At 68.7% G+C, this 53641-nt stretch carries 58 protein-coding genes and 2 pseudogenes (1 of these 60 only partly in view); 36 read left to right on the plus strand and 24 right to left on the minus strand.

Annotation, left to right across the window (positions count from 1 at the left end; translation table 11 throughout):
- Positions 1–832: the 3' portion of a TonB-dependent receptor gene (locus tag AC07N1_RS13545; protein WP_494672294.1), read on the plus strand. 1637 nt of this gene lie to the left of the window's left edge; 832 of the gene's 2469 nt are visible here — the last part of the coding sequence; its start codon lies off the left edge, out of view; its stop codon occupies positions 830–832.
- Between the two features lie 82 nt (positions 833–914).
- Here the strand turns inward: AC07N1_RS13545 and AC07N1_RS13550 are convergent, their stop codons facing one another.
- The gene (locus AC07N1_RS13550; RefSeq protein ID WP_494672295.1) at positions 915–1970 is read right to left on the minus strand and encodes a DUF2855 family protein; all 1056 of its coding nucleotides are present in this window, start codon (positions 1968–1970) and stop codon (positions 915–917) included.
- 123 nt (positions 1971–2093) lie between these two features.
- On the opposite strand from AC07N1_RS13550, the gene AC07N1_RS13555 reads away from it, so the two are divergent.
- Together AC07N1_RS13555 and AC07N1_RS13560 are read left to right on the plus strand one after the other, a co-directional pair.
- A complete protein-coding gene (locus AC07N1_RS13555; RefSeq protein ID WP_494672296.1) occupies positions 2094–2951 on the plus strand; it encodes an SDR family oxidoreductase in 858 nt (285 codons plus the stop codon).
- A gap of 123 nt (positions 2952–3074) precedes the next feature.
- Positions 3075–4118 carry a Fic family protein gene (locus tag AC07N1_RS13560; protein ID WP_494672297.1) on the plus strand — a complete coding sequence of 348 codons (1044 nt, stop codon included), beginning with the start codon at positions 3075–3077 and terminating at the stop codon, positions 4116–4118.
- A 4-nt stretch (positions 4119–4122) separates the two neighbouring features.
- Here the strand turns inward: AC07N1_RS13560 and AC07N1_RS13565 are convergent, their stop codons facing one another.
- A complete protein-coding gene (locus AC07N1_RS13565; protein ID WP_494672298.1) occupies positions 4123–4449 on the minus strand; it encodes a TfoX/Sxy family protein in 327 nt (108 codons plus the stop codon).
- On the opposite strand from AC07N1_RS13565, the gene AC07N1_RS13570 reads away from it, so the two are divergent.
- Positions 4448–4927 carry a GNAT family N-acetyltransferase gene (locus tag AC07N1_RS13570; protein WP_494672299.1) on the plus strand — a complete coding sequence of 160 codons (480 nt, stop codon included), beginning with the start codon at positions 4448–4450 and terminating at the stop codon, positions 4925–4927. The two genes, AC07N1_RS13565 and AC07N1_RS13570, sit on opposite strands and share 2 nt — an antisense overlap.
- Positions 4928–5104: 177 nt before the next feature.
- Here the strand turns inward: AC07N1_RS13570 and AC07N1_RS13575 are convergent, their stop codons facing one another.
- Positions 5105–6373, minus strand: a complete 1269-nt coding sequence (locus AC07N1_RS13575) for an MFS transporter (RefSeq protein WP_494672300.1) — start codon at positions 6371–6373, stop codon at positions 5105–5107.
- 261 nt (positions 6374–6634) lie between these two features.
- Here AC07N1_RS13575 and AC07N1_RS13580 point away from each other — a divergent pair, with 261 nt between their 5' ends.
- The 4 genes from AC07N1_RS13580 to AC07N1_RS13595 all read left to right on the plus strand — a co-directional run bounded on the left by AC07N1_RS13580 (position 6635) and on the right by AC07N1_RS13595 (position 9861).
- Positions 6635–7165 carry a GNAT family N-acetyltransferase gene (locus AC07N1_RS13580; protein WP_494672301.1) on the plus strand — a complete coding sequence of 177 codons (531 nt, stop codon included), beginning with the start codon at positions 6635–6637 and terminating at the stop codon, positions 7163–7165.
- Between the two features lie 47 nt (positions 7166–7212).
- Positions 7213–7788 (plus strand): DUF1285 domain-containing protein, encoded by a 576-nt coding sequence (locus AC07N1_RS13585; protein WP_494672361.1) that lies wholly within the window; start codon positions 7213–7215, stop codon positions 7786–7788.
- Positions 7785–8441 carry a CoA pyrophosphatase gene (locus tag AC07N1_RS13590; RefSeq protein ID WP_494672302.1) on the plus strand — a complete coding sequence of 219 codons (657 nt, stop codon included), beginning with the start codon at positions 7785–7787 and terminating at the stop codon, positions 8439–8441. The genes AC07N1_RS13585 and AC07N1_RS13590 overlap by 4 nt, the downstream gene beginning before the upstream one ends.
- A gap of 199 nt (positions 8442–8640) precedes the next feature.
- Positions 8641–9861, plus strand: a complete 1221-nt coding sequence (locus tag AC07N1_RS13595) for a CCA tRNA nucleotidyltransferase (protein ID WP_494672362.1) — start codon at positions 8641–8643, stop codon at positions 9859–9861.
- Positions 9862–10041: 180 nt separating this feature from the next.
- Here AC07N1_RS13595 and AC07N1_RS13600 read toward each other — a convergent pair whose 3' ends face one another.
- Positions 10042–11847, minus strand: coding sequence for a discoidin domain-containing protein (locus AC07N1_RS13600; protein WP_494672303.1), 1806 nt, complete (start codon positions 11845–11847; stop codon positions 10042–10044).
- Between the two features lie 243 nt (positions 11848–12090).
- Positions 12091–12360: a hypothetical protein gene (locus AC07N1_RS13605; protein ID WP_494672304.1), complete on the minus strand. Its 270-nt coding sequence runs from the start codon at positions 12358–12360 to the stop codon at positions 12091–12093.
- Positions 12361–12674: 314 nt separating this feature from the next.
- Between AC07N1_RS13605 and AC07N1_RS13610 the strand changes: the two genes are divergently transcribed.
- Genes AC07N1_RS13610 through AC07N1_RS13620 form a run of 3 tightly spaced genes read left to right on the plus strand, consistent with a single transcriptional unit; the run spans position 12675 to position 13484 of the window.
- Positions 12675–12884 (plus strand): cold-shock protein, encoded by a 210-nt coding sequence (locus AC07N1_RS13610; RefSeq protein ID WP_110120022.1) that lies wholly within the window; start codon positions 12675–12677, stop codon positions 12882–12884.
- A 59-nt stretch (positions 12885–12943) separates the two neighbouring features.
- Positions 12944–13303, plus strand: coding sequence for a DUF6481 family protein (locus tag AC07N1_RS13615; protein WP_494672305.1), 360 nt, complete (start codon positions 12944–12946; stop codon positions 13301–13303).
- Between the two features lie 31 nt (positions 13304–13334).
- Positions 13335–13484, plus strand: a complete 150-nt coding sequence (locus tag AC07N1_RS13620; protein WP_494672306.1) for a hypothetical protein — start codon at positions 13335–13337, stop codon at positions 13482–13484.
- 46 nt (positions 13485–13530) lie between these two features.
- On the opposite strand, the gene AC07N1_RS13625 is transcribed toward AC07N1_RS13620, so the two are convergent.
- Positions 13531–13797 (minus strand): hypothetical protein, encoded by a 267-nt coding sequence (locus tag AC07N1_RS13625; RefSeq protein ID WP_494672307.1) that lies wholly within the window; start codon positions 13795–13797, stop codon positions 13531–13533.
- Positions 13798–14026: 229 nt separating this feature from the next.
- Between AC07N1_RS13625 and AC07N1_RS13630 the strand changes: the two genes are divergently transcribed.
- The 5 genes from AC07N1_RS13630 (at position 14027) to hemF (ending at position 17223) form a co-directional block, all read left to right on the plus strand.
- Positions 14027–14773 (plus strand): electron transfer flavoprotein subunit beta/FixA family protein, encoded by a 747-nt coding sequence (locus tag AC07N1_RS13630; RefSeq protein ID WP_494672308.1) that lies wholly within the window; start codon positions 14027–14029, stop codon positions 14771–14773.
- Positions 14773–15714, plus strand: a complete 942-nt coding sequence (locus AC07N1_RS13635; RefSeq protein ID WP_494672309.1) for an electron transfer flavoprotein subunit alpha/FixB family protein — start codon at positions 14773–14775, stop codon at positions 15712–15714. Before AC07N1_RS13630 ends, AC07N1_RS13635 begins: the two co-directional genes overlap by 1 nt.
- Positions 15715–15717: 3 nt before the next feature.
- Positions 15718–16062, plus strand: coding sequence for a DUF6883 domain-containing protein (locus AC07N1_RS13640; protein ID WP_494672310.1), 345 nt, complete (start codon positions 15718–15720; stop codon positions 16060–16062).
- Positions 16059–16268: a DUF4926 domain-containing protein gene (locus tag AC07N1_RS13645; protein ID WP_494672311.1), complete on the plus strand. Its 210-nt coding sequence runs from the start codon at positions 16059–16061 to the stop codon at positions 16266–16268. Before AC07N1_RS13640 ends, AC07N1_RS13645 begins: the two co-directional genes overlap by 4 nt.
- Before the next feature lie 70 nt (positions 16269–16338).
- Positions 16339–17223: an oxygen-dependent coproporphyrinogen oxidase gene (gene hemF, locus AC07N1_RS13650; RefSeq protein WP_494672312.1), complete on the plus strand. Its 885-nt coding sequence runs from the start codon at positions 16339–16341 to the stop codon at positions 17221–17223.
- A gap of 169 nt (positions 17224–17392) precedes the next feature.
- Here the strand turns inward: hemF and AC07N1_RS13655 are convergent, their stop codons facing one another.
- The 3 genes from AC07N1_RS13655 to rlmN form a co-directional block, all read right to left on the minus strand.
- Positions 17393–18235 carry a S1 family peptidase gene (locus tag AC07N1_RS13655; RefSeq protein ID WP_494672313.1) on the minus strand — a complete coding sequence of 281 codons (843 nt, stop codon included), beginning with the start codon at positions 18233–18235 and terminating at the stop codon, positions 17393–17395.
- A 28-nt stretch (positions 18236–18263) separates the two neighbouring features.
- Positions 18264–18689, minus strand: a complete 426-nt coding sequence (locus tag AC07N1_RS13660; RefSeq protein WP_487292137.1) for a DUF350 domain-containing protein — start codon at positions 18687–18689, stop codon at positions 18264–18266.
- Between the two features lie 262 nt (positions 18690–18951).
- Positions 18952–20151: a dual-specificity RNA methyltransferase RlmN gene (gene rlmN, locus AC07N1_RS13665; RefSeq protein WP_494672314.1), complete on the minus strand. Its 1200-nt coding sequence runs from the start codon at positions 20149–20151 to the stop codon at positions 18952–18954.
- A 280-nt stretch (positions 20152–20431) separates the two neighbouring features.
- On the opposite strand from rlmN, the gene trmD reads away from it, so the two are divergent.
- The 9 genes from trmD to AC07N1_RS13710 all read left to right on the plus strand — a co-directional run bounded on the left by trmD (position 20432) and on the right by AC07N1_RS13710 (position 29064).
- Entirely contained in the window at positions 20432–21169 is a 738-nt protein-coding gene (gene trmD / locus AC07N1_RS13670; RefSeq protein WP_110122138.1) for a tRNA (guanosine(37)-N1)-methyltransferase TrmD, read from the plus strand.
- A 2-nt stretch (positions 21170–21171) separates the two neighbouring features.
- Positions 21172–21555, plus strand: coding sequence for a 50S ribosomal protein L19 (rplS, locus tag AC07N1_RS13675; RefSeq protein WP_494672315.1), 384 nt, complete (start codon positions 21172–21174; stop codon positions 21553–21555).
- A gap of 157 nt (positions 21556–21712) precedes the next feature.
- The gene (locus AC07N1_RS13680) at positions 21713–22180 is read left to right on the plus strand and encodes a hypothetical protein (protein WP_494672316.1); all 468 of its coding nucleotides are present in this window, start codon (positions 21713–21715) and stop codon (positions 22178–22180) included.
- A 386-nt stretch (positions 22181–22566) separates the two neighbouring features.
- Positions 22567–24000, plus strand: a complete 1434-nt coding sequence (leuC, locus tag AC07N1_RS13685) for a 3-isopropylmalate dehydratase large subunit (RefSeq protein WP_494672317.1) — start codon at positions 22567–22569, stop codon at positions 23998–24000.
- A complete protein-coding gene (locus AC07N1_RS13690) occupies positions 23997–24923 on the plus strand; it encodes a hypothetical protein (protein WP_494672318.1) in 927 nt (308 codons plus the stop codon). The genes leuC and AC07N1_RS13690 overlap by 4 nt, the downstream gene beginning before the upstream one ends.
- A gap of 12 nt (positions 24924–24935) precedes the next feature.
- A complete protein-coding gene (leuD, locus tag AC07N1_RS13695) occupies positions 24936–25541 on the plus strand; it encodes a 3-isopropylmalate dehydratase small subunit (RefSeq protein WP_494672319.1) in 606 nt (201 codons plus the stop codon).
- Positions 25542–25676: 135 nt separating this feature from the next.
- On the plus strand, positions 25677–25979 hold the full coding sequence (locus AC07N1_RS13700; protein WP_494672320.1) for a putative quinol monooxygenase: 303 nt from the start codon (positions 25677–25679) through the stop codon (positions 25977–25979).
- 1 nt (position 25980) lies between these two features.
- The gene (leuB, locus tag AC07N1_RS13705; protein WP_494672321.1) at positions 25981–27033 is read left to right on the plus strand and encodes a 3-isopropylmalate dehydrogenase; all 1053 of its coding nucleotides are present in this window, start codon (positions 25981–25983) and stop codon (positions 27031–27033) included.
- 102 nt (positions 27034–27135) lie between these two features.
- Entirely contained in the window at positions 27136–29064 is a 1929-nt protein-coding gene (locus AC07N1_RS13710; protein ID WP_494672322.1) for a methyl-accepting chemotaxis protein, read from the plus strand.
- Between the two features lie 169 nt (positions 29065–29233).
- On the opposite strand, the gene AC07N1_RS13715 is transcribed toward AC07N1_RS13710, so the two are convergent.
- From AC07N1_RS13715 to AC07N1_RS13730, 4 genes are all read right to left on the minus strand, one after another.
- Complete coding sequence (locus AC07N1_RS13715) at positions 29234–31333, minus strand: catalase (protein ID WP_494672323.1); 2100 nt, start codon at positions 31331–31333, stop codon at positions 29234–29236.
- 91 nt (positions 31334–31424) lie between these two features.
- Positions 31425–31829 (minus strand): SRPBCC family protein, encoded by a 405-nt coding sequence (locus tag AC07N1_RS13720; protein ID WP_494672324.1) that lies wholly within the window; start codon positions 31827–31829, stop codon positions 31425–31427.
- Positions 31830–31874: 45 nt separating this feature from the next.
- Complete coding sequence (locus AC07N1_RS13725; protein ID WP_494672325.1) at positions 31875–32012, minus strand: hypothetical protein; 138 nt, start codon at positions 32010–32012, stop codon at positions 31875–31877.
- Positions 32013–32173: 161 nt separating this feature from the next.
- Complete coding sequence (locus AC07N1_RS13730; RefSeq protein ID WP_494672326.1) at positions 32174–32740, minus strand: DUF427 domain-containing protein; 567 nt, start codon at positions 32738–32740, stop codon at positions 32174–32176.
- Positions 32741–32940: 200 nt separating this feature from the next.
- Here AC07N1_RS13730 and AC07N1_RS13735 point away from each other — a divergent pair, with 200 nt between their 5' ends.
- Entirely contained in the window at positions 32941–34842 is a 1902-nt protein-coding gene (locus AC07N1_RS13735; RefSeq protein WP_494672327.1) for a peptide MFS transporter, read from the plus strand.
- 169 nt (positions 34843–35011) lie between these two features.
- Complete coding sequence (locus AC07N1_RS13740; protein WP_494672328.1) at positions 35012–36754, plus strand: flavin monoamine oxidase family protein; 1743 nt, start codon at positions 35012–35014, stop codon at positions 36752–36754.
- 10 nt (positions 36755–36764) lie between these two features.
- Here AC07N1_RS13740 and AC07N1_RS13745 read toward each other — a convergent pair whose 3' ends face one another.
- The 4 genes from AC07N1_RS13745 to gshB all read right to left on the minus strand — a co-directional run bounded on the left by AC07N1_RS13745 (position 36765) and on the right by gshB (position 43252).
- Entirely contained in the window at positions 36765–38480 is a 1716-nt protein-coding gene (locus AC07N1_RS13745; RefSeq protein WP_494672329.1) for an AmpG family muropeptide MFS transporter, read from the minus strand.
- 37 nt (positions 38481–38517) lie between these two features.
- Positions 38518–40056, minus strand: coding sequence for a response regulator (locus AC07N1_RS13750; protein WP_494672330.1), 1539 nt, complete (start codon positions 40054–40056; stop codon positions 38518–38520).
- Between the two features lie 585 nt (positions 40057–40641).
- The gene (locus AC07N1_RS13755; RefSeq protein WP_494672331.1) at positions 40642–42177 is read right to left on the minus strand and encodes a YifB family Mg chelatase-like AAA ATPase; all 1536 of its coding nucleotides are present in this window, start codon (positions 42175–42177) and stop codon (positions 40642–40644) included.
- Positions 42178–42298: 121 nt separating this feature from the next.
- Positions 42299–43252, minus strand: coding sequence for a glutathione synthase (gene gshB / locus AC07N1_RS13760; protein ID WP_494672332.1), 954 nt, complete (start codon positions 43250–43252; stop codon positions 42299–42301).
- A gap of 355 nt (positions 43253–43607) precedes the next feature.
- Here gshB and AC07N1_RS13765 point away from each other — a divergent pair, with 355 nt between their 5' ends.
- Together AC07N1_RS13765 and AC07N1_RS13770 are read left to right on the plus strand one after the other, a co-directional pair.
- Positions 43608–43946 (plus strand): hypothetical protein, encoded by a 339-nt coding sequence (locus AC07N1_RS13765; protein ID WP_494672333.1) that lies wholly within the window; start codon positions 43608–43610, stop codon positions 43944–43946.
- Positions 43947–43971: 25 nt separating this feature from the next.
- Positions 43972–44280, plus strand: coding sequence for a DUF6980 family protein (locus tag AC07N1_RS13770; protein WP_494672334.1), 309 nt, complete (start codon positions 43972–43974; stop codon positions 44278–44280).
- Between the two features lie 113 nt (positions 44281–44393).
- On the opposite strand, the gene AC07N1_RS13775 is transcribed toward AC07N1_RS13770, so the two are convergent.
- The 4 genes from AC07N1_RS13775 to hemW are packed head-to-tail and all read right to left on the minus strand — an operon-like array spanning position 44394 to position 47688.
- Positions 44394–45209, minus strand: coding sequence for a SirB1 family protein (locus AC07N1_RS13775; RefSeq protein WP_494672335.1), 816 nt, complete (start codon positions 45207–45209; stop codon positions 44394–44396).
- On the minus strand, positions 45206–45610 hold the full coding sequence (locus AC07N1_RS13780; RefSeq protein ID WP_494672336.1) for a YraN family protein: 405 nt from the start codon (positions 45608–45610) through the stop codon (positions 45206–45208). Before AC07N1_RS13780 ends, AC07N1_RS13775 begins: the two co-directional genes overlap by 4 nt.
- Positions 45607–46479: a 16S rRNA (cytidine(1402)-2'-O)-methyltransferase gene (gene rsmI / locus AC07N1_RS13785; protein WP_494672337.1), complete on the minus strand. Its 873-nt coding sequence runs from the start codon at positions 46477–46479 to the stop codon at positions 45607–45609. The genes AC07N1_RS13780 and rsmI overlap by 4 nt, the downstream gene beginning before the upstream one ends.
- Positions 46480–46536: 57 nt before the next feature.
- Complete coding sequence (gene hemW / locus AC07N1_RS13790; protein ID WP_494672338.1) at positions 46537–47688, minus strand: radical SAM family heme chaperone HemW; 1152 nt, start codon at positions 47686–47688, stop codon at positions 46537–46539.
- Positions 47689–47711: 23 nt separating this feature from the next.
- On the opposite strand from hemW, the pseudogene AC07N1_RS13795 reads away from it, so the two are divergent.
- A pseudogene (locus AC07N1_RS13795) lies at positions 47712–47801 on the plus strand (hypothetical protein); the annotation flags it as partial.
- Between the two features lie 19 nt (positions 47802–47820).
- Here the strand turns inward: AC07N1_RS13795 and rdgB are convergent.
- Positions 47821–48426, minus strand: a complete 606-nt coding sequence (gene rdgB, locus AC07N1_RS13800) for an RdgB/HAM1 family non-canonical purine NTP pyrophosphatase (protein WP_494672339.1) — start codon at positions 48424–48426, stop codon at positions 47821–47823.
- Between the two features lie 358 nt (positions 48427–48784).
- Here rdgB and AC07N1_RS13805 point away from each other — a divergent pair, with 358 nt between their 5' ends.
- From AC07N1_RS13805 to AC07N1_RS13820, 4 genes are read left to right on the plus strand one after another with little or no spacing between them, the layout of a single operon-like run.
- Positions 48785–49315 (plus strand): DUF2975 domain-containing protein, encoded by a 531-nt coding sequence (locus AC07N1_RS13805; protein ID WP_494672340.1) that lies wholly within the window; start codon positions 48785–48787, stop codon positions 49313–49315.
- A gap of 20 nt (positions 49316–49335) precedes the next feature.
- Positions 49336–49566, plus strand: a complete 231-nt coding sequence (locus AC07N1_RS13810) for a helix-turn-helix domain-containing protein (protein ID WP_110120425.1) — start codon at positions 49336–49338, stop codon at positions 49564–49566.
- A 42-nt stretch (positions 49567–49608) separates the two neighbouring features.
- Positions 49609–50037 (plus strand): thioredoxin domain-containing protein, encoded by a 429-nt coding sequence (locus AC07N1_RS13815; protein ID WP_494672341.1) that lies wholly within the window; start codon positions 49609–49611, stop codon positions 50035–50037.
- Between the two features lie 30 nt (positions 50038–50067).
- Entirely contained in the window at positions 50068–50415 is a 348-nt protein-coding gene (locus AC07N1_RS13820; protein ID WP_494672342.1) for a RidA family protein, read from the plus strand.
- A 244-nt stretch (positions 50416–50659) separates the two neighbouring features.
- Here AC07N1_RS13820 and rph read toward each other — a convergent pair whose 3' ends face one another.
- Complete coding sequence (gene rph / locus AC07N1_RS13825; protein WP_494672343.1) at positions 50660–51376, minus strand: ribonuclease PH; 717 nt, start codon at positions 51374–51376, stop codon at positions 50660–50662.
- 123 nt (positions 51377–51499) lie between these two features.
- Between rph and hrcA the strand changes: the two genes are divergently transcribed.
- Together hrcA and grpE are read left to right on the plus strand one after the other, a co-directional pair.
- Positions 51500–52576 (plus strand): heat-inducible transcriptional repressor HrcA, encoded by a 1077-nt coding sequence (gene hrcA, locus AC07N1_RS13830; protein ID WP_110120421.1) that lies wholly within the window; start codon positions 51500–51502, stop codon positions 52574–52576.
- 13 nt (positions 52577–52589) lie between these two features.
- On the plus strand, positions 52590–53207 hold the full coding sequence (gene grpE, locus AC07N1_RS13835; protein ID WP_494672344.1) for a nucleotide exchange factor GrpE: 618 nt from the start codon (positions 52590–52592) through the stop codon (positions 53205–53207).
- 202 nt (positions 53208–53409) lie between these two features.
- On the opposite strand, the pseudogene AC07N1_RS13840 reads toward grpE, so the two are convergent.
- Positions 53410–53580: pseudogene (locus AC07N1_RS13840) on the minus strand (DUF2061 domain-containing protein); the annotation flags it as partial.
- Between the last annotated feature and the right edge of the window lie 61 nt (positions 53581–53641).

The raw sequence follows: 53641 nt of genomic DNA on the forward strand, positions 1-53641 counted from the left end.
CAGCGAGCAGGTGTTCGTCAACGTCCAGCAGAACATGCGCCAGTTCATCCCCTACGGCGCGGGCAGCAACTTCTACGGCTTCTCGCCGTGGAGCCTGGGCACCCAGGCGGCCTTCGACCTGTTCAAGCAGACGGTGAAGCCCGAAACGTCCTGGACCTACGAGATCGGCCTGCGCAGCCGTCACGACGTGGCTTGGGGCCCGATCACCGGCGTCGAGGGCCAGATCAGCGCCTATGACGTCAAGTTCAGCAACCGCCTGCTGAACATCGCGCCCTACAGCTTCATCAACCCCGGCCCGGCCATCCTGGCCAATGTCGGCGGCGTCACCTCCAAGGGCGTCGACGTGGCCGGCACGCTGAAGTTCGGCTCGAGCGTCCAGCTCTACAACGCCCTGTCCTACAACGAGGCCAAGTACGACTCCGACTACCAGAGCGGCACCACCGTCGTGAACGGCGTCGCCACCCCCGTCACCGTGGCGACCGGCGGCAAGACCGTGCCGCTGACGCCCAAGTGGATGAACAAGACGGTGCTGCGCTTCAACCAGGGCAAGTTCGACGCCCAGATCAGCGGCGACTATGTCGGCAAGCGCAACGTGACCTACCTGAACGACCTGTCGGTCAAGGCGATGATGCTGGTCGACCTGCAGGCCGGCTACACCTTCGACATGCCGGCCGACGGCCTGGTGAAGGGCCTGCGGGTCTCGGCCAACATCACCAACCTCTTCGACAAGAAGGGCGTCTCGACGGCCAACGTGACCAGCAACTCGGGCGGCTACACCGCCTACGCCCAGGCTCCGCGCATGGGCTTCGTGACCCTGTCGGCGGACTTCTAGCCTTCAGGCCAACGACTGCGAACAGAGAGGCCCGGCGGGAACACCGCCGGGCCTTTTCTTTGCGGCCTCGGTTTGCCGGGTCTCAGGGCGCCAGCACGACCCCGACGCTGGGCGAGGTTCCGCCGTCGACCTGGGCCAGGAACGCCGCCTGGATCGCCTCGCGACCCTCGCCGCGCTCGACCGTCAGCCAGCGCGGGGCGTCGGCGACGAAGGGACCCCAGGCGCCGCCGTAGCGGGTTTCGAACTCGCCGGGCGCCCAGTCCTGGCGGCGCTTGGCGATGCGGTCGGGGGCGAAGAAGAACACGGGCTTGGGGCCGGGCAGGGCGCCGCCGCCGCGCTCGGTCTCCCAGTGCGTGCCGCCGACCAGCAGGGAGAAGGCGAGATCCTCGCCGAAGGTGTCGTGCACCGCCCGCAGCACGGCCGCGTCGCCGGCGAAGTCGACGAACACCGCCGGGCGCTCGATCGGCGCGCCGGGCAGGTCGGCATAGGTCACCACCTGGTCGTAGACGCTTAAGGCCTCGACGAAGGCGACGTTGCGCGGCGAGGTCAGGCCCACGACCTTGGCGGCGCCTCGCCGCTTGAGCAGGTGGGCCAGGCCGATCGCCGTCTTGGCCGAGGCGCTGGAGAGGATGACGGACTTGGCGCCGAACAGGGCGCTCTCGTCGAGAAAGTCCTCGATCAGGAACGAGGTGATGAAGAGGGGCTGCAGCAGCGCCTTGTGCGCCTCCAGCCCGTCGTCTTCGCCCACGGCCTGGTACTGATTGTAGACCGCCGCCAGCTGGGCGCGGTGGGGCGAGACGTCGGTGAAGCCGGTTCGGCCGGGCTTGGCCTGCACGGTCAGGTGCGTCGACATCGGCCAGTAGCCGTAGAACCGCTGGCCGACGGCGATATCCGGATGGGCCGAGGCCTCGACCCGGGCGTGGCCCCAGACCGGCACGCGGCCGAAACCCTCCGGCGCGGGGAAGAAGTCCCAATAGCGCATGGCCTCGCCGAACACCGCGTAAGTGATGTTGTTGGCGGTCAGGGCGAAGCTCTCGATCGCCAGCCTTGCCTGGCCGTCCTCGAGCGGCGGCGGCTCGACGTCGCGGAATTCCGTGCGGCGTAGGTCGGACTTGGCGACCAGAAAATCCCAGGCCATGGCAGCCTCCCGTTCGTCGCCGGGAGTAGGCGGCAGGCTGGAACACAAGTCAAACGATTGTTTGAATTCTTGCCGCCCGCAGCGTCAACGGCGCATGGTCGCCGGCAAAAGGGAGAAACGACCATGAGCCTTGCGGGCAAGACCCTGTTCATCACCGGCGCCAGCCGCGGCATCGGCCTGGCCATCGCGCTGCGGGCCGCGCGCGACGGGGCCAATATCGTGGTCGCCGCCAAGACCGCCGACCCGCATCCCAAGCTGCCCGGCACCATCTACACCGCCGCCGACGAGATCGCCGCGGCCGGCGGCACGGCCCTGCCGCTGGTGGTCGACGTGCGCGACGAGGCCAGCGTGCAGTCGGCGGTCGACCAGGCCGTCGAGCGGTTCGGCGGCATCGACATTCTGGTCAACAACGCCTCGGCCATCTCGCTGACCGGCACGCTGTCGACCGACATGAAGCGCTACGACCTGATGCACCAGGTCAATACCCGCGGCACGTTCCTGACGTCGAAGGCCTGCATCCCGCACCTCAAGAAGTCGGCCAACCCGCACGTGCTGATGCTGTCGCCGCCGCTCGACATGAGCCCGCGGTGGTTCGGCGGCCACGTGGCCTACACCATGGCCAAGTTCGGCATGTCGATGTGCGTGCTGGGCATGGCCGAAGAGTTCCGGAGCGACGGGATCGCCTTCAACGCCCTGTGGCCGCGCACCGGCATCGCCACCGCCGCCATCCAGTTCGCCCTGACCGGCGAGGAGGGCCTGCGCCACTGCCGCACCCCCCAGATCATGGCCGACGCCGCCCACGCCATCTTCGAAAAGCCCTCGCGCGAGCTCACCGGCCAGTTCCTGATCGACGACACGTTCCTCTACGGCGAGGGCGTGCGCGACTTCGACCAGTACCGCGTCGATCCCACCGCCACCCTGATGCCGGACTTCTTCGTGCCGGAAGACAGCGTCCCGCCGCCGGGGGTGGTGATCGGTTAGGAAAAGCCGCTTCTTTTTACATGTTGCGCTCGATGTGTTATCAAAACTAGATTTCTTTAACATGATGGGCGCGACGTGTTAAAGCCGACCTATGCCATCCCACCGCTGCCGCCGGCAGCGGAATTGGAAACGACCGCGGTGCTGCGCGAGGCGGCGCGAGCGCACCGCTATCTGGCCGAGCTGAAGGGGCGGGCGGGCACGATCCCCAACCAGGGCATCCTGATCGACACCCTCTCGCTGCAGGAAGCGCGCGCCAGTTCGGAAATCGAGAACATCGTCACCACCCAGGACGAGATATTCCAGGCCACGCTGCTGCTGGAGGCGGGGCAGGGCGGTCCCGCCAAGGAGGTCGCGCTCTACAGGGACGCCCTCAAGCGCGGGTTCGATCGCTTGCGCGAGAGCGACGGCCTGCTGACCAACAACATGCTCGTCGAGATGTTCCAGGTGCTCAAGCGCACGGGCGGCGACTTTCGCGCCACGCCGGGCACGGCGCTCTACAACGACGTCACCGGCCAGATCGTCTACGTGCCGCCGCAGGATCGCGACGCCATTGTCGCCCACATGACGGCGCTGGAGCGCTTCGTGAACGACGACGCGGCCAGCGATCTGGATCCGCTCATCAAGATGGCGCTGATCCACCACCAGTTCGAGAGCATCCATCCGTTCCCGGACGGTAACGGCCGCCTGGGCCGGATTCTCAACGTGCTGTACCTGACCAAGGCCGGGTTGCTGGATATCCCGATCCTCTATCTCAGCCGCTACGTGATCACCAACAAGGCCGAGTACTATCGCCTGCTGCAGCAGGTGCGCGACGACGGCGCCTGGGAGTCCTGGCTGCTCTACATGCTGCGCGCGGTGGCCGAGACCTCGATCCAGACGCTGGCGCTGGTGCAGGGCGTTGCCGCGTTGATGGCCGAATACAAGACGCGCCTGCGGACAGGGCATCCCAAGATCTACTCGCAGGACCTGCTCAACAACCTGTTCCGCCACCCCTACACGCGGATCGAATTCGTGCAGAACGAACTGGGCGTCGTGCGCCAGACGGCGGCGAAGTATCTGGACGAACTGGCCGCCGGCGGATTGATCGAGAAGCACAGCCAGGGGCGCAGCAACTACTACGTCAACCGGCCGCTGGTGGACTTGCTGCTGCGGGTGTCCGGCGGCTGACGGCTCACCGCTTCTTCCGCGCCGCCACCTCCACCGCCTTCCGCGCCCACTCGACCAGCAGGTCGGGATCGTCCATCGCCTCGGCCGGGGCGCTCCAGTAGGCCATGGGCTTGCCTTCGCCGAAGGGGTCGAAGGCGTGGCCGCCGGCGGTCTCGAACTGCGGCTTCAGCTCGGCGTCGCCCTTGAGGTAGAGGGTGTCGTCGTCGAGGATCGCGAAGAACAGGCCGTTCGCATAGAGGCCGACTCCGCCGAACATCCGCTTGGGCTTCAGCTGTCCCAGCGGGGCCAGCTGTTCCAGCACGAACTCCAGGAAGTCATCCGAAACCGCCATGCCCGTCACCATCCGTCCCGCCGCGTCCGCCGACGCCGCCCTGATCCTGTCGTTCGTCCGCGACCTGGCGGAATACGAGAAGCTGCTGCATGCGGTGGAGGCCACGCAAGCCCACATCGAGGCGGCCTTGTTTAGCGAGCATCCCAAGGCCTTCTGCGACATCGCCGAGATCGACGGCGAGCCGGTGGGTTTCGCGCTGTGGTTCTACAACTTCTCGACCTTCGTCGGCCGGCACGGGATCTATCTGGAGGACCTGTTCGTGCGCCCGGCCGCGCGGGGTTCGGGCGCGGGCAAGGCGCTGCTGGCCAACCTGGCGCGTCGCTGCGTGGCCGAGAACCTGGGGCGGCTGGAATGGGCCGTGCTCGACTGGAACGCCCCGTCGATTGCCTTCTATGACAGCCTCGGCGCGGCGGCGATGGACGAGTGGATCGTGCGGCGGATGACCGGCGAGGCGCTGGAGCGGCTGGCGGGGGGCTGAGCGATCGACCTCCCGCCGCTTCCTTTTTCGCCTTCCTGGGCCTTGTGCCCAGGACCCATGGCGCCGCCGCCTCTGACCCTGAGAGCGTCATCGACCTGAGCAGCTGAACCCTGGACCCTAGGCACAAGGCCTAGGGAAGCAATTTTGGGAAGTGCTGACGCTGGATCTATTCCCCGCCTACTCCAGCCGGTCGGCCTTGCGCAGCGCCGGGAACAGCCAGGCCCAGGCGCCGGTGACCACCATGGCCCCAAGCCCCCCGAACACAGCCGCGCCGACGGGGCCGAGCAGCCAGGCGACCGCGCCGCTCTCGACCTCGCCCAGCTCGTTGGAGGCGCTGATGAACACGCCCGAGACGGCCGAGACGCGGCCGCGCATGGCGTCGGGGGTGACGATCTGCACCAGGGTCTGGCGGACATAGACCGACAGCATGTCGGCCCCGCCCAGCACCGCCAGCGACGCCACCGACAGCCAGACCAGCTTGGACAGGCCGAAGACCACGGTGGCCGCGCCGAACACGAACACTCCGGCGAACATGATCCGGCCGGCGTGGCGGCGGATCGGCTGGCTGGCCAGGTAGAGGCCGACGAGCGTCGCGCCGATGGCCGGCGAGGCGCGCAGCAGGCCAAAACCGCCGGGGCCGATGTGCAGCACGTCGCGGGCGAAGACCGGCAGCAGGGCCGTGGCCCCGCCCAGGATCACCGCGAACAGGTCCAGCGAGATCGAGCCGAAGACGATCTTGTTGTTCCAGACGTAGGCCAGCCCTTCCTTGATCAGCTCCAGGCGCGAGCCGGGCTGGGCCTCGGGTTTGGTCGGCCGGCGGATGGCCGACAGCAGCAGCAGGCCGATGACGTAGAGAACCGCCGCCCCGCCGAAGGCCAGGCCCGCCGAATGCACCAGCAGGAGGCCGCCCAGCGCCGGGCCGACGATCGAGCCGGCCTGCCAGGCCAGGGCGTTCCAGGCGATCGCCCGGGGCAGGAGCGGCCGGGGCACCAGCATCGGCCCCATGGCGCCGGTCGCCGGGGCCATGAAGGCGCGGCTGGCGCCGAAGAACACGGCGACGGTGAAGATCGGCCACAGGGCGTGGATGCCTTTGATCGCCAGGAAGAACAGGATCAGCACACTGACGATGTCGATCCCCAGGGTGATCATCGCGATGTGCTTGCGGGTGCGGCGGTCGGCCGTCTCGCCGGCCAGCAGGGTCAGCAGGAACAGCGGCACGAACTGCGCCAGGCCGATCATGCTGACCATGAAGGCCGACTCGCCGACCGACATGGTCTGGCGGGCGATGGCGTAGACCTGCCAGCCCAGGGCCACGGCCTGGATCTGCACCCCCAGCGTGCCGACGAAGCGCGCTCCCCAGAAGCAGAGATAGTCCCGCTCGCGCAGCAGGGCGCGGGTCGAGGTGTCGGGTTCTGGCGGCGAAGCAGGGGAGGCAGGGTCTGACATTTCGGCGCGGACCCTGCCCCTTGAGACGAAGCGTCGCAATCGCGTTTGTCTCATAAGGCCGTCGATTTCGTTGACGCGGGGGTCATACGGTCCTATGCCGCCCGCCTCTGCCACGGGGAGCGCCGCTCATGCGACGCCTGCGACGAACCTGCGCCGCGCCGACTTCGGTCCGCGCCTGAACGCCCCGGAAAGGCGGCCGTCGCGGCCGCGTCACGCGCCGGGGATAAAGCCCCTGCACGTACCCGGATCATCGCCGCACCCATGACTGCTTCTTCTGCTTCTTCCGCCGCCGTTCTTCCGCACGACGCCCCCGCCATCGAGGTCGAAGCGCCCCGGCACGCCGCCGCCGTCGAGGCGCTGGTCGATCGCGCCTTCGGGCCGGGCCGGTTCGCCAAGTCGTCCGAGCGGCTGCGCGAGGGCAATCGCAAGCTGGACGACTGTTCGTTCGTGGCCCTGCGCGGCGACCTGGTGATCGGCAGCGTGCGCCTGTGGCCGGTGACCATCGGCGGCGAGCCTGTCGCCTTCCTCGGCCCGCTGGCGGTCGATGCGACCCAGCGCAGCGCGGGCCTGGGCCAGGCCCTGGTCGAGGCCGCCTGCGCCGCCGCCGCCGAGGCCGGCTGGAAGGCCGTGCTGCTGGTCGGCGACGCGCCCTATTTCGCCCGCATCGGCTTTTCGGCCGCGCCGGCCGCCAAGGTGGTGATGCCAGGTCCGGCCGACCAGCGCCGGGTGCTGCTGAAGGCCCTGGTCCCAGGCGGCGACGAAGGCTTCGAAGGTCGCGTCGCGGTCGCTTGAGGCCAGCATCGCTTGAGCCCGGCGCGCGCATGGCCTACCTGAGGGCCATGCCCTCCGACACAGCCCGCACCGGACTTCAAGGCGTCGCCGACGCCGCCAAGGCCGCGGGGGAACGCGGCCTGCCGCCGGTGCACCTCTGGAACCCCGCCCACTGCGGCGACATCGACATCCGCATCCGCAAGGACGGGGTCTGGTTCCACGAGGGCTCGCCGATCGGCCGCGAGGCCCTGGTGCGCCTGTTCTCGACCATCCTGCGGCGCGACCCCGACGGCTTCCACCTGGTCACCCCGGTCGAGAAGATGAAGATCGTGGTCGAGGACGCGCCGTTCATCGCCGTGCGCGTCGACCGGGTCGGCGAGGCCCTGCGCTTCGTCACCAATGTCGGCGACGAGGTCGAGGCGGGGCCGGACAACGCCATCCGCGTCGAGGAAGACCCCGCCACCGGCGAGCCGCGTCCCTATCTGCACGTGCGCCGGGGGCTGGAGGCGCTGATCGCCCGCCCGGTGTTCTACGAGCTGGTCGAGATGGCGGTCGAGCGCGACACCCCGGAAGGGCCGCGCCTGGGCGTCTCGTCGAACGGCGCCTGGTTTCCGGTCGGCCCGGCCCAGGCCCACCTGGCATGATCCCGCAGACGGACGTGGCGGCGCGGCGGGCCTGGATCCGCGAGCGCCTGGATCCGATCGAGGCCTATGATCCGAGCGTGGAGAACGTCTGGCGTTCGGACTACGACCTCAATCCGGGCCTGAAGATGGACAATCCGCACGCCCTGCGGCCGGCCGCCGTGCTGATCGGCCTGGTCGAGCGCGGCGACACGCTGAACGTCATCCTCACCCGCCGCTCGGACGCTCTGCGCAGCCACACCGGTCAGGTCGCCTTTCCCGGCGGTCGCTGCGATCCGGGCGAGACCCCCTGGGGCACGGCCCTGCGCGAGGCGCACGAGGAGGTGGGCCTGGACCCGCGTTTCGTCGAGGTGGCCGGCCTGCTGCACGGCTACGCCACGGTGACGGGGTTCTACGTGACGCCGGTCGTCGGCTTCGTCGATCCGGACTGCACGCTGGTCGCCAACCCGGACGAGGTGGCCGACGTCTTCGAGACGCCGTTCGACTTCCTGATGGATCCGGCCAACCACCAGCGCCAGCATCGCGACACCCCGACGGGGCCGCGCTACTTCTACGCCATGCCGTGGAACGAGCGGTTCATCTGGGGCGCGACGGCCGGAATGCTGCGGACCCTCTACGAGCGGCTCTATCCCGAGAGCGCGACGGCCACGGTGTGAGCGGCTTTCGCGCCCGCCGCGCGCCAGGGGATGTCCCGACAGTTGGGGACGACGACGTTTCCCCTCTTGGCGCGTCGATCCATTCCCTGAAATAGTCGTTTGAAAGCAGGACGTCCCACCCGCGCCAACGGGAGGCGGCCTGCCGTTGCGTAAAGGGGGACTTCGCGTGCAGACCCAGACCATCGGCCAGGCGCCGTGGATGGCATGGCCCGAAACCAAGGCGGTGATCGCCGCCCTGGAGGCCAAGGGCCGGCCAGGCTGCGCCCGCTTCGTCGGCGGCTGCGTGCGCAACACCCTGATGGGCAAGCCGGTCGACGACATCGACATCGCCACCACCCTGACGCCCGACGAGGTGATCGAGGCCCTGGGCGAGGCCAAGCTGAAGGCCATCCCCACGGGGGTCGACCACGGCACGGTCACCGCCGTGTCGGGCAAGATCCCGTTCGAGATCACCACCCTGCGCCGCGACGTCTCGACCGACGGCCGCCGGGCGGTGGTGGCCTTCACCCACGCCTGGGAAGAGGACGCCCAACGCCGCGACTTCCGCTTCAACGCCCTCTATGTCGATGGCGAGGGCCGGCTCTATGATCCGACCGGCCATGGGGTGCAGGACGCCAGGGACGGCAAGGTGGTGTTTGTCGGCGAGCCGATGACCCGCATCCGCGAGGACTACCTGCGCATCCTGCGCTTTTTCCGCTTCCAGGCCTGGTACGGCAAGGGCGAGCCGGACGCCAAGGCCCTGGCCGCCTGCAAGGCGCTGAAGGGCCTGGTCTCGGGGCGCGCCGCCGAGCGGACCCAGAAGGAGATCCTCAAGCTGCTGGCGGCCGATGATCCGCGCCCGGCCCTGCGGCTGATGGCGGCGACCGGCGTGCTGGCGGCGATCCTGCCGTTCGTCAAGTCGCTGGCCCGCCTGGACGGCCTGGTGGCCATCGAGACCGAGCAGCTGTTCGAGAACGACGTCGAGCTGCGGCTGGCGGCGCTGATCCCCGACGACGTGGCCCTGGCCCGCGAGCTGGCCGAGCGCCTGCGCCTGTCCAACGCCCTCAAGGAGCGCCTGATCGAGGCGGTCGGAACCTCGCCGCGGATCGTCTCGTGGATGAGCCCGCGCGAGGCCCGCCGCGCCGTCTATGCGCTGGGCCTGCGCACCTTCACCGACCGGGTGAAGCTGGCCTGGGCCGCCTCGGCCCGCCTGGCCACCACGCCGCAGTGGCGGGCCCTGCTGGCCCTGGCCGAGACCTGGGATCAGCCGGCCTTCCCGCTGACCGGCGAGGAAGTGATGCGCGCCGGCGTCGGCAAGGGGCCGCTGGTCGGCGAGGTGATGCGCGAGGTCGAGATCTGGTGGATCGACCAGGACTTCATCGAGGACAAGCTGTCGGTGATCGAGCGCCTGAAGGCGGTGGTCCAGGGCATGGCGGTCTGAGACGTCCTTCTCCCCTTGCGGGAGAAGGTGTCGGCGCCAGCCGACGGATGAGGGGTCTCTCAGACATCGAACGCCGCGAAAGCTGATCGGCTTTCGCGGCGTTTCTTTTGGTGCGACCCCTCACCCGACCCCCGCCTTCGCGGGGGCCACCCTCTCCCGCAAGGGGAGAGGGATTTCACCTCAGTTCAGGCCGAACGAGGCCTCGTAGATGATCGGGGTGAAGGTCCCCGAGGTCCAGTAGATGCGGGCCTTGCTGGCGTTGACCGTCGGGAAGGTCACCGTCCTGGAGGCGCCGATGGTCGTGCCGGTATAGGCCGTGGTCCAGCCGACCGTGGGGCCGGCCCAGTACTCGATCCGGTAGCCGCCCGTGCGATCGCCGAACTCCGACATCGTGGCGGTGTTGAACGGCTTGCGGACGCCGAAGTCGACCTCCAGCCAGGTCCCGGCGATGTTGGCGCCGCTGCCCTGCCAGTTGGTGTTCGGATCGTTGTCGAAGGCCTTGGCCGCGCCCTGGGTGGCGTCCCATTGCGAGGACGCCGTGTAGGAGCGGTTGAGGGCCAGGTTGGCCGAGACGTTCGGCGTGGCGTTGAGAGCGGCCTCGTAGATGATCGGCGTGTCGATGCCCGAGGTGAAGTAGAGCCTGGCCTTGCGGCCGGTCACCGCCGGGAAGGTCACGGTGCTGGAGGCGCCGATGCCGGTCCCGGTATAGGCCGTCTTCCAGGTCGAGCCGTTCAGGTACTCGATCCGGTAGCCGGTGGTGCGGGCGCCATACTCGCTGATCGTCGCCTGGCTGAAGGTGGAGTCCTTGCCGAAGTCGATCTCCACCCATTGGCCGGCGAAGGCCGTTCCCGAGGCGGCCTGCCAGTTGGTGGACGGGTCGCCGTCGAAGGCTCCCCGCGCCGACTGGCTGGCGTTCCAGTTGGACGAGCTGGCGTAGGTCAGGGTGTTCGATAGGGCGTCGACGCGGTCGGTCCCCTTGGACAGCGTCGGGGTCAGCCAGCCGCCCTCGTCGAACTCGTTCCAGGCGTACATGATCACCGTGTTGGCGTCGGCGGCCGCGGCGAAGTTCTGGTTCCAGGCCAGGGCGTTCTGCAGGTTGGTCGCCACCTCGGCCGCCGTGGCCTGCTGGGCCCAGGCGTTGGTCGGCGGGGTGGGGCTGACGAAGCTCTGCGGATAGAGCGCGCGCGGACGGTTGTCCCAGCCGGCGGTCACCCAGGGCACCACCTTGTGGCCGGTGGCCTTGTGGTTGTTCCAGTTGGCGCTGTTCTGGCTGATCACCTGCGAATAGGCCGCGCCGTTGATCGGGCTGTCGGCATAGGCGCTGACCGCGTCGGCGCCGACCGTCGAGGCGATGCTCGCGGCGGTGGACGAGGTCGGGTTCATCACCACGATGTACGGGTTGGGCAAGCCCGCCGTGGCCGCCGCGGCGCGCACCTCGGCCACATAGTTCGCCGCGTAGCTGTCGGCCGAGAAACCGAACAGATAGAGCAGCGGCCGGCCGTTCAGCACCTTCTGGAAGTGCGGCTTGGCCATCTCGGTCACCAGGGTCGGCGTCGGGATCGAGCCCGGGCCGAGCACCAGGGTGAAGTTCAGGCCCGCGCGCTGGGTGCTGGCCTGGTAGAGGTTGCGGGCGATGTCCATGCCGCTGCCGTCGGCGTAGTAGCAGAAGGCCCAGTAGTTCAGGCCCGCCCGCTTGGCGTAGGCGATGTCGGCGTCCATCTGGCCCTGGGTCAGCTGGCGCACCTCGACGCTGCTGGTCGAGGTCTCCACCCCGTAGAACGGGATCCGGTCATGGAACTGGTTGGGGCCGAGGGCGCCCTCGACCTCGAGGCCGATGTGCGAGCCGGCGATGACGCCGTTGGTGCTGGTTCCGCCCACCCAGGCGTCCCAGCGGATGGCGCCGACGGTGGCGCCGGGGCCGTTGGCGGCCAATGCCGCGACCGGGGTCAGGGACGACGCCAGGCACAAGGCGGCCGCTACGGCCATCGCGCGTTTCGACGCCCGGCCGCGTAGAGGCTGGAAGCTATGCATGTCTGAAATACCTTTTGGTTCAATAGGTTTGGGTTGAAGCCCACCGGTGGAAAATTCCCGGCGGGCGGTTTCGCCGACGGCGGCGGCGTGATCTTCAATCCGGCCCCCGCTTTCGACAGTTCCTATTTTGTTCTCATGTTGCGACAGAGTCGGACGCCTCGGCCGGCCTGACCGGCCGAGGCGGAACGATTTCGGTGACTAGCGGAGTTCGAAGTAGACCGTGCCCTCACCCTCGGTGTGGGCGACGATGGCGATGTCGTGCTCGACGCCGTCGTCCAGGGTCAGGCGGCCGCCGCCGGCGCGGAAGGCTTCGCGCATCGCGGTCGGCTCGCCCGTCAGGCTGCCCTTGCCGGCCCGCCGCCCGGCCGGGCCGCCGGTGATCAGCAGCGAGAAGTCGATGTCCTGCCGCTGGCGGGAAATGGTCAGGGCGCCGGCGCCCGTACGGGGAGTGGGGGGAACTTTACGCATGGGGACGATAACGCCGAGCTTGGCTATTCGATCCGGATCGATCGAAATAAGGCGTCGATCGATCAGGTCGCGATGAGGTTTTTCGAAAACGAGACTGTTCCAGTCCCGCTTGTGGAAATGAAAAAGATTCGAAATCGCTTGTTATTTCATCCACAGGCGCGCATGCTTCTACGATCGAATATCGAAATGGTTCGGCCGCTCTCCACGCTTGTTCTTCGGATCGAGCGCCCGAGTCTACCCAAAACCTCTCCGAAAATTTGATCGCGCGGACCATTACGGCCGTGCGGCTACATCTGTCTTAAGGATACTCTCCCATGGCTACCGGCACCGTGAAGTGGTTCAACTCCACCAAGGGCTTCGGCTTCATCCAACCCGACGACGGCGGCGCGGACGTGTTCGTGCACATCTCGGCCGTCGAGCGCTCGACCCTCGGCTCGCTGAACGAAGGCCAGAAGGTCGCCTTCGAGCTGGAGCGCGACCAGCGCAGCGGCAAGATGTCGGCCGGCCAACTCCAGGCCGCCTGATCTCGACGTCCTAATTCGCCCGCGGGTCCCTCCCGCGGGCGTTTTCTTGAAAGGATCTCATGAGTTCATTCCAAAACGTCGGCCATGCCGATCGCCTCAAGACCGCGGCGCAAGCCAAGGCGGCCTTGCTGGCCAAGTTCAAGCCCAAGGCGGCTGTCACGGATCCCCAATTCGAAGACCGCGCCGCCCTGCGCGCGGCCGAACTGACCGCCGTTCGCAAGGAACGGTCCGCCGCGCGGGCGCTCATAAAGGCGGAAGCCGCCGAGCAGCAGGCGGCGCAAGACCAGGCTCAGGCCGCTTTTGCCGAAGAAGCGCTTGCCGCCAAGCGTGGAGCGCGTAAGGAACGTAAGGCGCTCACCAACGCTGAAGCTAAGGCCAGGCGCGACGCACGCTACGCCGCGCGTAAGGCCCGCGCCTGACTGCGCGGACTTTCTTACAAAGGGAGCCGGCATGGCCCGCAAGCCGAACTACAATTTCGAACGCCAGGAACGCGAGCGCCTGAAGGCGGCCAAGGCCGCGGAAAAAGCCGCCGAGAAGGCCGCTGAAAAGGCCGCCAAGCGCGCCGAGTCGGGCGAAGGCGAGGGCGAGCCCTCGGCCTGATCCGCCGAGCCCGACCCGCCGCCGACCCTGACCCGCCGAAGGGGCCTTACTTCTTTTCCGGGTTCCGGACCGACGGGCCTTCCATCTTGGTGGTGTCGGTGTTGATCGGCGGCAGGTTCGCCGGGCGGCCGGTCAACTGCTCGATCGGATAGATCGTGCCGCACTTGAGCCACTTGCCGGCCCAGGCCCCGCCGCGCGCCTCGCACTTCGCCTTCGGCCACACCCACAGGTAATGATAGCCGAACACGCCAACGATGCTGGCGAGGAAGATGCCGATGAAGATGATCTTCAGGCGGTTGATCGTGCGGTTCATGGCGGCGTCTTAAGCACCGGCCGCGCTATGTGGCTAGCCCCATTTCGCGAGGCGAAGCGCCGGGCGGCGCTGACGACGCGCGGAAGGTGTCGTACATTTGTTTGAATGATCCCTGAAAAAGAGCATTACGCTTACGTTAGGGGAAACTTGCAAACCTGTGCGGACGCGGTAAGTCGATTGTCCAAGCAGGGGAAACCTCGAAAGAGCAGCCAGGAGGCGGCGTAGACCGATGAAGGTTCTGGTCCCGGTCAAACGGGTTATCGATTACAACGTGAAGGCTCGGGTGAAAGCCGACCAGACGGGCGTCGACCTGGCGAACGTCAAGATGTCGATGAACCCGTTCTGCGAGATCGCGGTCGAAGAGGCCGTGCGCCTCAAGGAAAAGGGCGCGGCGACCGAGGTCGTCATCGTCTCGATCGGCCCGGCTCAAGCCCAGGAAACCATCCGTACGGCGCTGGCCATGGGCGGCGACCGCGGCATCCTGATCACCAGCGACGCCGACCTCGAGCCGCTGGCCGTGGCCAAGCTGCTGAAGGCCGTCGTGGCCGAAGAGCAGCCCGGCCTGGTGCTGATGGGCAAGCAGGCCATCGACGGCGACAACAACGCCGTGGGCCAGATGCTGTCGGCCCTGCTCGACTGGCCGCAGGCGACCTACGCCTCGGCGATCGAGATCTCGGGCTCGACCGCCAAGGTCACCCGCGAAGTGGACGGCGGCCTGCAGACGCTCGACGTCGACCTGCCGGCCGTGATCACCGCCGACCTGCGCCTGAACGAGCCGCGCTACGCGTCTCTGCCCAACATCATGAAGGCCAAGAAGAAGGAAATCGCGCAGAAGACCGTCGCCGACTACGGCGTCGACGTCGCTCCGCGCCTGACCGTCGTCAAGGTCACCGAGCCGCCGAAGCGCTCGGCCGGCATCAAGGTCGAGTCCGCCGCCGACCTCGTCTCCAAGCTCACGACCGCGGGGGTGCTGTAATGGCCGTTCTCGTCATCGCCGACAACGACAACGCGCACCTGCGCGACGGCACCCACAAGACCATCACCGCCGCCCTGAAGCTGTCGGGCGACGTGGACGTTCTGGTGCTGGGTTCGGGCGTCTCGGCTGTCGCCGCTGAAGCCGCCAAGATCGCCGGCGTCCGCAAGGTGCTGACCGCCGAGAGCGACGCCCTGGGTCACGGCGTCGCCGAAGCCCAAGCGGACGCCGCCCTGGCGCTCGCGGGCAATTACGACGCGATCCTCGTCCCGGCCACCGCCGGCGGCAAGAACTTCGCCCCGCGCATCGCCGCCAAGCTCGACGTCGCGCCGATCAGCGACATCATCGAGGTGGTGTCGGCCGACACCTTCGTGCGCCCGATCTACGCCGGCAACGCGCTGGAGACCGTCCAGTCGTCCGACGCCAAGAAGGTGATCACCGTCCGTCCGACCGCCTTCCCGGCGGCCGGCGAAGGCGGCTCGGCCCCGGTCGAAGCCGTCTCGGGCGCCGATGCGGCCAAGACCCGCTTCGTCAGCGAAGAGATGGTCAAGTCGGACCGTCCGGAGCTGGCCGCGGCCAAGATCGTCGTCTCGGGCGGCCGCGCCATGGGCTCGGCCGAAGAGTTCCAGGCGGTCATCGAGCCCCTGGCCGACAAGCTGGGCGCCGCCGTCGGCGCCAGCCGCGCCGCCGTCGACGCCGGCTACGCCCCGAACGACTACCAGGTCGGCCAGACCGGCAAGGTCGTCGCCCCGCAACTCTACATCGCCGTGGGCATCTCGGGCGCCATCCAGCACCTGGCCGGCATGAAGGACTCCAAGGTGATCGTCGCGATCAACAAGGACGCCGACGCGCCGATCTTCCAGGTCGCCGACTACGGCCTGGTCGCCGACTACAAGGCCGCCGTGCCGGAACTGATGAGCGCGCTCACCGCCGCCGGCAAGTAAGGCTTGAAGCTCCCGGGCGGCGACAATGTGGAGATCGACCAGCGCAAGCTGACCGACTACGCATTGTCGCCGACCCACCCGGTGGGCAAGCACAAGGCGCGGCTCTTCGCGCTGAAGCTCGGATTGACGCGCGATGACGCGCCGGTCCTGATCGAAGCGCTCCGCACGGCGGCCGCTTCAGAAGATGCATCCCCAGCTGAAGTCGATGTCTGGGGCGTTCGTTATCGCATCGACTTCCTGTTCCGATTTTCCGAACGGTCTGCGATGATCACCAGCGGCTGGATCGTTCCGGCCGACGGATCGCGGACCCGATTGACCTCGGTGTTCGTCATGCGAGAAGCCCGATGATCAACGAACTCGACACCGTCGCTCTGCTCATCGACCGGCCGGACCTGAACCTCCGGAAGGGCGAGATGGGCACGGTCGTGGACGTGCTGGGCAAGGGCGAGGCCTTCCAGGTCGAATTCGTCGACGACGAGGGTTACACCTACGGCTTCGAGACCTTTGCTCGCGGCGATCTGCTGAAGCTGCATCACCGCGCCAAGGCGGCCTGAGCCCTCCGCAAAACCCCTTATGCGGCCTCCCGGATTTGCCTGGAAACGGGCTTGGGCTTAAGCCGATCTCATGACGCAACAAGCCGACACCCTTTCCGATCTCGACGCTCAGAAGGCCCGCGCCAAGGCCTGGTTCGAGAGCCTGCGCGACCAGATCTGCGCCGCCTTCGAGACGCTCGAGGACGAGGCCCCCGCCGAGCTCTACGGCGACAAGCCGGGCCGCTTCGAGCTGAAGCCGTGGGACCGTCCGGCCGGCGGCGGCGGGGTGATGGGCATGATGCACGGCCGGCTGTTCGAGAAGGTCGGGGTGCACGTCTCGACCGTGTTCGGTACCTTCCCGCCGGAAATGGCCAAGACCATGCCCGGCGCGGCCGAGGATCCGCGCTTCTTCGCCACCGGCATCAGCCTGATCGCGCACATGACCAATCCGCGCGTGCCGGCCGTGCACATGAACACCCGCTTCATCGCCACGACCAAGGGCTGGTTCGGCGGCGGCGGCGACCTGACGCCGCTGCTCGGCTACCAGCGCCAGCAGGATTTCCCGGACGCCGTCGACTTCCACGCCGCCTACCAGCGCGCCTGCGACAAGCACGATCCGGACTGGTACGCCAAGTACAAGGCCTGGTGCGACGAGTACTTCTTCCTGCCCCACCGCAACGAGCCGCGCGGCATCGGCGGCATCTTCTACGACCACCACGACAGCGGCGACTGGTCCAAGGACTTTGAATTCACGCAGGACGTCGGCCGCGCCTTCCTGGAGATCTATCCCACCCTGGTCCGCCGCCGGATGGGCGAGGCCTGGAGCGCTGACGAGCGCGAGCAGCAGCTGATCCAGCGCGGTCGCTACGTGGAGTTCAACCTGCTCTACGACCGCGGCACGATGTTCGGCCTGAAGACCGGCGGCAACGTGGAGTCGATCCTCAGCTCCATGCCGCCCGAGGTGAAGTGGCCGTAGAGGATCCTTCTCCCCTTGCGGGAGAAGGTGTCGCCGTAGGCGACGGATGAGGGGTCTCTCAGAAGTAAGACGCCGCGAAAGCTGATCAGCTGTCGCGGCGTTTTCGTATGTGCGACCCCTCACCCGACCTCCTTCGGGGGCCACCCTCTCCCGCAAGGGGAGAGGGGACTTAGACGGCCAAACACACCACCTGGGCCACGCGCAGATCCCGCCGCAGGCCGTCGGCGATGCGGCCGTAGTTGTCGGTGGTGATGGATTCGCCGGGGGCGAATTCGGGAACGCCGGTGTCGCCGCCGCGGCGGGGCGAGCGGGCGATCAGGGTGCGCAGGCTTTCGGGGGCGGTGGTGTAGATGCGGCCGCGACGCGGGGATTCCGCCACCGTCACGCCGATCACCCTTCCGGCGCTGTCGAGGGCCGGGGCGCCGGAAAGGCCGGCCAGCGTGCCCTTCAGATTGTCGGTGCGGCCGACCTCGGCCCAAACCAGCACCGGCTCGGTGCGGGCGCCGCGGCCGTGGATGACCAGGTTCTCGCGGCCGATCAGGCGCGAGGCGACCTCGCCGGCGTGGCCCTGCGGAAAGCCCGGATGGAAGGCCCGCATGCCCTTGCGCGGATCGCCGGTGTTCATCGGCATGGCCGGGGCGCCGCCCTCGGTGGTCAGTATGGCCGCGTCGAAGCGCGGATCGATGATGATCTTGGCGGCCACGCCGCGTCCGTCGGCGACCAGGATCGCGGCCGACTTGCAGCCGTCGACCACGTGGCGAGCGGTCAACCAGATGCCTTGCGTCCCCACCGAGAAGGCCGTGCCCGAGGCGGGCTCCTGCTTGTCGGGCACCTGGACGACGATCGACGGGTCGAAGGGCGAGGCGGGGCCCAGCGGCACGCCTTCCTCGCCGGGCACGGGCGGCGGCGGCGGAGGCGCGTCGGCGCGCTCCTGGCGGCCGACGGCGACCACCAGAAGGGCGGCGACCACGGCGCCGTAGACCAGCCAGTCTGGAAGCTTGGGGAAATGCACGCGCCCCGCTCCGGTTCGTCCCTCCGCCTCAGCCCGCCACGCCGGCGGCGATGATGATGGCGGTGGCCAGCTTGGCGCCGACCAGCAGGGCGGCGGCCGAGACCTCGCCCTCGTTGATCCGCTCGGGGAGGCCCTTGAGCATCATGTCGGTCAGGCGGAAGACGAGCAGCTGCAGCGCCAGTGTGGCCACGCCCCACAGCAGGATCTCGATCACCGAGGTCGAGGCCGCCAGCGAGGCGGCCAGCGGAATGGCCAGGCCCGTCAGCACCCCGCCCAGCGACACGGCGGCGGCCGCGTTGCCCTCGCGGATCAGCTTGATCTCGCGATGCGGCGTCAGGAGGATGTAGATGGCCGCCCCCGCGATCAGCATGACCATGGTCACGCCCACATGGGTCAGGGTCGTCAGCAGGCCGTTGGCGAAGGCCTGGATCTCGGGCGACTGAATCTGAGGCATGGTTACGCGCACCCCCGGGGACTGAAGGGGCAAGCTCTAACACGGGTCGGCGAGTCTTGCGTAGAGGGCTCGCCTGGGGAGTGTTCGGGGTCTTCTATATCCTCCCGTCATTCCCGCCCTTGTGGCGGGAAACCCTCTTTCAGTTGCAGGGGCGGATGGGGCGGACTGCCAGGCAGTCCGCTTGGACTTCACCTGCGAGCGGAACCAGGGGGTCCCGCCACAAGAGCGGGAATGACGGGCGGATAGGGATGTGGACGGCGATTTACGCCGCGTCGTCCGCGTCTTCTTCCAGCATCCCGGCCATGGCCGCCATCGACAGCTTGCGCAGGGCGCTGGCGCGGACCTTTTCGCTTTCGCTCTTCAGCTGGCCGCAGGCGGCCAGGATGTCGCGGCCGCGCGGGGTGCGGATCGGCGAGGAGTAGCCGGCCTTGTTGAGGATCGCCGCGAAGGTCTCGATCGCGCCCCAGTCCGAGCACTCGTACTGGCTGCCCGGCCACGGGTTGAACGGGATCAGGTTGATCTTGGCGGGGATGCCCTTGATCAGCTTCACCAGCGCGCGGGCCTCGTCGGGGCTGTCGTTGACGCCTTTCAGCATCACGTACTCGAAGGTCACGCGGCGGGCGTTGCTCAGGCCCGGATAGGCGCGGATGCCGGCCATCAGCTCGGCGATCGGGTACTTCTTGTTCAGCGGCACCAGTTCGTCGCGCAGCGGGTCGTTGGTGGCGTGCAGGCTGATGGCCAGCATGGCCTGGGTCGCCTCGCCCAGCTTGCCCAGCATCGGCACCACGCCCGAGGTCGACACCGTGATCCGGCGGCGCGAGATGCCGATGCCCTCGTTGTCGCTGATGATCTCGATGGCGTCGGCCACCTGGCCCAGATTGTAGAGCGGCTCGCCCATGCCCATGAACACGATGTTCGAGAGCAGGCGGTCTTCCTTGTCGGACGGCCACTCGTTGAGGTCGTCCTTGGCGATCTGCACCTGGGCGACGATCTCGGCGGCCGTCAGGTTGCGCACCAGGGGCTGGGTGCCGGTGTGGCAGAAGCTGCAGTTCAGCGTGCAGCCGACCTGGCTGGACACGCACAGCGCCCCGACCCGTCCGACCGAGGGAATATAGACCGTCTCGACCTCGATGCCCGGGGCCATGCGGATCAGCCACTTGCGGGTGCCGTCCTTGGAGACCTGGCGTTCGACCACTTCCGGGCGGGCGATCGTGAAGGTCTCGGTCAGGCGCGCGCGGGTTTCCTTGGCCACGTCGCTCATCTGGGAAAAGTCGGTGACGCCGCGATGGTGGATCCAGCGGAACACCTGGGTGGCGCGCATCTTGGCCTTGCCGTGCTCGACCACGCCGCTCTCCGTCAGGGCGGCGATCAGCTGCGGGCGGGTCAGGCCCGACAGGTTGACGGGCGGCTTGGCCGCGTCAGTGGTCGGCGCGACGCGGGACAGGTCGAGGGTGACGCTCAAGGGGCGGTCCGGGAAATTCGAGGAATGTGCGGGGTCGAGGCGGGGATATAGCAGATGTGGGGCGGTTTTCCAAAAAGCCCTGCGCGGCCCTTGGTCGCTTGCTCCTCCCCCGCTTGCGGGGGAGGGGGACCACGAAGTGGTGGAGGGGGCGAGGCTAGGCTCGGCGCTCCGTCACTCGCCCCCTCCGTCACGCTGCGTATCCGCAGCGCGCCACCTCCCCCGCTTCGCGAGGGAGGAGCAGGGCTTCGACAATCCCGCCATCTCCCGCTAAACCGCGCCCATGCCGTTCACCGCCACCGTCATGACCATGTTCCCCGAGGCCTTTCCCGGCCCGCTCGGCGTCTCGATGATCGGGACCGCCTGGAAGGAGGCCGACCTGTGGCGTTTGGAAACACTGGACATTCGCGCCTTTTCCAAGGATAAGCGCGGCTTCCTCGACGACACCCCCGCGGGTGGCGGCGCGGGAGCCGTATTGAAAGCGGACGTCATCGCCTCTGCGCTCGACAGCGTGGACCTGGGCGGGCGGCCGCTTTTGTACATGAGCGCCCGGGGCAGGCCCCTGACCCAGGCGCGCGTAAGGGAGTGGTCCAAGGCGCCCGGCATCGTGGTGCTGTGCGGCCGCTTCGAGGGGGTGGACCAGCGGGTGCTCGACGCCCGCGGGTTCGAGGAGGTCTCCGTCGGAGACGCGGTTCTCGCCGGTGGCGAGGCGGCGGCGATGGTGGTGATCGAGGCGTGCGTTCGATTGGCCCCGGGTGTGCTGGGGAACATCGAGAGCACGCTGGAAGAAAGCTTCGAGGACGGTCTCCTCGAGCATCCGCAGTACACGCGACCGCGGACGTTCGAAGGGCTCGACATCCCCGAGGTGCTGCTGTCGGGCGACCACAAGAAGGTCGACCAATGGCGGCGCAGCATGCGTGAAGAAACGACCCGCGAGCGGCGGCCCGATCTCTGGGAAGCGCATCTCGCCAATCAACAGGCAAAAGGCGGCCCGAAAACGGGTAAGCCCAAGGAGAAATGATCATGGCGATCAACATCGTCGCTCAGCTCGAGCAAGAAGAAGCGGCCCGTCTGCTGGCCGTCCGCGCGATCCCGGACTTCCGTCCCGGCGACACCCTGCGCGTCAACGTGAAGATCAAGGAAGGCGAGCGCGAACGCGTTCAGGCCTACGAGGGCGTCTGCATCGCCCGCGCCGGCACCGGCGTCCACGAGAGCTTCACCGTCCGCAAGATCTCGTTCGGCGAAGGCGTGGAACGTCTGTTCCCGCTGCTCTCGCCGAGCATCGAAAGCATCGAAGTCAAGCGTCGCGGCGTCGTCCGTCGCGCCAAGCTGTACTACCTGCGCGACCGTCGCGGTAAGTCGGCCCGTATCGCCGAGCGTTCGAACGTCCGCAAGGACGCCGAATAAGCCTCACCGCTTCGGCGAGGACATCGAAGGCCCCGGCGGAAACGCCGGGGCCTTTTGTTTTGGGCGCTGATACGTGATGCAACTTTGGGTGACATTTGTCACGCCCGCGCGCCTTGGATGGCGCTAGTCTGCCGCCTCGGCTGAAGGGGAGGGCGGCATGCGGCGGATGGCGAAGGCGGCGGGGCTGGCGGCGATCGCGCTGCTGGTCATGGGCGCCGCGGCGCCGCTCGGGCCGCTCTGCACCCAGGGCAAGACCCGGCTGATCGCCAAGACCGGCCGGATGGGCCTGCTGGTGAACCTCAACGAGGCGCGGCTGTGGGTGTTCGGCGGCTATGGCGGCGAGCGCCTGCGCCGGGCCGACCTCATGCCGCTGCGCAAGATCGAGGGCATGGGGTTCTACGCGCTGAAGTCCGGCCGGACGGGCGAGGACGGCCACGTCTATGTCGACCGGGACGGCGACGGGCGGATGGACGCCGGGGCCATCTACAGCACGTTCAACGGCGTCGTGATCGCCGACTGGAACTGCGACGGCAAGGGCGACCAGATGCTGGCCGAACTGAATCCGCAGCCCGTGCTCAGCCGCGAGGAATTCATGAGGCGCTACGGCAAGCGGTCGCCGACCTGACGGTCAAGCTTTGTGCGTTCGCACGCTTGTTGACATAACCGCGTTCCGGGTGCTGAATGCTTTCACCCCCGCCGCTCAGTCGACGGGCTTCCAGACCGTCTCCTTTCTAGTGGACGGCCCTCTTCAGGCGGAGCCATCGGCCCCTGGAGTGTTGAAAACGATGTCAGGGCGCGCCGACAGGTCTCTACGACCGGCGCGCCCTTAGTCGTTCCAGGAAGGGGTGTTCCGGGCGGCGCCGGTCGCGGGATCGGGCAAGAAATGTGCGCCCGCTCCGGCGATCTTCGGGCCCCCGGGGCAAGATCGGTCGTCGCTCGGCGATCACACAGCGGATTTTCGGCGCATCCACGCTTTACGCGCCACCGCTTCGGGCCTAGATGCGAGGCGCCATGACCCGCGCAACAAAGACCCTCTACGACAAGATCTGGGACGCCCACGTCGTCAGCGAAGCCGACGGCGAGGCCATCCTGTACATCGACCTGCATCTCATCCACGAGGTGACGACGCCACAGGCCTTCGCCGGCCTTCGCGCCGCGCATCGCCCCGTGCGCCGGCCCGACCGCACGCTCGCCGTGGCGGATCACAACGTGCCGACCGAGAACCAGGCCGCCGGCGTCGACGCCGTCGCCGACGAGGAGGCGCGCCTTCAGCTCCAGACGCTTGGCCGCAACGTCGCCGACAACGGGATCGAGTATTTCCCGATGGGCGACATCCGCAACGGCATCGTCCACGTGGTGGGTCCCGAGCAGGGCCGCACCCAGCCGGGCATGACCATCGTCTGCGGCGACAGCCACACCTCGACCCACGGCGCCTTCGGGGCCCTGGCCCACGGCATCGGCACCTCGGAAGTCGAGCACGTGCTGGCGACCCAGACCCTGCGCCAGAAAAAGGCCAAGAACCTGCTGGTTCGGGTGGACGGCCAGCTGGGCCCCGGCGTCACCGCCAAGGACATCGCCCTGGCCGTCATCGGCGAGATCGGCACGGCCGGCGGCACCGGCTATGTCATCGAATACGCCGGCGAGGCCGTGCGCGGCCTGACGATGGAGGGCCGCATGACCCTCTGCAACCTGACCATCGAGGGCGGCGCCAAGGCCGGCCTGGTCGCGCCCGACGAGACCACCTTCGAATACGTCATGGGCAAGCCCGCCGCGCCCAAGGGCGCGGCCTGGGACATGGCCGTGGCCCACTGGAAGACCTTCTTCACCGACGAAGGCGCCGTCTTCGACCGCACCGTCGTCATCGACGGCTCGGCCCTCGTGCCGATGGTCACCTGGGGCACGTCCCCTGAGGACGTCATTCCGGTGACCGGCAACGTGCCCGAGCCCGAAAGCTTCGGCACGGCCGACAAGCGCGCCGCCGCCCACCGGGCCCTCGAATATATGGGCCTGACCGCCGGCCAGCCGATCTCGGAAGCCAGGATCGATCGGGTCTTCATCGGCTCATGCACCAACAGCCGCATCGAGGACATGCGCGCCGCCGCCGCCGTGGTGCAGGAAGCCTTCCTGCACGGCCGCCTCGTGGCGCCGCACGTCAAGGCGATGGTCGTGCCGGGCTCGGGCCTGGTGAAGGAACAGGCCGAGGCCGAAGGCCTGGACGCCATCTTCAAGGCTTCGGGCTTCGACTGGCGCGAGCCGGGCTGCTCGATGTGCCTGGGGATGAACCCCGACCGCCTCGAGCCGGGCGAGCGCTGCGCCTCGACCAGCAACCGCAACTTCGAAGGCCGTCAGGGCCGCGGCGGCCGCACTCACCTGGTCTCGCCGGCCATGGCGGCGGCGGCGGCGATCGCCGGCCATCTGGTCGACGTGCGGACCCTGCTGTCGTGAGCCTGCTGCTCGCCCTGGCGGCGGCCTCGACCTTCGCCGCGCCGCTCGACCTGCCTCAGACGACGCAGGTCGAGATGGTCGTGGTCAAGAGCCGCGAGGACGTCCGCGACGGCAAGGCCGGCTCGCCGATCAGCGGCAGGACGGTCTATCTCAAGACGATCGAGACCCAGGGCGACGGCTATCGCGTGACGCTGAAGCCGATGTCGACCGAACTGCCCAAGACCGGTTCGGCTGAGGCCCAGGCCAAGCTGCAGACCGCGCTGGCCGGCATGATGTCGCGGTCCTACGTCTACACGGCCGACGAAAGCCTTTCGCCGATCGCCATCGAGGACTGGCCGGCCGCGGTGGCCGAGCTGACCAAGGCGCTCCAGGCCGTGGCGGGCGACGACCCGAACGTGGCCAAGGCGCTGAACGCGGCGATGGGCATGTTCACCCGCATGACGCCCGAGCAGGCGGCCGCCACCATGCTCAAGGAAGACGGCCTGCTGACCGTGCCGGTGAACATCGAGCTGGAGACCGGCAAGTCGCTGGCCTACGACGACGAGATCGCCAGCCCGTTCGGCGGCGGGGCGATCAAGGCCAAGGGCGCCATCTCGATCGAGAAGATCGACGAGGCGCGCGGCGTCGGCGTGGTGCGCTGGAGCCGGACCCTGGATCCGGAGTCGACCACGGCGATGATCGCCAAGGTGATCGAGGCCATGACCGCCCAGATGGGTCCCGAGGCGCAGAAGCCCGAGATGAAGGCGATGTTCGCCAAGATGAAGTTCGAGAACACCAGCGGCTGTCTCTACGAGATCGACCTGAAGATCGGCCTGCCGCTCAAGGCCGACTGCGAGAGCAAGACCGTGTTTTCCGATCCGAGCACCGGCCAGCTGAACGGCCGCACCGAACGCTGGGCCATCACCCAGACCCTGAAGAACTAGGAGAGGCGCGAGATGCAGCCCTTCACCCGTCTCGACGGCCGTGCGGCCCCGCTTTCGCTGGCCAATATCGACACCGACCAGATCATCCCCAAGCAGTTCCTGAAGACCGTCGAGCGCGAGGGTCTGGGCAAGGGCCTGTTCTTCGACTTCCGCTTCGATCCGGCGGGGAACTCGATCGACGACTTCGTACTGAACCGGCCGGAGTACAAGGGCTCGTCGGTGCTGATCGCCGGCGACAACTTCGGCTGCGGCTCCTCGCGCGAGCACGCCCCGTGGGCGCTGATGGACTTCGGCATCCTGTGCGTGATCTCGACCAGCTTCGCCGACATCTTCAACAACAACTGCTTCAACAACGGCCTGCTGCCGGTGGTGCTGGCGCCCGACGAGGTCTCGCTCCTGATGGACGAGGCCAAGGGCGGCAACCACATGGTCAGCATCGACCTGGAAGCCCAGACGGTGATCTCGCCCTCGGGCAAGACCTTCGGCTTCCAGATCGATCCGGTGCGCAAGCAGAAGATGCTCAAGGGCCTGGACGCCATCGGCGAGACCCTGCAGCACGCGACCGACATCGACGTGTTCGAAAGCAAGCGCGCCATCGGCCAGCCCTGGCTGGAGTAGGCGATCGCAAAAACGTGCGTCATCCCGGCCGCAGCGTAGCGGAGAGCCGGGACCCAGGAGCCGGCGCAGTGCAGTGGCCCCTAGGTCCCGGATCGGCTACGCCGTCCGGGATGACGACGTTTTAGAGCGGTAATCATGACCCTGATCCTCGCCGGCACCATCCGCATCGCGCCCGAGCGCCTGGCGGATCTGCGCCCACACCTGGCCGCCCAGGTGGCCGGATCGCGCGGCGAGCCGGGATGCCTGGACTACGCCCTCTCCGAGGATCCGCTCGATCCGGGCCTGATCCGGGTCTACGAGCACTTCACCGACGAAGCGGCGCTGGCCTTCCATCGCGCTTCGCCGCATATGGCCGCGTGGCGCGCGGCTTGCGCCGAGCTCGGCGTGCACGAGCGCCGCATGTCCTCCTTCGACGTTTCCGCCTATCGAGAGATCTGAAATGGCCAAGCTCCTCCTGCTCCCCGGCGACGGCATCGGTCCGGAAGTCTGCGCCGAGGTGCGCCGCGTCGCGGCCGCGCTCACGCCGGACCTGGTGGTCGAGGAAGCCATCTACGGCGGCGCCAGCTACGACGCGCACGGCACGCCGCTGACCGACGAGGTGCGCGATCGCGCCCTGGCCAGCGACGCGGTGCTGATGGGCGCGGTCGGTGGTCCCAAGTGGGCCGACGCCCCGCGCCACCTGCGCCCCGAGGCCGGCCTGCTGAACCTGCGCAAGGCCATGAACGTCTACGCCAACCTGCGCCCGGCCTACTGCTTCGAGGCCCTGGCCGGCGCGTCCAGCCTGAAGACCGAACTGGTCTCGGGCCTGGACATCATGTTCGTGCGCGAGCTGGTCGGCGGCGTCTATTTCGGCGAGCCGCGCGGCATCGAGACCCTGCCCGACGGCCAGAAGAAGGGCTTCGACACCGCCCTCTACACGACCAGCGAGATCGAGCGCGCCGGGCGCGTGGCCTTCGAACTGGCCCGCGGCCGCAAGAACAAGGTCCACTCGGCCGAGAAGTCCAACGTCATGGAGTCGGGCCTGCTGTGGAAGCAGGTAATCACCGAGCTGCACAAGCGCGAGTATCCGGACGTCGAGCTGGAGCACATCCTGGCCGACAACTGCGCCATGCAGCTGGTGCGCGCGCCCAAGCAGTTCGACGTCATCGTCACCGACAACCTGTTCGGCGACATCCTGTCGGACGCGGCCGCCATGCTGACCGGCTCGCTGGGCATGCTGCCTTCGGCCGCCATCGGCGACCCGAACAAGCCGGGCCTCTACGAGCCGATCCACGGCTCGGCGCCCGACATCGCCGGCAAGGGCCTGGCCAATCCGCTGGCCGCCATCCTGTCGTTCGAGATGGCCCTGCGCTGGTCGCTGAAGGAAGTCGAAGCCGCCGATCGTCTGCTGGCGGCGGTCAAGGCTGCTCTGGATTCGGGCGCCCGTACCCGTGATCTCGGAGGTGAACTTACGACTGTTCAGATGGGTGATGCGGTTCTTTGTCGCATATAGATTTCTGATATAGCGTTGTTATTCACGCATTTTGCAATCTGTGCTTAAGTTTTATCGCCCAGTTCCTCACCTTATCAAATGATGGGTCGAGGGCTGGGCGAGATGCGTTTCAACGACTTGAAGATTTCGGCGAAGCTGGGCTTGGCGTTCAGCGCGCTGATCATCGCTTTCATCGCCTCGTCGGCGGTGGTGTTCACCAGCCTGCAGCGCATCGAGAGCGCCGCCGTCTCCAGCCAGCGCAGCCAGGCCCTGGCCACCGACGCCCAGTCGGTGATGAACCTTGTGCTGGAACAGCAGAACGCCCTGCGGGCCTACGCCCTGCTCGGCGACACCGACTTCGCCCAGACCTACAAGGACAACGCGGCCCAGTTCGACAAGGCGCTGGACGCCTTCGAGGCCAAGACCACCGTCGCCGAGCAGAAGGCCCGCATCCAGCGCCTGCGCGGAGCGATGGGCGACTGGCGCACGACGATCGCCGATCCGGTCCTGACGGCCATGGCCAACGATCCGGTGATGGGTCGCGTCACCGCCGGCGAGCTGACGGGCCGCAAGAGCCTGACGCAGATCCGCGCCGTGCAGCAGGAGCTGACCGCCGCGGCCGGCGAGCGCGTGGCGCTGCGGGCCAAGGAAATGAAGTCGGCCATGGACACCGCCATCCTGTCGCTGGTGCTCGGCGGCGTCGTCGCCCTGGCCATCGCCGGGGTGATGGGCTGGATGCTGTCGGCCACCGTCGGCGCTTCGGTGGCGGCCATGACGGCCGCCATGCGCCGCCTGGCCGGCGGCGACAACAGCATCGAAGTCCCGGCCGTCGGCCGCAAGGACGAGGTCGGCCAGATGGCCGACGCGGTGCTCAGCTTCAAGGACGCCGCCATCCACAAGCTGCGCCTCGAAGGCGAGGCCGTCGAGCAGCGTCGCCTGACCGAGAGCGAGCGCGCCCGCACCGAGGCTGAAAAGGCCGCCAAGGCCCAGGAAGACGCCGTCGCCGTGGCCGCCCTGGCCGAAGCCCTGGATCACCTGTCGAACGGCGATCTGACCTTCCGCATCACCGCCCGCTTCGCGGCGGAAACCGAACAGCTGAAGACCGACTTCAACGCCGCCGTCGCTCGCCTGGAAGAGGCCATGCGCGGCATCAACGGCGCGGCCGGCGGCATCCGCGCCGGTTCGGAAGAGATCGCCCAGGCCTCCGACGACCTGTCGCGCCGCACAGAGCAGCAGGCCGCCAGCCTGGAAGAGACCGCCGCCGCCCTCGACGAGATCACCGCCACCGTCCGCAAGACCGCGACCGGCGCCAAGGAAGTCTCGGGCCTCGTGGCCGACGCCCGCGCCGGCGCCGAGCGCTCTGGCCGGATCGTCGATCAGGCCGTCAGCGCCATGGCCGGCATCGAGCAGTCCTCGGGCCAGATCGGCAACATCATCGGCGTGATCGACGAGATCGCCTTCCAGACCAACCTCCTGGCCCTGAACGCCGGCGTCGAAGCCGCCCGCGCCGGTGACGCCGGCAAGGGCTTCGCGGTCGTGGCCCAGGAAGTGCGGGCCCTGGCCCAGCGCTCGGCCGAAGCGGCCAAGGAGATCAAGGGCCTGATCTCGACCTCGACCCAGCAGGTCGGTTCGGGCGTGTCCCTGGTCGGCCAGACCGGCGAGGCCCTGCGCGCCATCGTCAGCCAGGTGGCCAGCATCGACGCCCTGGTCGGCGAGATCGCCGCCAGCGCCCAGGAGCAATCCACCGGCCTGCACCAGGTCAATGTGGCGGTGAACCAGATGGACCAGGTCGTCCAGCAGAACGCCGCCATGGTGGAAGAAGCCACCGCCGCCACCCACTCGCTGAAGGGCGAGGCCGGCGAACTGGCCGTGCAGGTCGGCCGCTTCAAGGTCACAGGCGGCGCGACGATGGCCTCGGCCCCCCGCGCGGCCTCTCCCGCCTCGCGCCCGTCGGCCAGCCCGGCCCGCGCCGCCCAGGCCCGCGCCGCCGCCTTCGCCAGCCAAGGCTCGGCCGCCCTGAAGGTCGAAGCCGACACCTGGGAAGAATTCTAAGCCTCCTTCTCCCCTTGCGGGAGAAGGTGTCGGCGCCAGCCGACGGATGAGGGGTCTCTCAGACGCAAGACGCCGCGACAGCTGAACAGCCGTCGCGGCGTTTCTGTATGTGCGCCCCCTCACCCGACCCGCTTTGCGGGCCACCCTCTCCCGCAAGGGGAGAGGGGTTTTAAGCCAGGGTTCGCACCTTGGGTTCGCGGTCCCAGAACCGCTTGACCGCGGCGGCGAGGAAATCCTCGCCCAGGCCGGTGACGCCCTCGTCCGACTCGACCCCGGCCTTGTCCAGCAGGGGCTTGGCGGCCTCGCTGGCGCCGATGGCCTTGAGGTGGCCGAAGGCGTCCATGACGAACTGCACGGCGGCGGCTTCCTTGAGCAGGGCCGCGCAGCCGGCCTCCGACAGCACCAGGGCCACGGCGTCGACCGTCACCGAAGGGGTTCCGGCCAGTTGGCCGTCGGCCGGGATCAGGGTTCCGTCCGCGCCCTTGGCGCCGCCGATCTTCGGGGCGATCACCTTGGCCACCGCGCCGGCCTTGCCGATCGCCGCCTTCAGCTTGTCGACCGCCTTGGCGTCGGAGCCGTCGGCGACCAGGACGCCGATCACGTGGCCTTTCAGGTCGGTCGGGGCGCGCGGGCCGTTGACGATCCGCAGGGCGGGCGAGGGCGGCAGGTCCTGGACGGGAACCGCCGTCTTCGAGGCCTTGGGCACGGGCATGTTCAGGCCGTCGCCGACCCGGGCCGCCAGCTCCGGATCGACATTGACCAGGTTGGACAGCATCCGCGTCCGCACCGCCTCGATCTCCACCTTCGACAGCTCGAACACCAGGGCCGAGGCCAGGTGCGCCTGTTCGGCCGGGTCGAGCGAGCGGAAGAACAGGCGCGCCTGGCTGTAGTGGTCGGCGAAGCTTTCGGGGCGGATGCGCAGCTTGTCGCCCTGCTCGTCGTCGCGGTCGGCGGCCTCGTGGGTATGGAAGCCGGTCACCGGGCATTCGCGCGGCCCGCCGATCTCGCCGGCCGTTTCGGCCAGGCTGTTGGGCTCGTAGTTGGCGCGGCCCTTGGGCTGCAGCATCTGCATCATGCCGTCGCGCTGGAAGTTCATCACCGGGCACTTGGGCGCGTTGATCGGGATCTGGTGGAAGTTGGACGTACCCAGCCGGCTCTTCTGGGTGTCGAGATAGGAGAACAGCCGTCCCTGCAGCAGCGGGTCGTTGGTGAAGTCGACGCCCGGCACGATGTTGCCCGGGCAGTAGGCCGCCTGCTCGGTCTCGGCGAAGAAGTTGTCGGGCCAGCGGTCCAGCACCATGCGGCCGATCGGGGTGATCGGCAGCACCTCCTCGGGGATGATCTTGGTGGGATCCAGGACGTCGAACTCGAAGCCGTCGGCGAAGGCCTGGTCAAAGGCCTGGACGCCCAGCTCCCACTCGGGGAAGTCGCCGCGCTGGATGGCCTCGAAGAGGTCGCGGCGCTGGAAGTCCGGATCGGCGCCGGCGATCTTCACCGCCTCGTCCCAGAGCGTCGAGGCCACGCCCTGCTTGGGCTTCCAGTGGAACTTGACGAAGGTCGACTTCCCCCGGGCGTCGATCAGCCGGAAGGTGTGGACGCCGAAGCCTTCGATGGTGCGCAGGGATCGCGGGATGGTCCGGTCGCTCATCGCCCACATGATCATGTGGGTGGCCTCGGGCATCAGGCTGATGAAGTCCCAGAAGGTGTCGTGGGCGCTGGCGGCTTGCGGATAGCCGCGATCGGCCTCCATCTTCACCGAGTGGACGAGGTCGGGAAACTTCATGGCGTCCTGGATGAAGAACACCGGGATGTTGTTGCCCACCAGGTCCCAGTTGCCCTCCTGGGTGTAGAACTTCACCGCGAAGCCGCGCACGTCGCGGGGCGTGTCGACGCTGCCCGCGCCGCCCGCCACGGTGGAGAAGCGCACGAACACCGGGGTCTTCTCGCCGGGGCGCTGGAAGAGGTCGGCCTTGCTGAGCCTGGCCGCTTCCGGATAGGGCTCGAAGAAGCCGTGGGCGGCCGAACCGCGGGCGTGGACGATGCGCTCGGGGATGCGCTCGTGGTCGAAGTGGAAGATCTTCTCCCGCAGGACGAAGTCTTCCAGCAGCACCGGGCCGCGCGGGCCCGACTTCAGCTGGTTCTGGTTGTCGGAGACCCTGACGCCCTGGTTGGTGGTCAGGTGGCCCTCGGGTCCGTGCGGGCCGTCCTTGGGAACCTGCTGATGGGTTTCGTCGCCCGTTCCGCGCTTGGTGATGAAACCGTCGTCCATGGCCTGCCCTCGTTGGTCCCGGCCGTGTTGCGGGGACCGGTAGCCAAACCCTGGGGTGAGTACGGCGGTTCCTCCGGCGACGCTTGCGGTCTCAGCCCTCCAGCCGCGCTTTCAGCGTTTCGAGGTCGCGGGTCACCGCCTCGGCGTCACGCGCGAAGGCGGCGTCGTCCATGCCGGGCAGGCGGAAGAGGGTCAGGGTGACCTCGGCGCCGTCGCCGTTGGCCACGACGCGCAGGGGGACGGAGACTTCCGTTCCGTCGGCCAGGGTCACCCAGTGGTCGAGCACGCCGTAGGGATTGTCGGGGGAGAAGCGCACCCGGGCCTCGCCGCCGGGCGTATCGACGATCCAGACGTCGGGCTCGTTGGAAGCGCGCAGGCCGCCGCCCAGGCCCGCGGCCCATTCGGGCATGGTCTCGGGACGGCGGGCGTAGTCATAGACATCGGCGGCCGATCGGGCGACGCCGATAGAGATCGGGCGACAGGCGTTCAGCGGCATGGGAACCTCGCGGCCTGACGGCGCGCGAGCGATCCGCACGGTGCGTCAGGAAAGGGCTGTGGCCAGGGCGATGAGGCCGGCCCACAGGGCGATGCTGGCGCCCACGACGGCGACGCGCTCCCACCGGATCCGGCGTCGAGGCTGCGCGGTCTGAGGGCGCGCCTCCAGGCTGATATAGGCCATGGCTTCCTCCTCCGTCTCTGTTCTCCCTTGGGGGCGGGAGCGGACGGTTTCATTTGAGACGATCTCCTGGGTTGCAACGCTTGGCAAGCACGAACGGCGCCGTGGAGTGACAAAAATATGCATTTCCACGCATTCGATCGCGTTTTCCGGCCGCCGGCCCCCTAGATCGAGCCCGTCCCGTGATAGGGGCGGCCCACGATCTGGTCCTCGTCGCCCTCCCAGGCCTCGTCGTCGGGCATCGAGACATTGGCCTCCCAGTGCTCGGCCTGGCTGCTGCCCGAGCCGCTGTCGGTGTGGCGGACGATCTCGTCGACCTCGTGGGCGTTGCGGGGCGCTCCGCCCGGGATCGCGGCGGGCTCGGCCGGACTCAGCGCGTCGTTCTGGAAGTCGACATGCTGCGGATAGAAGGCCAGCCGCCCGGCGATGCGCTCCATGCCCTGCAGGGGCGCCTCGTAGGACCAGACGGCGTCCTCGATGATCTGGCCGTCGCGACAGATCGTGTAGTAGGTCGCCTGGCCCTTGTACGGGCAGCGGGTGGTCTTGTCGGACTTGCGCAGGAAGGCCGTGGCCACGTCGGCGCGCGGGAAATAGCGCACCGGCGGATAGTCGGCCTCGCGCAGAACCAGGACATCGTCGCTGTCGGCGATCTCGTGGCCTTCGAACAGCGCCCGAACGCGGCCGCTTTCGCGGGCGCAGGTGATCGGGTGGTCGGGATTTGACGATTGCATGCGCGTTCCCCAGTCGTTGCGGGTGTCGTTGCGGAACCTGTCGCCACTGAAACGCGCGGGGCGGGCCAAGCGCTCCCCTCCGGCAAGCCTTTGCTTGTGAAACGGAAAGCCGCGTGATCTTCTCCCCGCGAACTGGGGAGGGGAGGGCGAAACGACCGTTGGTGTCGCCCTATCTGACTTGAATACAGTCAAGGTCGAGAATGAATAGCATTGTCATTGTTATTGGCGTGCTCGTCACGTTATTGACGGGTCTGCCGGTATTCCTGCAGCTTATCAAAGAGCACCCCAAGGGGCTGATCATCCTGTTCTTCGCCGAGATGTGGGAGCGCTTCTCCTACTACGGCATGCGGGCGATCCTGATCTTCTATCTGACGCAGCATTTCCTGTTCGAGCCGAAGGTGGCCAACGCCCACTATGGCTCCTACACCTCCCTCGTCTACCTGCTGCCGCTGATCGGCGGCTTCCTGGCCGACAAGTGGCTGGGCACCCGCAAGGCCGTCGCCTTCGGCGCGCTGCTACTGGTGGCGGGCCACCTGACCATGGCGGTCGAGGGCAAGCCGGCGACCCAGACCCTGGCCTATGCGGGCCAGACCTACGAATTCCAGGCCGAGGGCCGCGGCGACGACCGCGTGGCGCGCCTGATCGTGGCGGGCAAGCCCTACGACATCTCGGCCACCAAGGTCGGCGATTTCGAGATCAAGAACCTGCCGGCCGATGCGGCGCTGCCGTCCGTGCTGCCCAAGGGCCAGTACAAGCTGGGCGTCGAGGGGCGTGACCCGACCTATCTCAACATCTTCTGGCTGGCCCTGTCGCTGATCATCGTCGGCGTCGGCTTCCTGAAGCCCAACATCTCGACCATCGTCGGCCAGCTCTACCCGCAGGGCGATCCGCGCCGGGATCCGGGCTTCACCCTCTACTACTACGGCATCAACCTGGGTTCGTTCTGGGCCTCGCTGCTGTGCGGCTATCTGGGCGTCAAGGTCGGCTGGTGGGCGGGCTTCGGCCTGGCCGGGATCGGCATGCTGGCCGGCTTCGTGGTCTTCGTGCTGGGCAAGCCGCTGCTGATGGGCAAGGGCGAGGCGCCGGACGCCAAGGCGCTGAAGCAGAACGTCGCCGGCCCGCTGAGCCGCGAGCACCTGATCTACCTGGTGTCGCTGCTGGCCGTGGGCGTGGTGTTCTTCCTGGTCCAGCGCAGCGCCATCGTCGGCGTGACCCTGACCCTCGGGATGATCGGCTCGATCGGCTACATCCTGTGGTTCATGTTCACCAAGGTCGAGAAGGTCGAGCGCGAGCGCCTGGGCCTGGCCATGTTCCTGATCTTCGGCGCGGTGGTGTTCTGGACCCTGTTCGAGCAGGCCGGTTCGTCGCTGAACCTGTTCGCGGCCACCAACGTCAACCTGAACCTCACCTCGGCCCCGATCCACCTGTTCGGCGACGCGGTGACCATCGCCACTCCGGGTCAGCTGAAGGCGGCGGGTCTCGACCCGGCTTCGACCTTCTGGATCGACTCCAGCTTCAACGCCGCCCAGACCCAGGCCCTGAACGCCGGCTGGATCCTGATCTTCGCCCCGGTGTTCGCGGCCCTGTGGACCTTCCTGGGCCGTCGCGGCAAGGACCCCAACCCGGTCGTCAAGTTCGGCCTGGCCCTGCTTCAAGTCGGTTTGGGCTTCCTGGTGCTGCAGTGGGGCTCGACCTTCGCCGACGGCGCCTTCCGCATGCCGCTGTTCTTCCTGGTGCTGATGTACATGCTGCACACCACCGGGGAGCTGTGCATGTCGCCCGTCGGCCTGTCGCAGATGACCAAGCTGTCGCCGGCCTCGATGGTGTCGTTCGTCATGGCCGTGTGGTTCATGGCCGTGGCCATCGCCCAGTACGTCGGCGGCTTCATCGCCGGCCTGACGACGGTGGAAACCGTCGGCGGCCAGGTGCTGGACCCCGAGGCGGCGCTGCGCACCTCGCTGCAGGTGTTCAACGTCATCGGCCTGATCGCCGCCGGCATCGGCGTGATCTTCCTGCTGCTGTCGCCCTTCCTCAAGAAGTGGTCGCACGGTTCGGACGAGCACCACGCAGCCCCGGTCGACACCGCGACGACCGCCGACTGAGGCGGGCGCCAACCCTGACGACGAAGGCCCCGGAGCGATCCGGGGCCTTTTTCTTTGCCCCGTTTTCTTGGGCGGTTGTCTGGTTTCGCACAGCCGCCCCGGACCGCGCCGCGCGTAATCGCCCGAATGCAATTTTCGGTCGCGAGCGGCGGCCGGCGGGGAGGCGGCGATGGCGACGACCTATACGATCTTCGGCGCGGGGCCGGCGGGGCTCTACACGGCCTGGCGGCTGGTCACCGGCGGCAAGGCCGTGGCGGGCGATGTGATCCAGCTCTACGAGTGGGGCGACTACGCCTTCGACGGGCCGGGTTCGGGCACGCGCCTGCCGGCGGGGCGCATCGTCACCCACTTCTGCTTCGACGATCCCAAGCAGTCCTACATCGAGGCGGGCGGCATGCGCTTCATCGAGTGGGACGGAACCCAGGGCCACCAGCTGGTCACCCTGACCATCCAGGCGCTTGGGCTCTCGGGCAAGGTCATCGACTTCAACACCACCGACAACCCTCTGCTGTTCCTGCGCGAGGAGCACATCTACCAGAACGACCTGGCGACCCACCCCGCGCCCTACAACACCCCGGGCAACAACGAGCAGCCGGCCGCCACCCTGTTCTCGAACATCTCGGCGCTGATCACCGGCAATGCGCCGGTCTCGACCCGGACCCAGCAGTGCGCCTTCTACGGCTCGGGCCGGCTGCCGGACACCTTCAACTCGTTCGTCTATCCGCCGGGCGCGATCGCCGGCAACATCGGCTACTGGAACGTCTTCTACGACCAGGCCGGCAACGAGGGCTACGAGTACGCCGCCGACGCCGGCGGCTACACCTCCAACGTCATCAACTGGAACGCCGCCAACGCCGCCGTCTACAACGGCGAGTTCGCGCCGGGCGGAGCGTTCAAGACCGTCAACGGCGGCTATTCCCAGGTCTTCGTCCAGCTCTACCAGCAGGCCCTGGCGGCGGCGCGGGAGGCGGGGGTGGATCTCGTCCTGACCCAGCGCACGCGCCTGCATTCGGTCTGGCTCGAAGGCGAGACCGTCAACTATCGCCTGGCCAGCGCAGAGAACCCGTTCAAGGGCGGCGAGGTGCAGACCACCCAGAACGCCTTCCTGGCCATGCCGCCGGCCTCGCTGGACCTGGTGGCCGAGGCCACGCGCTACGCCGACATGCCCGAGGGCGTGCTCGACATCCTCAACGCCGAGGGCGTGCAGCTCTACATGGACGGGGTGATCCGCCAGCCGTCGATGCGGGTGATGCTGTTCTTCGACCGCCCGTGGTGGACCGACGCCGACGTGCCCTATCCGCCGGACCTGTCGGGCAAGGACAACGTCTTTGGCCCCACCATCACCGACCTGCCGCTGCGCCAGGTCTACTACTTCGGGAACAACAGCCAGGGGACCGACAAGCCGACCTACGGCGTGCTCGCCTCCTACGACGACATGCAGTACGTGCAGTTCTGGCAGGAGCTGGAGATCGGGGTGGGCGAGCGCCGCAAGGTGCCTATCGACCAGGACTACCAGGTGCTGTTCGGCCCCCGGAAGGCGACCGACACCATGATCCGCATGGTGCTGCTGGAACTGGCCAAGGTGCACTGGGGCGACCCGAACGCCGCCCACCAGATCCCCTGGCCGGTGGAGTCGATCTTCGACGACTTCTCGCTCAATCCGTTCGGGGCCGGCTATCACGCCTGGGCGGCCCACTACGACATCTGCGACGTGATGCAGAAAATCCGCCAGCCGACAGGCCTGGTTCCCGGCGCGAGCGCGGCCAACCTCTTCATCATCGGCGAGGCCTATTCCAACGACCAGGCCTGGGTCGAGGGGGCGTTCTGCACGGCGGAGTCGGTGCTGGTGCAGTACTACGGCATGACCACCATCGCCGACACGACCAACTATCCGCTGATCTGCGCCTGCTGAGGGGGCCGGGCTAGGCGGCGGCTTCGGCCGCCGCCGCCTTGGCCGCCTCGATCCGTGGCTGCCGCGCCGCCACCATGAACGCCAGGACGATGGCCACGAGGCCTATCATGGCGGTGTAGATGAAGAAGGCGACATAGCCCGCGCCCATGGCCGCGCCGCTGACGTTCAGCTTGGCGCCGGCGGCGGCGAAGGTCTCGGGCGGCAGGCGGACGAACAGGGCCTTCAGCGCGCCCAGCGGGCCGCCATGCTCGGCGGCGATGGCCGAGGCCTCGACGATGCGGCCCGACTGCGAGGCCACCAGCTTGCCCGGCAGGGCGTAGAGCGACGAGAACAGGGCGTACTGGGTGGCCGTGAAGCCGGCGCTGGTCAGGCTCGACATGTAGGCGATCAGGGCCGTGCCGGCGACGCCGCCGCAGATGTTGTCCAGGCAGATGGTGGTGAACAGCATCGGCACGCTGTGGCCGCTCATGGCCAGCAGGGCGAAGCCGAGATTGCTGATCGGCTGGGCGAAGGCCCCGATGATCAGGGCCTTCATCAGCCCCAGGCGCGCCACGACCACCCCGCCCAGGAACACCCCGGCCATCGAGGCGATGATGCCGAACACCTTCCGGATCTCGGCGATCTCGGTGAGGGTGAAGCCCAGGTCCCGATAGAACGGGTTCATGATGTTGAGCACGAAGTCCGAGACCCGGTAGAGGCAGATCGCCGCCAGGATCAGGCCGGCCACGCCGCGAAAGCGGGTCATGAACTCCATCAGCGGCTCGCCGAAGGCCTTGGACATGTAGACGCCGGGCTTGGTGCGCACCTTGGGGATCGGCCAGGCGGCGATCACCACCACGGCCAGGCCGATGAGGACGCCCAGCAGCTGCAGCCAGACCCCGTTGGGCTTGGCGGACCAGGCCTTGGCCAGGGCCTCGCCGCCGACCAGCTTGGACAGCAGGGTCGCGTCGCCCGACAGGCCCGAGCCCAGGACCAGGGCGCCCAGCAGCAGGATCGCCAGGCGGACCAGCCATTCGAGGATCGCCAGCGCCTGGGGCTGGGCCACGTCGTCGGTCGGGATCGGGCGGATGGTGTGCTCGGCCTCGCGCGGCGCGAAAAGGGTGGCGATCACCCCGATCCCGACCACCACGCCCATGACGGCGTAGGACAGGTTCCAGCCGAACCGCTCGGCCAGCAGCAGCGGACCGGCGCCGGCGGCGATCATCGCGCCGCGGAAGCCCCACTGGTAGGCCACCGCCATCGGACCCTGCTCCTCGCGCGAGGCGACCTCGATGCGCCAGGCGTCGATGACGATGTCGTGCGAGGCGGTGGCGAAGCCGACGGCGACCGCGGCGGCGGCCAGGGCCGCCAGCTGCGATATCGGATTGAGGGTCGAGATCAGGAACAGGCCCAGGATCATGCAGGTCTGGAACACCAGGATCCAGGCCCGCCTGTGACCCAGCAGGCCGTGCAGCACCGGCACGCGGGCGCGGTCGATCAGCGGCGCCCACAGGAACTTGAACGAGAACGACAGGGTGGCCAGGCTGAAGAAGCCGATCACCGCCAGCGACAGGCCGGAGTCGCGCAGCCACAGCGACAGGGTGTCGAAGATCAGCATGAAGGGCAGGCCCGAGGCGAAGCCCAGGCCCAGCATCACCAGGCTGCGACGCTCGAGAAAGAAGGCCAGGGTCTGGAGCAGGCTTTTCTTGGCCGGCGCCGCCGTCTCGGCAGTGGTGTCCTGGCTCATGCGATCTTCCCCGAAGACGGGGAAAGCGCGGGTCCCGTCAGCGGGCGACCTTGGCGCGCGTCGCGACGTTCGTCCAGCGGCGCGGGCGGTCGGGGCCGGTCCAGCGCGACAGCGCCTCGCGCAGGGCGGCGGGGGTCAGGGGCTTGACCAGGAAGTCGTCCATGCCGGCCAGCAGGCACTGGCGGCGGTCTTCGTCGAAAGCGTCGGCGGTCAGGGCCAGGATCGGGGTGTCGACGCCCTTCTCGCGGACGGCGCGGGTGGCCTCCAGCCCGTTCAGGCCCGGCATGCGCAGGTCCATGAAGACGAGATCGTAGGTTCCGCGCGACAGGGCGGCCACGGCTTCGTCGCCGCTGGCGATGCGGTCGACGGTGCAGCCCTCGCGCTCCAGTAGGGTGCGGGCCAAGAGGGCGTTGATCGGATTGTCCTCGGCCAGCAGCACGCGGGCGCCGGGGGCGGCGGCCGGGGCGATGCGGTCGTCCTGGGCCTCGGCCGGGGTGACGATGGCCTCAAGGGCGGCGTCGATCGGCTTGGCCGACAGCACTTGCGTGACCAGGGAGGCGCGGCGCAGGGGCTTGATCAGATAGCCGCTGAAGCCGGCCTTCGACAGGCTGGGGATCAGCTCGCGCTGGTCGGGGGTCAGCAGCGCCACGGCGGCGCGGCCGGCCGGCGCGGCCAGCGGACGGTCCGGCGCGGCCAGGGCGGCGTCGACCAGCAGCACGGTGGCGGCGGGCAGGGTGTCGACCTTGTCCAGGCCGGCCAGATTCCTGACCCAGGCGCCCGACGCGATGGCCTGGGCGCCGACGGCCTCGCGGACCACCGGGTTGGGCGAGACCACGGCGACGAACCGGCCTTCCAGCGGCGGGGCGGGGGGCGCGACGGGCTGGCGCTCGAACGGGGCCTCGAACCAGAAGTCGGCGCCGCCTCCAGAAGCCTCGCCGACGCCGGCCGCGCCGTCCATGGCGGCGGCCAGGCGGGCGACGATGGCCAGGCCCAGTCCCGCGCCGCCCAGCTGGGCCTGGTGCGAGGGATCGGTCTGGACGAAGGCCTCGAAGATGCTTTCGCGCTGCTCGGGCGCGACGCCCGGCCCGGTGTCGGCCACCGAGAAGCGCACCCGGCCTTCGCCGACGTCGCGGGCGGTGATCAGCACGCCGCCCTTTTCGGTGAACTTCACGGCGTTGCCGGCGAAGTTCAGCAGCACCTGGCGCAGGCGGCCCTCGTCGGCCAGCAGCGGCGGCAGGCCGCGCTCGACCGCCCAGGCGATCTCGACGCCCTTCTCGTGGGCGCGCGGGCTCATCAGCTCGGCCACCTGGCGCAGCAGGTCCTCGATGTGCACAGGGGCCAGATGCAGCTCCAGGGCCGTGGCCCCCAGGCGCGCGAAGTCGAGCACGTCGTTGACCAGGCTCAGCAGGTGGTCGCCGCTCTCGCGCAGGGCGGCGACATAGGAGCGCTGTTCGGCGGTGAGTATGGTGTTTTCCAGCAGACGCGCCATGCCCAGCACCCCGTTCAGGGGCGTGCGGAACTCGTGGCTCAACGTGGCCAGCTGTTCGGCGGTGACGGCGTCGCGGGTCTTGGTCATGGCGCGCGACTGTAGGGGACGCGGGTTAAGGTCAGGTTGGCGACCCTTCTCCCCTTGCAGGAGAAGGTGGTAGGCGAAGGCCGACGGATCAGGGGTCTCTCAGATATCGGACGCCTCCACCCGACCTGACCGCCGCCGCGGCTTGGAGGTTTGTGAGACACCTCACCCGACCTCCCTCCGGGAGACCACCCTCTCCGCTGGGGGAGAAGGATCAGGCACCGTGGGTTTCAGAAAAAGCCTGGGTCCCCGCTTTCGCGGGGATTTTACGGAAGGAGAGGTAGGCGCGCCCTCCCGCACCCGCCCTCGCCAATCCCAACACCGCCTTCCTGGGCCTTGTGCCCAGGATCCATCGTTCAGCCGCTCAGACCTTTGCCAGGACGGTCGAGGTTTGAGCGGTCACCGGCATGGGCCCTCGCCACGAGGGCGAGGGAGGCGGGTTTGTTGCGGGCGGGGGAAAGGCCGGCCCGCATCTCGGAAGCTGAAAACGGCCCCCTCCGGCCCTTCGGGCCACCTTCCCGATCTTGACGCGGTGCCCAGTCTGGCCCCCTCCACCACTTCGTAGTCCCCGGTGCGCGGGGAGAGGGATCAGAGGGTTTCCATCTCCCCCGCCGTCGCCGTCCGCCGATGCGCCAACGCTTCGGCCACGTGCACCCGCTTGACCGACGCCGCGCCTTCCAGGTCGGCGATGGTGCGGGCCAGGCGCAGGGTGCGGGTCCAGCCGCGGGCGGAGAGGCGGCCGGCTTCGGCGGCGCGGGTCAGCAGGGTGCGGCCGGGCTCGTCGAGGGCGCAGATGCGCTCCAGCAGTTCGCCCTCGGCGCGGCCGTTCAAGACCTCGGGCGTTCCGGGCATGACGTCCTCGGCGCGCTGCGTCTGCAGCCGGCGAGCGGCCGCCACGCGGGCGGCGACCTCGGCCGAGCCTTCGCTGGAGGCCGGCAGGGCGAGGTCGGCGGCGGTGACGGCGGGCATGTCGACGGCCAGGTCGATGCGGTCCATCAGCGGACCCGACACCCGGCCCTGGTAGTCGCGCTGGCAGCGCGGAGCCTTGCCGCAGGCGCCGCGCCCGGCCCCGCCATGGCCGCAGCGACAGGGGTTCATGGCGGCCACCAGTTGCACCCTCGCCGGATAGCGGATGTGGGCGTTGGCGCGGGCGACCATCACCTCGCCGGTCTCCAGCGGCGCGCGCAGGCTGTCCAAGGCCTGGACGCCGAATTCGGGCAGTTCATCGAGGAACAGGACGCCGTTGTGAGCCAGCGACACCTCGCCCGGCTTGGCCTTCAGCCCGCCGCCGGTGAGGGCGGCCATGCTGGCGCTGTGGTGGGGGCTGCGGAAGGGGCGGGCGCGGGTGAGCGTGCCCCTGGCGATCAGCCCGGCCACCGAGTGGACCATCGAGGTCTCCAGCAACTCGCCCGAGGTCAGAGGCGGCAACAGGCCGGGCAGGCGCTGGGCCAGCATCGACTTGCCCGAGCCCGGCGGGCCGACGAACAGCAGGTTGTGGCCGCCGGCCGCGGCGATCTCCAGCGCCCGCTTGCCCTGTTCCTGGCCCTTCACGTCGCGAAGGTCTTTCGCCCGCTCGCCCTCGACCACCGGGCCGGGGGCGGGGGCGCTGAGGATCTGGCTGCCCCGGAAGTGGTTGATCAGCGCCACCAGCGAGCGCGGCGCCAGGATCCGCGTGCCGCCGGCCCAGGCGGCTTCCGGTCCGCAGGCCTCGGGGCAGATGAGGCCCAGGTCCATGGCCCCGGCCGCCATGGCCGCGGGCAGGGCGCCGGCGCAGGCGACGATGCGGCCGTCCAAAGACAGCTCGCCCATCGCCGCCCAGCCGTCGAGCGCGTCGGCCGGGATCACGCCCATGACGCCGAGCAGCGCCAGGGCGATCGGCAGGTCGAAGTGGGTGCCCTCCTTGGGCAGGTCGGCGGGGGCCAGGTTGGCGACGATGCGCTTGCCCGGCATCGACAGGCCGAGGCCGGCGAAAGCCCCGCGCACCCGCTCGCGGCTCTCGGCCACGGCCTTGTCGGCCAGACCCACCACGGCGAAGGCGACAACCCCGCCGGTCAGTTGCACCTCGACGTCGACGCGGCGCGCCTCGACGCCCTCGAACGCCACCGTGACGACCTTGGCCGCCATCCCGATCCCCCGGTTTTTGTCCTAGTTATCCACAAGTCCAGCATGCGGACCGGTTCGGAGCAAGAACAAAAATCGAACGTTTTGGGAAAGTGTGACGATTCAGTATACTAGCGCCACTTGTTCACGCAGAAGTTGATCGAATGGCTTCGATCCGATCCCAGAGGATCGCGGCGGCGTCGATTCCGCTGAACCGCTTCAACTGCTGCGCGCCGGTGGGCGAGGTGACGTTGATCTCGGTCAGGTACTCGCCGATCACGTCGATGCCGACGAACAGCAGGCCGCGCTTCTTCAGTTCCGGGCCGATGATGGCGCACAGCTCCTTGTCGCGGGCGGTCAGCTCGACGGCCTCGGCGCGGCCGCCGACGCGCAGGTTCGAGCGCACCTGGCCGGCGGCCGGCACGCGGTTGATCGCGCCCACCGGCTCGCCGTCGACCAGCAGCACGCGCTTGTCGCCCTTGCTGACGGCGGGAACGAACTTCTGGGCGATGACCTGCTCGCGGCCGATCATGGCGTGCAGTTCGAGCAGGGCGTCGAGATTGGGATCGTCCGCCAGCAGACGAGCCACGCCCGAGCCGCCGCCGCCGTAGAGGGGTTTCAGGACGATGTCGCCGTGACGGGCGCGGAAGTCGTAGATCGCCTCGTGGTCCGAGGTGATCAGGGTCGGCGGCTGCACGCCGGGGAAGTCGGTGACGAACAGCTTCTCGGGCGCGTTGCGCACTTCCGCGGGATTGTTCACCACCAGCGTGTGTGGGTGAACCTTTTCGAGAAAATGCGTGGCGGTGATGTAGGCCATGTCGAACGGCGGATCCTGGCGCATCAGCACCACGTCGACGTCGTCCTTCATGTCGAGCAGCACGGTCTCGCCCAGCTTGGCGTGCGCGCCCTTCTCGGCGAACACCTCCAGCGGCTGGGCGCGCGCGAACACCCGGCCGTCTTCGAGGGAGAGCTTGTCGGGCGTGTAGAACCACAGCTTATGGCCGCGGATCTTGGCCTCCATCATCATCAGGAAGGTGGTGTCGGTGTCGATGTTGATCCCCAGGACGGGATCCATCTGGACGGCGACGCGCAACGACATGGGGACTCCTGGGGCGTTTTGACTTGCGCGCACAGGTACACGGTTCCGGGGCGCTGGTGTCTAGTTAAGTCGAAGCGGCGCGATTGCGAGGGGGAAGGGCGGCGCTTCTCTCGCTTTCCCGTTTCCTCCTCCTGCCTTCCTCGACCTTGCGCCGAGGACCCATCGTCCAGCCGCTCAGATCGTGCAGGATTGTCGGAGATCTGAGCTGTCGCCGGCATGGGCCCTCGCCACGAGGGCGAGGGAGGCGAATTAGGGGGGCGATCAGTTCAAGCGCACCCGCTCCCGCGCGGCGCGGTCCCCAATTGCGGCCCCGACCCGTTGTGAAACCCGGCGGCGTCAGCTCTATGGTCTGCGCATGCGCTATCTCTTTAGATTTGGATTTGAGAGCCCGGACGAGTTTGTCGCCAATCGTGACGGCGGCTGGGATCATGAATCCAGCGAGGCTGTCTGGATCGATGCCCCCTCCGCTGACGCGGCGCTGGCCTGGGGGCAGGCGCTGGCTGAGGGCTTTGTCGAGAAGCTGTTCGAGCTGGCCAATGCCGAGGGCTACTCGTGGCAGGCCCAAGGGTTCGCCAGTTGGATCGAGAGCGAAGCGTCGGTGCTGGAGCGGGCGCGAACGTCGCCCGAGGTTTTCTCAACCGCCCACGGTCAGATGCCCGATCTAGCGGCGCTTGCCGCGTTGCGCTTGTCGTGAGCGAAGCAACGTCCGCTCACCACCCTTGGCCGCCGCGAACGACGACCGCTATTGTTGCGGCATGACACATGGAACCGGCGCCGGACACGTCAGCACGCATCCGGAAAATGAAAAGGTCGTTGTCGAGTACGACGAGGTGTTCGACGAGTACTCGGTCGAGACGCCGGGCGGGGCTTCGCGCCAACTGATCTACTTCTGCCCCTGGTGCGGTGAACGTCTACCGCTGTCCAAGCGGGATCAGTGGTTTGATGAGCTTGAGGCGCAGGGTCTCGATCCGCTGAAAGATCCAGTTCCAGAACCGTACAAAACTGCAGCTTGGCGACTGAGGCAGTAGTACCGCTTCTCACCCAATCCGCTCTTCGCGACGTCCGTTTTTCGACGCTCCGGGGCAGACTTTGGGAGGCGCTAATTCAACCGTAGCCGCACCCGCTCCCGCGCCGCCCTCTTTCAGTTCAGCCGCAGCCGCACGCGTTCGCGTGCGGCTCGGGCCGCGATCGTCGCCCCGCCGTCCAGGGTCTGCGCGCGCGACAGGGCTTGCAGCGCCCCGGCCAGGGCGCCCTGGCCTTCGCGGGCGGCGGCGACGTCGAGCCAGGGGTGGTGGTCGGTGGGGTCGAGCAGGGCGCGGCGCAGGGCCGAGCGCTCGGCGCGGGCCCAGTCGCGGGCCTGCTGGGCGCGGGCGAAGATGTTGTTCTGCAGGCGGATCAGCACGGCGCGGTCGGAGATCGGGGCCATCAGCTGGTCCAGGCGCGCGGCGACGTCGGGCATCAGGCCGGTGCGCAGGGCCCGGCGCGACAGCTCCGACGGCAGCACCACCCGGCCCTCGCTGAACGGATCCAGCGCCAGCGGACCCTCGTCGGTCTCGATGCGCAGCAGGAAGTGGCCGGGGAAATCGACGCCGAACACCTCCAGCCCGGCCTGGCGGGCGGCGTGGATGTAGAAGACGCCGAGCGCCACGGGCAGGCCCTTGCGGCGCCCGGCGATGGCGATGACGTCGGCGTTGTCGGGGTGGTCGTAGGTCAGGAGGTCGCCGGTCAGGCGCAGGTCGCCGGACATGGTCTCGGCGATCGCCTCCTCGGGCGACTCGCTTTGCAGCCGGGCCTTCAGGCGCTCGACCGACGAGCGGGCGAGATCGAGGGCCGGCTGCTCGTCGCGGTCGGGATCATCGTGCACGGCGCAGGCCAGGGCCGCCTCGAACAGCGGAAAGCCGTCGTCGTCGTGCTCGCCGGCGCGGGTGAGGATTTCCTCCGCTTCCTCGCGGATCATGCCCAGGCCCTCCCGTCGTCCGGCCAGGCGTCGGGCACGTGGCGAGGCGGGCGGCCGGGCGACAGGGCCATCAGGTCCAGGCGCACGGCCATGCCCTTCAGCCCGGCGCGCGAGGCCGCGGCCAGCGCGCCCGCCCGGCGCAGGCGCATCCGTTGTTCGAAGCTCACCGCTTCCAGCGCCGCCTCCAGGCTCGTCCGGCTCTTGACCTCGACAACGATCAAGACGCGTCCGCGTTGCGCGAGGATGTCGATCTCGCCCGCGCGAGTGGCCAGGCGGAAGCCGAGAATGCGGTAGCCCTTCAGCATCAGCCAGACGGCGGCGATCGCTTCGGCCCGGCGGCCGGAGCGGCGGGCGGCCGCGCCGCGTGCGCTGCGGATCTCGCGGAAGGGACCGGCCGTCATCCGGCCTCCTTCAGGGCCAGGGCCTGACGATAGAGGTCCTTGCGCGACAGGCCCAGCGCCTTGGCCACTTCCGAGGCGGCCTCGCCCAGGGGCAGGCGGCTCATAGCCTCGCGCAGGGCGGCCTCGGCGTCGTCGGCGCTGGCGGCCTTCTCCTCGCCGGGACCCACGAGAATGACGATCTCGCCCTTGGGGGCCTCGAAGCGGGGGTCGACGGCCAGCTCGCCCAGCGGGCCGCGCACGCAGGTCTCGTAGAGCTTGGTCAGTTCACGGCACACCGCGGCCGGACGATCGGCGCCGAACACGGCGGCCATGTCGGCCAGCGCGTCGTCCACCCGCGAGGCGCCCTCGAAGAAGATCAGGGTGGCGCGGACGTTGGCGAATTCCTCGAGGAAGGTCTTGCGCGCACCGCTCTTGGGCGGCGGGAAGCCGGCGAACAGGAAGCGGTCGGTCGGCAGGCCGGCCAGGGTGAGCGCCGCCAGGGCCGCCGAGGCGCCGGGGATCGGGAACACCGGATGGCCGGCCGCGATGGCCTCGCGGGCCAGGCGGTAGCCGGGGTCGGAGACCATCGGCGTGCCGGCGTCCGAGACCAGGGCCACGCGCTCGCCGGCCTCCAGCCGCTCCAGGATGGCCGGGATGGCGCGCTCGGCCACGTGCTCGTCGTGGCGCTCCAGCCTGGTCTTGATGGAATAGGCCGACAGCAGCTTGCCGGTGACGCGGGTGTCCTCGGCCAGCAGCAGGTCGCAGGCGGCCAGCACGTCGAGCGCCCGCAGGGTGATGTCGCGCAGGTTCCCGATCGGCGTGGCCACGAGATAGAGGCCGGGCGCGAGGGGGGCGTCGGACAGGACGGGCGGGGGAAGCAGACGGCTCAAGACGCGAAACTATCCTTGTGTGGGGCGCCGCCCCGGAGAAGGTGTCGCGAACAGTTATCAGGTCGCCAGCATGCCCGTAAGCCGGTCGAGCACGAGCCTGCCCTGACGCGTGGCGCGCAGACGATCAGGGTCATCGACCAGAAGGCCGGACTCGACCAGCGATTTCACCTTGGGCGTGTCCGCGCGCAGGTCGAGGGCGGCCATCTCGGCAAAGGCCACGCCGTCGTCGATGCGCAGGCCCAGCAGCAGGCGTTCCTCGGCGGCCTCGACGGCGGAAAGGTCCTCGCGCTCGAAGCCGGTCCCGTCGCGGGTCACGGCGGCGATGTAGTCGGCGATCTTCGCGCGGGCGGTGGTGGCGACCTTGCCGCTCTCCAGCGTGAGGCGTCCGTGGGCGCCGGGGCCGACGCCGACATAGTCGACGCCCCGCCAGTAGACGAGGTTGTGGCGCGAGCGGGCGGCCGCGCCCCGGGCGTGGTTCGACACCTCGTAGGCGTCGAAGCCGGCGGCCTCCAGCACCTCCTGCGTGGTCTCGAACAGCTGGGCGGCCAGGTCCTCGTCGGGCGGGACGATCCTGCCGCGTCCCACCGCGCGGTCGAAGGCGGTGCCGGCCTCGATGGTCAGCTGGTAGGGCGAGACGTGCTCGGGGCCGTAGGCCAGCATCTCTCCCAGCTCCTCGCGCCAGGCGGCGTCGGTCTGGCCGGGACGGGCGTAGATCAGATCAACCGACAGGCGCGGGAAGAGGCGCGCGGCCGTGGCGATGGCGCGCCTGGCCGAGCCGGCGTCGTGGTTGCGGCCCAAGAGCTTCAGCGAGGCGTCGTCCAGCGCCTGGACGCCCAGCGACAGCCGCGCGACGCCCGCCTCCGCCAGCGCCTCGAAGCGACCGGCCTCGGCGTCGGTGGGATTGGCCTCGAGGCTGATCTCCAGGTCGTCGGTGGGCGACCACAGCGTCTTGGCGGTCTCGATGACGCGGGCGACGGCGGCCGGGTCCATCAGCGAGGGCGTGCCGCCGCCGAAGAAGATCGACAGCAGGCGGCGGTCGCCCGTCAGGGCGCGCTGGGCGGTCATGTCGGCGACGATCGCGTCGGCCAGAGCCGCCTGCTCGTCGGTCCGCCCCCGGTCGCGCACGACGTTGAAGTCGCAATAGGGGCAGATGCGGGCGCAGTAGGGCCAGTGGACGTAGAGGCCTAGGGGAGGGAGGGCGGGCGTCATGCGGCCATCACCGAGGGGGCGAAATCCTCGTCCTTCGACAGGCTCAGGATGAGGATTTCTACTGCGGCCTCAGCACTAGCCCTCATCCTGAGCTTGTCGAAGGACGAGGGCGGGCCCGCGGCCTGTGCGACCTCACTCAAACAGCGCCGCCTTCAGCTTTTCGAAGGCCACGGCGCGGTGGCTCATGGCGTCCTTCTGGGCCGGCTCCATCTCGCCGAAGGTCTGGTCGTAGCCCGTCGGGATGAAGATCGGGTCGTAGCCGAAGCCCTTGTCGCCGCGCGGCGGGAACACCAGCGTCCCGTGCACCTCGCCCTGCACCACGACGGCCGGGCCGCCGTTGGGCCAGGCCACGGCCAGCGCGCAGGTGAACCAGGCGGCGAGGTCTTCCGAGCCGGTGGCCTCGATGCGCTCGGCCACCTTGTCCATGGCCTGGGCGAAGTCCTTGGTCGGGCCGGCCCAGCGGGCCGAATAGATGCCGGGCGCGCCGTCCAGGGCGGCGACCGACAGGCCCGAGTCGTCGGCCAGGCTGACCTCGCCCGACAGGTCGGCGGCGTGGCGGGCCTTGAGCAGGGCGTTGCCGACGAAGGTGCTCTCGGTCTCGTCCGGCTCGGGCAGGCCCAGGGCGCCGGCGGCCAGCACCTCGAAACGGCCGTCGAGCAGGGCGGCCAGTTCCTTGGCCTTGCCCGGATTGTGGGTGGCGGCGACGATCTTCTGGCCGTTGATCAGTTTCAGGGTCATCGCGCGGCTCCTCGACAAAAGACGGCCCGTTAGACCCCCGGCGGCCGGTCGCCGCAAGGCCCGATCATTGCGAAAGTTTAATATCGTTTATCGATAAGCGGCATTGTTCGCTGGCCGCCGATCGGCGATCCTGGCGTCATCGGAGAAAGGCTTCTCCGTCCCCCGCCTGGAACCGCCCTGATGACCTTGCCCCGCCTGTTCAGCCTGCTGGAAACCTCGGCCTTCCGCCTGGCGACCGTGGCGCTGATCGCGGGCCTGCCGATCTCGGCCGTGACGTTCCTCGCCCACTCGCTCTAGACTTCAATCCGGCGACCGCCGCGAGCGAGTCGCTAAAAAGGTTTTGGCGGGGACAAAGCCCATGCGCGCCTTGGGGCCGGGCTCGGTATCGAGCTTCCTGAAGATCATTCTCGACGTCAGCTACTACGTGCTGTGGATCTGGGTCAGCCTGCTGGCCCTGGTGACCATCCTGGTGCTGCTGCTGAGCTTCAACACCGACCTGCTGGCCTCGATCCTGCCCAGCGAGCTGGCCGAGCCCCTGGCCAAGAACGGTCCGGGATCGGCCGCGGCCCTGGGCGGCTGGGCGCTGATGTCGGGCGGCTGGATGGCCATCGTCGAGCGGCTGCGCAAGATCTTCGCCACCATGACCCTGGGCGACCCGTTCCATCCCGAGAACGTGCGCCGCCTGCGGGTGGTGGGCGGGATTCTCGCGGCCCTGGAGATCGGGCGCTACGTGTTCGCCGCCCTGACCCGGGTGCTGATCGACGGCGAGAAGCTGGTCGACGGCTCCTTCACCCTGAACGCCTGGTTCTCGGTACTGGTGGTGTTCGTCCTGGCCGAGGTTTTCCGCGAAGGCGCCCGCCTTCGTCGCGAAGCCGAACTGACCATCTGACCGCGGAGTTCTGCGTCCCCATGTCCATCCGCGTCAATCTCGACCGCGTGCTGCTGGAACGCCGCATGTCGCTGACCGAGCTGTCCGACCGTGTCGGGGTGACCATCGCCAACCTGTCGATCCTGAAGACCGGCAAGGCGCGGGCCATCCGCTTCTCGACCCTCGACGCCCTGTGCCGCGAGCTGAACTGCCAGCCGGGCGACCTGATGACCTTCGAGCACGGCCCGGGCGAGGGCCACGACGAGGACTGAGGCGCCCTTGCGGCGAGGGCGCCCGCGCCACACCTGCGGTCCATGCAAATCGTCTGTCCATCCTGCGGAGCGGCCAACCGCCTGCCGCAAGAGCGTGATCCCGCCGCCGGCAAGTGCGGTCGCTGCAAGAGCGCCCTGTTCACCGCAAGTCCGATCGAGGTCGACGCCGCCGGCCTCGACCGCCATCGCCGCCTGACGCAAGGCGCGGCCGTGCTGCTCGACGTCTGGGCCCCGTGGTGCGGCCCGTGCCGGGCCATGGCGCCCAACTACGCCGCCGCGGCGGGCAAGCTCGAACCGCGCGTGCGCCTGCTGAAGCTGAACTCCGAGGCCCATCCCGCGCCGGCCTCGGCTCTCGGCGTCAGCGGCATCCCGGCCCTGATCCTGTTCCGCGACAACGCGGTGGTCGCCCGCCAGGCCGGCCTGATGAGCGCGTCGCAGATCGTGGACTGGACGACCCGGGCGCTGGGTTAGAAAGCGCCCATCGAGAAGGAAATTCCCAACATGATCGAACGTATCGGCAAGGCGGCGCGGTGGAGCGACGCGGTGGTCTTCAACGGCGTGGTGTTCCTGTCGGGCCACGTCGCCGAGGAGACCGTGGGCGGCTCGGTGCTGGAGCAGACGCGCGAGGTGCTGGCCCAGATCGACGACACCCTGGCGCAGGCCGGATCCAGCAAGGCCCGCCTGCTCAGCGCGACCATCCACCTGGCCGACATCGGCCAGATCGACGCGATGAACGCGGCCTGGGACGCCTGGGTCGATCCGGAAAACCCGCCGGCCCGCACGACGGTCGAAGCGCGGCTGGCCAGCCCGGACTATGCGGTGGAGATCACGGTGGTGGCGGCGCGGTAGGGAGCTACCGACGCTTACTCGGTTACCCCTCTCTCTTTGAGAGAGGGAGGGGCCCACGCCGCAAGGCGTGGGAGGGTGAGAGGTAACAAACTCACCGAATGAAGCGCGGCGTTTCCAGCTTCGACGTCGGACGATTGGTCGCCATCTCGGATTTGCCTGCCAACGGTGAAACCCCTCACCCTCCCACCGCTTCGCGGCGGGCCCCTCCCTCTCCCTATGGAAGAGGGGGCAAGAGCGCTTCCCCTTACTTCCCGATCGCCGCGCGCTGGAATTCGAACAGTTCGCCGATGCCCTTTTCGGCCAGGCCGAACAGGGTGTCGAACTCGCCGCGGGTGAAGCCGCGCTTTTCGCCGGTGGCCTGGATCTCGACGATCTCGCCGCCGCCGGTCAGCACGAAGTTGCCGTCGGCCTCGGCGTTGCTGTCTTCCTCGTAGTCGAGGTCGAGCACCGGGGTGTCCTTGAACACGCCGCAGGAGATGGCGGCGACCTGGCCCAGGATCGGGTCGGCCTTCAGCACGCCCTCTTCCAGCAGGTAGTTGGTGGCCAGGCGCAGGGCGACCCAGGCGCCGGTGATGGCGGCGGTGCGGGTGCCGCCGTCGGCCTGGATGACGTCGCAGTCGAGGCTGATCTGGCGCTCGCCCAGGGCCTTGAGGTCCACGACGGCGCGCAGGGAGCGGCCGATCAGGCGCTGGATCTCCTGGGTGCGGCCGGTCTGCTTGCCGGCGGCGGCCTCGCGGCGGCCGCGGGTGTGGGTGGCGCGAGGCAGCATGCCGTACTCGGCGGTCACCCAGCCGGCGCCCTTGTTGCGCATCCAGCCGGGGACGTTCTCCTCGACCGTGGCGGTGACCATCACCTTGGTGTGGCCAAAACCGATCAGGCACGAGCCCTCGGCGTAACGGTTGACGCCGGTTTCCAGCGTGACGGCGCGCAGTTGGTCGGGGGCGCGTTCGGACGGACGCATGGGAAACTCCGGTCTGGTTGGCGGGGGCTAGTCGTGGTTGAAGGCGCCGCTTATCCTCCCCCCGGCGGGAACCTCCAAGTCCCCGCTCGATTTTTTCGCCCCTCAACCCTATCTCCAAGGGCCATGACACAGCTTTTTCCGGGACCGATCGCTCGGACGCCCGGCCTGACCGAGCTGGACGCCCGCGCCCGCGACATCTTTCGCCGGGTCGTAGAGGCCTATCTGGAGACCGGCGAGCCGGTGGGCTCGCGCACGCTGTCGCGCGGCGGCATCCAGCTGTCGCCGGCCTCGATCCGCAACACCATGCAGGACCTGGCGCAGCTCGGTTTGCTCGACAGCCCGCACACCAGCGCCGGGCGGATGCCGACGCACGCGGGCCTTAGGATGTTCGTCGACGGCTTTCTGGAGGTCGGCGACGTCGGCGAGGACGAGCGGCGCGAGATCGAAAGCCGCCTCTACGCCAAGGGCCGCACCTTCGAGGAGGCGCTGAACGAGGCTTCGGCCATCCTGTCGGGCCTGGCCGGCGGGGCGGGCATCGTCGTCACCCCGGTCCGCGAGGGCGGGGTCAAGCACGTGGAGTTCGTCTCGCTGGGCGGCGGCCAGACCCTGGCGGTGATGGTGTTCGAGGACGGCACGGTCGAGAACCGGCTGATGCGCGGCGGGGCGGGGCTGACGCCTTCGGCCTTCCAGGAGGCGTCGAACTTCCTCAACGCCCGTCTGCGCGGCCGCACCCTGACCGAGGCCAAGGACGAGATCCGCGCCGAGCTGGAGACGGCCCGCCGCCAGCTGGACGAGACCGCCGCGCGCCTGGTGGAGGACGGCCTGGCCGCCTGGGGCGGCGGGGAGGGGGCCGAGCGGGCCCTGATCGTCCGAGGCCGCGCCAACCTGCTGGCCGAGGGCGGCGCCCGCGAGGACCTGGAGCGCGTGCGCCAGCTGTTCGACGACCTGGAGCAGAAGGGCCAACTGATCGGCCTGCTCGACGACGTGCGCGACGCCGAGGGCGTGCGCATCTTCATCGGAGCCGAGACGCGACTCTTTTCGCTTTCGGGTTCCTCCGTGATCGCGGCGCCCTATATGACGGGGCGACAGAAGGTGCTGGGCGCGATCGGCGTGATCGGCCCCACGCGTTTGAACTATGCCCGGGTGATCCCGTTGGTGGACTATACCGCCCGCGTGCTCGGCCGGATGATCGATGGATGAGGACTGTTTGGATATGACCGACGAGCAAACGCCGGCCGAAGATGTCGCTTTCGAAGCCGAAGACCTGACCCAGGAAATCGAGGCCCTGAAGGCCGAGATCGCGGCCATGAAGGACCAGGCGCTGCGCTATGCGGCCGAGGCCGAGAACGTCAAGCGCCGCGCCGAGCGCGAGATGAACGACGCCCGCGCCTACGCCATCCAGAAGTTCGCCCGCGACCTGCTGGGCGCGGCCGACAACCTGTCGCGCGCCACCGCCGCCAGCCCGCGCGATTCGCAGGACGCGGCGGTGAAGAACTACATCGTCGGCGTCGAGATGACCGAGAAGGAGCTGCAGGCGGCCTTCGAGCGCAACGGCCTCAAGAAGGTCGACCCGACCAAGGGCGAGAAGTTCGATCCCCACCTGCATCAGGCGGTGATGGAGCAGCCTTCGGACGAGGTCGCCGCCGGCGGCGTCGTCGCCGTGCTGCAGGTCGGCTACGAACTGCTGGGCCGCCTCGTGCGCCCGGCCATGGTGGCCGTGGCCGCCAAGGGCTCGACCGGCCCGGCCCCGGCCGAACCGGCCGCCGCCGCGGCTAACCCCTATGCGGCTTCCGGCGAAGAGTCGGGCGGGTCGTTCGACACCAAGGCTTGATTATCCTGATCCTTCTCCCCTTGCGGGAGAAGGTGTCGGCGTAGCCGACGGATGAGGGGTCTCTCAGAAATCAAACGCCGCGACAGCTGCACAGCCGTCGCGGCGTTTTGCGTGAGTGCGACCCCTCACCCGACCTCCTTCGGAGGCCACCCTCTCCCGCAAGGGGAGAGGGAAAACCCTATGCCGCCGCCTTCTCCTTGCCCGCCCGGCTCCACAGCCGTTCGTGGATGTTGAAGGCCACGGTCTGGACCATCGGTTCGACGATCCCCACGGCCAGGGCCACGCGCCAGTCGCGGGTCAGGGCGTAGGCGACGGCGATGGCCACCGTCAGGTGCATGGTGGCGTAGGTGGCGGTCTTGAGGGCGAGGCGCATGGATGCGAGCTCTTATTGCGATTGATTATCAATATAAGGTATTGACGACGCCGTTCAAGAG

The sequence above is a fragment of the Caulobacter sp. GW821-FHT09B11 genome, assembly GCF_059418205.1.

Bases quoted from the DNA above. Each gene is read 5' to 3' on its own strand.
- rph (WP_494672343.1), bottom strand. From the start codon at position 51,376: ATGCGTCCGTCCGAACGCGCCCCCGACCAACTGCGCGCCGTCACGCTG.
- AC07N1_RS13815 (WP_494672341.1), top strand. From the start codon at position 49,609: ATGCAAATCGTCTGTCCATCCTGCGGAGCGGCCAACCGCCTGCCGCAA.
- AC07N1_RS13615 (WP_494672305.1), top strand. From the start codon at position 12,944: ATGAGTTCATTCCAAAACGTCGGCCATGCCGATCGCCTCAAGACCGCG.
- hrcA (WP_110120421.1), top strand. From the start codon at position 51,500: ATGACACAGCTTTTTCCGGGACCGATCGCTCGGACGCCCGGCCTGACC.
- hemW (WP_494672338.1), bottom strand. From the start codon at position 47,688: ATGACGCCCGCCCTCCCTCCCCTAGGCCTCTACGTCCACTGGCCCTAC.
- AC07N1_RS13735 (WP_494672327.1), top strand. From the start codon at position 32,941: ATGAATAGCATTGTCATTGTTATTGGCGTGCTCGTCACGTTATTGACG.
- AC07N1_RS13600 (WP_494672303.1), bottom strand. From the start codon at position 11,847: ATGGCCGTAGCGGCCGCCTTGTGCCTGGCGTCGTCCCTGACCCCGGTC.
- AC07N1_RS13805 (WP_494672340.1), top strand. From the start codon at position 48,785: ATGCGCGCCTTGGGGCCGGGCTCGGTATCGAGCTTCCTGAAGATCATT.
- AC07N1_RS13730 (WP_494672326.1), bottom strand. From the start codon at position 32,740: ATGCAATCGTCAAATCCCGACCACCCGATCACCTGCGCCCGCGAAAGC.
- leuD (WP_494672319.1), top strand. From the start codon at position 24,936: ATGCAGCCCTTCACCCGTCTCGACGGCCGTGCGGCCCCGCTTTCGCTG.
- AC07N1_RS13750 (WP_494672330.1), bottom strand. From the start codon at position 40,056: ATGACCAAGACCCGCGACGCCGTCACCGCCGAACAGCTGGCCACGTTG.
- AC07N1_RS13605 (WP_494672304.1), bottom strand. From the start codon at position 12,360: ATGCGTAAAGTTCCCCCCACTCCCCGTACGGGCGCCGGCGCCCTGACC.
- AC07N1_RS13595 (WP_494672362.1), top strand. From the start codon at position 8,641: ATGGCATGGCCCGAAACCAAGGCGGTGATCGCCGCCCTGGAGGCCAAG.
- AC07N1_RS13610 (WP_110120022.1), top strand. From the start codon at position 12,675: ATGGCTACCGGCACCGTGAAGTGGTTCAACTCCACCAAGGGCTTCGGC.
- gshB (WP_494672332.1), bottom strand. From the start codon at position 43,252: ATGTCGTTGCGCGTCGCCGTCCAGATGGATCCCGTCCTGGGGATCAAC.
- AC07N1_RS13780 (WP_494672336.1), bottom strand. From the start codon at position 45,610: ATGACGGCCGGTCCCTTCCGCGAGATCCGCAGCGCACGCGGCGCGGCC.
- AC07N1_RS13725 (WP_494672325.1), bottom strand. From the start codon at position 32,012: ATGGCCTATATCAGCCTGGAGGCGCGCCCTCAGACCGCGCAGCCTCGA.
- AC07N1_RS13645 (WP_494672311.1), top strand. From the start codon at position 16,059: ATGATCAACGAACTCGACACCGTCGCTCTGCTCATCGACCGGCCGGAC.
- leuC (WP_494672317.1), top strand. From the start codon at position 22,567: ATGACCCGCGCAACAAAGACCCTCTACGACAAGATCTGGGACGCCCAC.
- AC07N1_RS13550 (WP_494672295.1), bottom strand. From the start codon at position 1,970: ATGGCCTGGGATTTTCTGGTCGCCAAGTCCGACCTACGCCGCACGGAA.
- AC07N1_RS13575 (WP_494672300.1), bottom strand. From the start codon at position 6,373: ATGTCAGACCCTGCCTCCCCTGCTTCGCCGCCAGAACCCGACACCTCG.
- AC07N1_RS13715 (WP_494672323.1), bottom strand. From the start codon at position 31,333: ATGGACGACGGTTTCATCACCAAGCGCGGAACGGGCGACGAAACCCAT.
- AC07N1_RS13745 (WP_494672329.1), bottom strand. From the start codon at position 38,480: ATGAGCCAGGACACCACTGCCGAGACGGCGGCGCCGGCCAAGAAAAGC.
- AC07N1_RS13580 (WP_494672301.1), top strand. From the start codon at position 6,635: ATGACTGCTTCTTCTGCTTCTTCCGCCGCCGTTCTTCCGCACGACGCC.
- AC07N1_RS13810 (WP_110120425.1), top strand. From the start codon at position 49,336: ATGTCCATCCGCGTCAATCTCGACCGCGTGCTGCTGGAACGCCGCATG.
- AC07N1_RS13565 (WP_494672298.1), bottom strand. From the start codon at position 4,449: ATGGCGGTTTCGGATGACTTCCTGGAGTTCGTGCTGGAACAGCTGGCC.
- hemF (WP_494672312.1), top strand. From the start codon at position 16,339: ATGACGCAACAAGCCGACACCCTTTCCGATCTCGACGCTCAGAAGGCC.
- AC07N1_RS13570 (WP_494672299.1), top strand. From the start codon at position 4,448: ATGCCCGTCACCATCCGTCCCGCCGCGTCCGCCGACGCCGCCCTGATC.
- AC07N1_RS13555 (WP_494672296.1), top strand. From the start codon at position 2,094: ATGAGCCTTGCGGGCAAGACCCTGTTCATCACCGGCGCCAGCCGCGGC.
- AC07N1_RS13765 (WP_494672333.1), top strand. From the start codon at position 43,608: ATGCGCTATCTCTTTAGATTTGGATTTGAGAGCCCGGACGAGTTTGTC.
- AC07N1_RS13590 (WP_494672302.1), top strand. From the start codon at position 7,785: ATGATCCCGCAGACGGACGTGGCGGCGCGGCGGGCCTGGATCCGCGAG.
- AC07N1_RS13660 (WP_487292137.1), bottom strand. From the start codon at position 18,689: ATGCCTCAGATTCAGTCGCCCGAGATCCAGGCCTTCGCCAACGGCCTG.
- AC07N1_RS13585 (WP_494672361.1), top strand. From the start codon at position 7,213: ATGCCCTCCGACACAGCCCGCACCGGACTTCAAGGCGTCGCCGACGCC.
- trmD (WP_110122138.1), top strand. From the start codon at position 20,432: ATGCCGTTCACCGCCACCGTCATGACCATGTTCCCCGAGGCCTTTCCC.
- AC07N1_RS13755 (WP_494672331.1), bottom strand. From the start codon at position 42,177: ATGGCGGCCAAGGTCGTCACGGTGGCGTTCGAGGGCGTCGAGGCGCGC.
- AC07N1_RS13820 (WP_494672342.1), top strand. From the start codon at position 50,068: ATGATCGAACGTATCGGCAAGGCGGCGCGGTGGAGCGACGCGGTGGTC.
- rdgB (WP_494672339.1), bottom strand. From the start codon at position 48,426: ATGACCCTGAAACTGATCAACGGCCAGAAGATCGTCGCCGCCACCCAC.
- AC07N1_RS13680 (WP_494672316.1), top strand. From the start codon at position 21,713: ATGCGGCGGATGGCGAAGGCGGCGGGGCTGGCGGCGATCGCGCTGCTG.
- AC07N1_RS13775 (WP_494672335.1), bottom strand. From the start codon at position 45,209: ATGATCCGCGAGGAAGCGGAGGAAATCCTCACCCGCGCCGGCGAGCAC.
- leuB (WP_494672321.1), top strand. From the start codon at position 25,981: ATGGCCAAGCTCCTCCTGCTCCCCGGCGACGGCATCGGTCCGGAAGTC.
- AC07N1_RS13625 (WP_494672307.1), bottom strand. From the start codon at position 13,797: ATGAACCGCACGATCAACCGCCTGAAGATCATCTTCATCGGCATCTTC.
- AC07N1_RS13635 (WP_494672309.1), top strand. From the start codon at position 14,773: ATGGCCGTTCTCGTCATCGCCGACAACGACAACGCGCACCTGCGCGAC.
- AC07N1_RS13630 (WP_494672308.1), top strand. From the start codon at position 14,027: ATGAAGGTTCTGGTCCCGGTCAAACGGGTTATCGATTACAACGTGAAG.
- AC07N1_RS13710 (WP_494672322.1), top strand. From the start codon at position 27,136: ATGCGTTTCAACGACTTGAAGATTTCGGCGAAGCTGGGCTTGGCGTTC.
- AC07N1_RS13620 (WP_494672306.1), top strand. From the start codon at position 13,335: ATGGCCCGCAAGCCGAACTACAATTTCGAACGCCAGGAACGCGAGCGC.
- grpE (WP_494672344.1), top strand. From the start codon at position 52,590: ATGACCGACGAGCAAACGCCGGCCGAAGATGTCGCTTTCGAAGCCGAA.
- AC07N1_RS13720 (WP_494672324.1), bottom strand. From the start codon at position 31,829: ATGCCGCTGAACGCCTGTCGCCCGATCTCTATCGGCGTCGCCCGATCG.
- AC07N1_RS13700 (WP_494672320.1), top strand. From the start codon at position 25,677: ATGACCCTGATCCTCGCCGGCACCATCCGCATCGCGCCCGAGCGCCTG.
- rplS (WP_494672315.1), top strand. From the start codon at position 21,172: ATGGCGATCAACATCGTCGCTCAGCTCGAGCAAGAAGAAGCGGCCCGT.
- AC07N1_RS13740 (WP_494672328.1), top strand. From the start codon at position 35,012: ATGGCGACGACCTATACGATCTTCGGCGCGGGGCCGGCGGGGCTCTAC.